Source organism: Streptomyces sp. NPDC001544 (genome assembly GCF_042894285.1).
In the GTDB taxonomy this organism is placed as follows: Bacteria; Actinomycetota; Actinomycetes; order Streptomycetales; family Streptomycetaceae; genus Streptomyces.
In genome coordinates, this window is sequence record NZ_JBIAVN010000004.1 from 1 (window position 1) to 57,671 (window position 57,671).

Sequence of the window (57,671 nt, forward strand, 5' to 3'; positions counted from 1 at the left end):
CGCCCTCCTCCGCCTTGCAGCCGGACGCTCCCCCACGCTCGAATGAGCTCGCGCGGGGGCACCCCCATTCGCCCCGCTCACCAGCGCCGATGAGGAACCGCCCGTGCCCTGCGACCTGATCCGCCGGACAGGCCCTAGTCTCGGGGGCATGAGTCTGCGTCTGAGCACCGTGATCCTTCCGTACCGCCGCTGGAGCGAGGGCGGCCGTTCGGCCTGGACGCGGGCCGAGGAACTGGGCTTCCACACGGGATACACCTACGACCACCTGTCCTGGCGCAGCTTCCGTGACGGCCCCTGGTTCGGCGCGATACCGACGCTGACCGCCGCCGCGTCCGTCACCGACCGGCTCCGCCTCGGCACGCTGGTCACCTCACCGAACTTCCGGCACCCGGTGACGCTGGCCAAGGAACTGATCTCCCTGGACGACATCTCCGGCGGCCGGGTCACCCTGGGCATCGGCGCGGGCGGCACCGGCTTCGACGCCACCGCTCTGGGCCAGGAGCCCTGGGCCCCGCGCGAGCGGGCCGACCGGTTCGCCGAGTTCGTTCCGCTGCTGGACCGGCTGCTGACCGAGGACGGCCCGGAGGGCGTGTCGTACCGGGGCGAGCACTACTCGGCGCACGAGGCCCGCAACATACCCGGCTGTGTGCAGCGTCCCCGGCTGCCCTTCGCGGTGGCCGCGACCGGCCCGCGCGGCCTGCGGCTCGCCGCACGGTACGGACAGGCATGGGTGACCACCGGTGATCCCAAGCTGTACGAGAACGGCACCCCGGAGCAGTCGGTCGAGGCGCTGCGCGGTCAGGTCGCCAAGCTCACCGACGCCTGCGCCGCGATCGGCCGGGACGTGACCGGGATCGACAAGATCCTGCTCACCGGCTTCACCCCGGACCGCGGCCGCCCGCTGCAGTCCCTGGACGCCTTCGTGGACTTCGCGGGCCGCCACCGGGAGCTCGGCTTCACCGAGATCGTGGTCCACTGGCCCATTCCCGACTCGGACTTCGCCGCCGACGACAAGGTCTTCGAGCAGATCGCCATGGAGGCTCCGACGCAGCTGCGCTGACCGGCCCGAGTGCGGTCCGTGAACCGGCCGTGACTCATCCGTGCGAAGTCCCGCACGGCCGTGCTGGCATATGCGCGACAATGGCCGGGTGACCTCAGCGACTCGACAGCCCGAGACCCCGGCCCGCAGCGTCCCGCCACGGCTGATCGCCACCGACCTCGACGGCACGCTGCTGCGCGACGACAAGTCGGTCTCTCCCCGCACCGTCGCCGCGCTGGCCGCCGCCGAGGAGGCGGGCGTCGAGGTCTTCTTCGTCACCGGCCGCCCCGCCCGCTGGATGGACGTCGTCAGCGACCACGTGCACGGCCACGGCCTGGCGATCTGCGGCAACGGCGCCGCCGTGGTCGACCTGCACGGCGGCCCCGGCGCCCACCGGTTCGTGAAGGTGCGCGAGCTCGCGAGGCCCAACGCGCTCGACGCCGTACGGCTGCTGCGCGACGCGGCCCCCGGCACCGTGTACGCCGTCGAGCAGACGTACGGCTTCCACCAGGAGCCGGACTATCCGAAGCTGCACATGGAGATACCGGACGACCTCGCGCCCGCGGAGGCACTGCTGGCCCCGGACGGAGCCGCCCCCGACGAACCGATCCTGAAGATCCTCGCCTACCACCCCACGCTGGACCCCGACGCCTTCCTCACCGCCGCCCGCCTCGCCATCGGCGACCGGGCCACCGTCACCCGCTCCAGCCCCAGCGCCCTGCTGGAGATCAGCGGCCCCGGTGTCTCCAAGGCCAGCACCCTCGCCCTGTGCTGCGCCGAGCGCGGGATCTCGCACGAGGAGGTCGTCGCCTTCGGCGACATGCCCAACGACGTGGAGATGCTGACCTGGGCCGGCCGGTCCTACGCCATGGGCAACGCCCATCCGGCCGTCGTGGCGGCCGCCTCGGGACAGACGATCGCCAACAACGACGACGGGGTCGCGGTCGTCATCGAGCGCCTGCTGGCGGGGAGGCCGTAGCGAGCGGCGGCGCCCACGTCAGCGGGCGCCGGCCGGCGACTCCGCCGCCGCCTCCCGTTCCGCCATGGCACGCAGCGGCCCCTCCACGGCGGCCAGTTCCGTGTACGGCCCGCGCTGCACCACGCGGCCGCCGTCCAGCACGATCACCTCGTCCACCGCCTCCAGGCCGGCCAGCCGGTGGGTGATGAGCAGCGTCGTCCGGCCCTCGGTGGCGGCCAGCAGATCCGCGGTGAGCGCGTCGGCCGTCGGCAGGTCCAGGTGCTCCGCGGGCTCGTCGAGGACCAGCACCGGGAAGTCGGCCAGCAGCGCACGGGCCAGCGCCAGCCGCTGCCGCTGCCCGCCGGACAGCCGCGCCCCGTGCTCACCGACGAGCGTGTCCAGTCCGTGGGGCAGTCCGTCCGCCCAGTCGAGCAGCCGGGCCCGAGCGAGCGCGTCCCGCAGTTCGTCCTCGGCGGCGCCCTTCCTGGCCAGCAGCAGGTTCTCGCGCACGGAGCTGTCGAAGAGGTGGGCGTCCTGCGCGCACAGCCCGATCAGCCGCCGCACGTCGTCGCCGTCGAGCGCGCGGGCGTCGACACCGGCCAGCGTGCAGGAGCCCGCCCGCGGGTCGAGGAACCTCAGCAGCACCTGGGCGAGGCTCGTCTTCCCGGACCCGGACGGTCCGACGACGGCCACCCGCCGCCCCCGGTCGAGCGTCAGGTCCAGCCCGGTGAACGCGTCCCGGTCCGCTCCCGGGTGACGGGCGGCAAGCCCCTTGAGGACGACGGGGAACGGCGATGCGGGCGCCTGCCGGGGCCGCTCGGGCTCCCGCACGGGCTCGGGGGCGTCCAGGACCTCGTACACGCGCTCCGCGCTCCGGCGCACCCGCTGCCGGTACCGCACGGCGAGCGGCATGCCCAGTACCGCCTCGAAGGCGGCCAGCGGAGTGAGGACGACCACGGCCATCGCCACGCCGCTCAACCGGCCCGCGGTGACCGCCTGGGCGCCCAGCAGGGCGGTGACGGTGACGGTCAGGCCGGTGCACAGCGCGGTGAGCCCGTCGCCGAGCGCGGTGGCGAGGGCGGCCCGCCTGGCGATCCGGGTGAGCGTGCCGTCGGCCCGCCGCGCCTCCTCCGCCCGGGCGGGCAGGGCGCCCGCGACCGTCAGCTCGGCGGTGCCGGTCAGCAGGTCGGTCACCCGGGTGGCGAGCACTCCCCGGGCGGGCGCCAGCCGCCGCTCGGCACGCCGGGCCACGGCACCGGTCAGCAGCGGCACCCCGGCCCCGGCGGCCAGCAGTCCCGCCGCGAGGGCGGCCCCGGCCGCGGGCAGCAGCCACGCGGTGAAGCCGACACAGGCGGCGGAGACGGCCACCGCGGTACCGGCGGGCAGCAGCCAGCGCAGCCAGTAGTCCTGGAGCGCGTCCACATCGGCGACCAGCCGGGTCAGCAGGTCGCCCCGGCGGGTCCGCAGCAGCCCTGCGGGCGCCAGCCGCTCCAGCCGCCGGTACACGGCGACCCGGGTGTCGGCCAGCATCCGCAGCACCGCGTCGTGCGACACCAGCCGCTCCGCGTAGCGGAACACGGCCCGTGCGATCCCGAAAGCCCGCGTCGCCGTGACGGCCACCATCAGATACAGCACGGGCGGCTGCTGCGAGGCCCGGGAGATGAGCCAACCCGAGGTGGCCATCAGTCCCACGGCACTGCCCAGAGCCAGGCAGCCGAGCAACAGGGCCAGCGCGAGCCGTGCGCGCCGGGGCCCGGCGAGGGCGCGGGTCCGGCTGAGGACGTCGGCGGAGGAGGCCGCGCGGTCCGTCCCGGCTCGGGCCGCGACGGTTCCGGTGACCGGCGCGTCCTCGGTGACCGCTGCCCCGGTCGCCCTCTCGTCGGCCCCCGGCGTCCCGACGCCCGCAGCGACCACCTCCCGCGCCCCGACGCCCGCATCGGCCACTTCCCACGCCCCGGACGCCCCGGCGACCGGCGACTCGGCCTGGGCCAGCCGCACCACCCGGTCCGCCACCCCCAGCAAGGCCGGCCGGTGCACCACCAGCAGCACGGTCCGGCCCACCGCCAGCCGTCGCACCGCCGCCACCACCTCGGCCTCGGTCGCCCCGTCCAGCGCGGCCGTCGGCTCGTCCAGCAGCAGCACCGGCCGGTCGGCGAGGAAGGCCCGGGCGAGCGCCAGCCGCTGGCGCTGACCGGCGGACAGCCCGGCCCCGTCCTCGCCCAGCATCGTCGCGGTGCCCTCGGGCAGCGCCTCCACGAACTCCAGCGCGCCCGCGTCCCGCAGCGCACGCCGTACCGACTCGTCGTCCGCCCCGGGCCGGGCCAGCCGCACGTTCTCCGCGATCGTCCCGGCGTACAGGTGGGGCCGCTGCGGCACCCACGCGATCCGCGACCGCCACTGTGCGGGATCGAGGTCGGCCAGATCGACTCCCCCGATCCGCACCCGGCCGGCGTCCGGCCGCACGAACCCCAGCAGCACGTTCAGCAGCGTCGACTTGCCCGCACCGCTCGGCCCGACCAGCGCCACGGTCTCCCCGGGGCCGACCGTGAAGGACACGCCCGTCACAGCGTCCCCGGACCGTCCCGGATAGCGGACGGTCACCCCCTCGAAGGCCATCTCCAGGCCCATGGCAGCCGCCAGCAGTTCACCGGTCCCGGACGCCGGCACAGGCGTCTCCAGCACGGCGAAGACGTCCTCGGCCGCCGCGAGCCCCTCCGCCGCCGCGTGGTACTGCGCCCCGACCTGGCGCAGCGGCAGATACGCCTCGGGCGCCAGCACCAGGACGAGCAGACCGGTGTAGAGGTCCATGTCGCCGTGGACCAGCCGCATGCCGATGGTCACGGCGACCAGCGCGACGGAGAGCGTGGCGAGCAGTTCCAGCGCGAAGGAGGAGATGAAGGCGATCCGCAGGGTCCGCATGGTCGCCTGCCGGTACTCACCGGTGATGCGCCGGATGGACTCGGCCTGTGCCTTGGCCCGCCCGAACACCTTCAGTGTGGGCAGCCCGGCCACGACGTCCAGGAAGTGCCCCGACAGCCGGGACAACAGCCGCCACTGCCGGTCCATGCGGGACTGGGTGGCCCAGCCGATCAGCACCATGAAGAGCGGGATCAGCGGCAGCGTACCGACGATGATCGCCGCCGACACCCAGTCCTCGGTGACGATCCGCGCCAGCACCGCCGCCGGGACGGCCACCGCGAGCCCCAACTGCGGCAGATAGCGCGAGAAGTAGTCGTCCAGGGCATCGACGCCCCGCGTCGCCAGCGTCACCAGCGAGCCGGTCCGCTGCCCGCTCAGCCACCCGGGACCGAGCGCTGACGCCCGCTCGAGGAGCCGCTCCCGCAGCTCCGACTTCACCGCCGCACCGGCCCGGTGCGCGGCCAGCTCGGTGAGCCAGGAGACCAGCGCCCGGCCTACCGCCACGGCCGCCAGCAGGATCAGCGGAGTACGCAGTTCACCGGCCGTTCGGCCGTGCTGGAACGCTCCGACCACCACTTCGGCGATCAGCATGGCCTGGGCGATGACCAGTCCCGCCCCGACTGCCCCCAGGCCGACGACGGCCATCAGGAAGCGCCGGGTCGCGCGGGCGTACCGAAGGAGACGCGGGTCGATCGGTTTCACGTGAAACACACCTCAGTGCACTGCTTCAGCGATGTGCTGGGTCCCGATCCGCTTCCGGAACACCCAGTACGTCCACCCCTGGTACAGCATCACGATCGGCGTGGCGATCGCCGCGCACCAGGTCATGATCTTCAGGGTGTAGGGGCTGGACGAGGCGTTGGTGACGGTGAGGCTCCACTCCTCGTTGAGCGTCGACGGCATGACGTTCGGGAAGAGCGACAGGAAGAGCATCGCCACCGCGGCCACGATGGTGAGTCCGGACAGTGCGAACGACCAGCCTTCTCGTCCCCTCTGGTTGGCCGCGAGCGCCGCGACCAGTGCCACGACCGCCACGACCAGGGCGACCAGGCTCTTGCCGTCCCCGCTGTGGGCCTGCGTCCACAGCAGGAAGGACGAAGCCAGCACGGCGGTGACAAGACCGACCCACAGGGCTGTCTTCCGCGCCCGCACCCGGATGTCCCCGACGGTCTTGAGGGCCGTGAACACCGCGCCGTGGAAGGTGAACAGGGTCAGGGTGACCAGTCCGCCGAGCAGCGCGTAGGGGTTCAGCAGGTCCAGGAGGTTGCCGGTGTACTCGAAGTGCTGGTCGATCTTCACGCCCCGCACGATGTTGCCGAAGGCCACGCCCCACAGGAAGGCCGGGATCAGGGAGGTCCAGAAGATCGCGGTCTCCCAGTTGCGCTGCCAGTTCTCCTCGGGTCGCTTCGCGCGGTACTCGAAGGCGACGCCCCGGACGATCAGGCAGACCAGGATGACCAGCAGCGGCAGGTAGAAGCCGGAGAACAGGGTGGCGTACCACTCGGGGAAGGCGGCGAAGGTCACGCCGCCCGCCGTGAGCAGCCACACCTCGTTCCCGTCCCAGACGGGACCGATGGTGTTGATCAGCACACGCCGCTCGGGCCGGTCACGGGCGAGCAGCTTGGTGAGGATACCGACCCCGAAGTCGAAGCCCTCGAGGAAGAAGTAGCCGGTCCACAGGACGGCGATGAGCACGAACCAGACGTCGTGAAGTTCCATGACTGTGCAGCTCCCTTGGCCCGATGCCTAGTAGGAGAAGGCCATCGGCTTGTCGGCGTCACGGGTGTCGCCGCCGATCTTCGTGGGCGGGTTGAGGTCGGCCTCGGTGAGTTCGGGCGGGCCGGCCTTCACGTACTTCACGAGCAGCCTGACCTCGACGACGGCGAGGACGGCGTACAGCGCGGTGAAGACGATCAGCGAGGTGAGGACCTCACCCTGGGAGACACCGGGGGAGACCGCCTGGCGGGTCTGCAGGACGCCGTAGACGGCCCAGGGCTGGCGGCCCGTCTCGGTGAAGATCCATCCCCAGGAGTTGGCGATCAGCGGGAAGGCCAGCGTCCAGATCGCGATCCGCCAGTACCAGGCGGTGAGCTTGGGGCCGAGCGCCTTGCCCGGGAGCAGGACGAGATGCGGCACCTCGTCGTCGCCCACCCGCAGGTGCTGCGGCAGCAGGAACTTCTTGCGGGTCAGCCACAGCCCGGCCAGCCCGATGGCGAAGGACGCCATGCCGAAACCGATCATCCAGCGGAAGCCCCAGAAGGCGACGGGGATGTTGGGCCGGTAGTCACCGGGGCCGAACTTCTGCTGCTCGGCCTTGTCGACGTCGTTGATGCCGGGCACGTACGAGCTGAAGTCGTCGTTGGCGAGGAAGGACAGCAGGCCGGGTACCTCGATGGCCACGGTGTTGTGGCCCTTGTCGACGTCTCCGTAGGCGAAGATCGAGAACGGGGCCGGCTTCTCGCCGTCCCACAGTGCCTCGGCCGCCGCCATCTTCATCGGCTGCTGCTTGAACATCACCTTGCCGAGAACGTCGCCGCTGACCGCGGTGAGCAGGCCCGCGATGACGACAGTGACCAGGCCGAGCCGCAGGGAGGTCTTCATCTCCCGTATGTGCTTCTTGCGGGACAGGTGGAAGGCGGCGATGCCGACCATGAAGGCGCCGCCGGTCAGGAAGGCCGCGGAGAGGGTGTGGAAAGCCTGGCTGAGCGCGGTGTTCTGGGTCAGTACCGCCCAGAAGTCGGTTAGTTCCGCGCGCCCCTTCGCCTTGTTGATCCGGTAGCCGACGGGGTGCTGCATCCATGAGTTGGCCGCGAGGATGAAGTACGCGGACAGGATCGTGCCGATCGAGACCATCCAGATGCAGGCCAGGTGGATCTTCTTGGGCAGTTTGTCCCAGCCGAAGATCCACAGACCTATGAAGGTGGACTCGAAGAAGAACGCGATCAGGGCCTCGAAGGCGAGCGGGGCGCCGAAGATGTCGCCGACGAAGCGCGAGTAGTCCGACCAGTTCATGCCGAACTGGAACTCCTGCACGATGCCGGTGACGACTCCCATCGCGATGTTGATCAGGAACAGCTTGCCCCAGAACTTCGTCGCCCTGAGGTACTTCTCCTTCTCCGTGCGCACCCACGCGGTCTGCAGCCCGGCCGTGAGGGCGGCCAGGGAGATCGTCAGGGGGACGAACAGGAAGTGGTAGACGGTGGTGATGCCGAACTGCCAGCGCGCCAGCGTCTCCGGCGCCAAAGCCAGGTCCACGTCACCGGCCTCCTTACTCCACGGGCTTGAGAACGCGAGCTTGTGAATGCGTTCACATTCACAAGCCATTATGCCGCATACCCGTTCGGCACCGGAGAGGAGGGGGGCCCTGGTCCGGGCCGACCGGCCCCGTCAGGCAGGATCCGGCCGGCCCCTTGCCCGCGCGGGATGTCTCCGCGCGGGCAAGGGATCACTGGTCAGAGCTCCTTGCGGAACTCCTCCGCGGCCTTCAGGAAGATGTCGTTCGCCTCGGTCTCCCCGACGGTCACCCGCACGCCCTCGCCGGGGAACGGCCGGATCACGACGCCGTGCCGCTCACAGGCCTCCGCGAACGCGGCCGTGCGCTCCCCCAGCCGCAGCCACACGAAGTTGGCCTGGGTCTCGGGCACCGTCCAGCCCTGGGCACGCAGCGTGTCGGCCACGCGTGTGCGCTCGCACACCAGCGAGCCGACCCGGCCCAGCAGCTCGTCCTCGGCGCGCAGCGAGGCGATCGCCGCCTCCTGCGCGAGCTGGCTCACACCGAAGGGGACCGCCGTCTTGCGCAGTGCCGCCGCCACCGGCTCATGGGCGATCGCGAAGCCGACGCGCAGCCCGGCGAGGCCGTAGGCCTTGGAGAAGGTCCGCAGGACGCAGACGTTCGGCCGCTTCCGGTAGAACTCGACGCCGTCGGGTACCTCCGGATCCCGCACGAACTCCCGGTACGCCTCGTCGAGCACCACCAGCACGTCCCGGGGCACCCGGTCGAGGAAGCGTTCCAGCTCGGCCCGCCGGACGACCGTGCCGGTGGGGTTGTTGGGATTGCAGACGAAGACCAGGCGGGTCCGGTCGGTGATCGCGTCCGCCATCGCGTCCAGATCGTGCACGTCGCCCGGCGTGAGCGGTACCTGCACCGCCCGCGCACCGCTGATCTGCGTGATGATCGGGTACGCCTCGAAGGACCGCCAGGCGTAGACGACCTCGTCGCCCGGTCCGCTGGTGGCCTGGATCAGCTGCTGGGCGACGCCCACGGAGCCGGTACCGGTGGCCAGATGGGAGAGCGGCACGCCGAAGCGGTCCGACAGCTCGTCCATCAGGCCGCTGCACGCCATGTCCGGGTAGCGGTTGAAGGAGCAGGCCGCCGCCGTCACGGTCTCCATCACCCCGGGCAGCGGCGGGTAGGGGTTCTCGTTGGAGGACAGCTTGTAGGCGACCGGTCCGCCGGCCGCGGCGCCCTCGGCGGCAGCCGCAGATCGGACACTGCGCCCCGGCTTGTAGGTGGGGATACCCTCCAGCTCGGCGCGCAGCTTGGGGCTCGTCTCGCTCACCGCAGTCCTCCTCGCATCCACCGGCGGACCGTCGGCGCCGCCCGCTTCCAATACTGCTCACCTTATGAGGATTCGACGCCTCTGCGTACAGCTGAGCGAAGACCTGCTACGAGCTGCTCGACGATCCCATCGGGCCCAGCAGCACCAGGGGCATCACGGGCATCACCGTACGAAGGGATACGTATCGGGGGGCGCCCTGTACATATATCTATGCGCCGGTAACTCACGCCCTGGCGCGCGTCACCCGTGAAGGTGAGTTGAGACCTCTTCGAAACATCGGACATTTGGCAGGCCTGTGCCCGCCCACAAGTCAAGTCCTGCCTCTATAACGTTCAACTACCTTTATTTCTAAGGAACTTGACCCGCTTTAGCCATGCAGAAACGTGCCTGCCGAGGCGTGCATATGCGTCCGCACTACCCCACCACCTGAGCCCTACTATCGGCTCGCCATGACAGCAGCAGGGAAGCACCAGGTGAGCCGCGCGGAAACCTCACGGCGAGGCAGCCGGTCGGGCCGGGCGGGCATCAGAGACGTTGCCGCCGCCGCCGGGGTCTCCATCACGACCGTCTCCGACGCCCTCAACGGCAAGGGCCGGCTCCCGGACGCCACCCGCCGCCACGTCCGCGAGGTCGCCGACCGGCTGGGATACCGCCCCTCGGCCGCCGCCCGCACACTCCGCACCGGCAAGTCCGGTCTGATCGGCCTGACCGTGACGACCTACGGGGATGAACCTTTCACCTTCACCGAGTTCGCGTACTTCGCCGAGATGGCCCGCGCCGCCACCTCGGCCGCGCTCGCCCGCGGCTACGCCCTGGTGATCCTGCCCGCCACCTCCCGCCACGACGTCTGGTCGAACGTCGCCCTGGACGGCACGGTCGTCATCGACCCCTCCGACCAGGACCCCGTGGTCAGCGAGCTGGTCAGACAGGGTCTGCCGGTCGTCTCGGACGGCCGCCCGGCCGGGTCCCTGCCGGTCACCGCCTGGGTCGACAACGACCACGAGGCCGCGGTCCTCGACATCCTCGACCATCTCGCCGCCGCCGGCGCCCGCCGGATCGGTCTGCTCACCGGTACGACCACGGACACCTACACCCACCTGTCGACCACCGCCTACCTGCGCTGGTGCGAGCGGGTCGGCCAGGACCCGGTGTACGAGGCATACCCGGCCCACGACCCCTGCGCGGGCGCCGTCGCCGCAGACCGGCTGCTCGCCCGGCCCGACCGGCCGGACGCCGTCTACGGACTGTTCGACCCGAACGGCACCGACTTACTGGCCGCCGCCCGCCGCTACGGCCTGCGCGTCCCGGACGACCTGCTGCTGGTCTGCTGCAGCGAATCGGCCGTGTACGCCAACACCGAGCCGCCCGTCACGACGCTCTCGCTCAAGCCCCGCCGCATCGGCACGGCGGTGGTCCAGCTGCTCATCGACGCCATCGAAGGCGTGGAGTCGGACCACCCGGTGGAACAGGTGATACCCACCGAGCTGATCGTGCGCACCTCCTCCCAGCGCCGGCCGCCCCGCACGACCGTCAGCCCGCCGCGCACCCCGGAGAGAAGCTGACGGCCGACCCGGCCGGGCGTGGGAGGGGAGCGTCCCGGGACGCGTCCACGAGGCCCGAGGGGGGCGGCAGACGGTCGGCACCGGAGTCAGCAGGCGGCCTAACCCCTGCCCAAACGGGGCGAAAGCCGCGGTGAACTGGCGTCTTGCTCCGATTCACCACCCCTGGGTCATCACATGGCGCGATCCGCATTCCTATGATGGGCCCACGACACCGCGGGCCGCTGCGACCAGGCAGTCCGATGCGGTGCAGATGCGGCGCGATGGTGGAGGGGTCTGATGACTCAGGGGGCCGGTCAGGGACCCGAGGTGGAGCGCACGGCGACGTTGCGCGACTTCCGGGTGCCCGCGTACATCCACGAGACCGGTCCGTACGCCCACAGCACCCACCCCGGCGACACCGTCCCGGCCGCCGAGGAGGCGTACCCCGACGGGTACACGCCCACCGAGCGCGACCTGCCCGTCATCAACCGGGGCGACACCCACCAGGCCACCCCGCAACCGGCACCCGCACCGACCGCGCAGCCCAGCACCGGCCCCGGCCCGCTGTACGTCGTCGGCGACGTGCACGGCTACCTCGACGAGCTGCTCGCCGCCCTCCGGGAGCAGGGGCTGATCGACGCCGCCGGCCAGTGGTGCGCGGGCACCGCCCGGCTGTGGTTCCTCGGCGACTTCACCGACCGCGGCCCCGACGGCATCGGCGTCATCGACCTGGTGATGCGGCTGTCCGCCGAGGCCGCCGCGGCCGGCGGCTACTGCAAGGCGCTCATGGGCAACCACGAGCTGCTGCTGCTCGGCGCCAAGCGGTTCGGCGACACCCCCGTCAACTCCGGTGCCGGCACCGCCACCTTCCAGGCGGCCTGGCTGCTCAACGGCGGCCAGAAGACCGACATGGACCGCCTCCAGGACCACCATCTGCAGTGGATGGCCCGCCTGGACGCCGTCGAGGAGGTCGACGGCTACCTGCTCGTGCACTCCGACACCACCGCCTACCTCGACTACGGCGACTCCATCGAAGCGGTCAACGACACCGTCCGCGAGACCCTCACGCGCAACGACGCGGACGAAGTCTGGGACCTCTTCCGCAAGTTCACCAAGCGCTTCTCCTTCCGCGAGGGCGGCGCCGAAGCAGTGCGTTCCCTTCTGGATACGTACGGCGGCACCCGCATCGTTCACGGCCACAGCCCCATCCCCTACCTCCTGGGCGAGGTCGGCTCCGAGGAGGAGGACGAGGACAGCGGCCCCGTGGTCGAGGGACCCCATGTCTACGCCGACGGACTGGCCATCGCGATGGACGGCGGAGTGACCATGGCCGGAAAGCTGCTGGTCCAGCAACTTCCCCCGCCTTCCTGAGCGTTCGCCGGGCAGACGTCCCACCGGCGACGTAAACGCAGGCAGACACCCAATTTCCGGCAACCCCCTGTCACCGCGCGCCGTCGCGGCTCTACCATCGGCTTATCCGTAGCAGGCTCCCCTCCGTTTCTGCCCGACGGCTCGTCGACGTGCGAGCCCCAAGCCCTACGGAGCATCGGGGGATGCAGATGAACAGCGTTCCGCAGCACCTGCTGAACGAGGACCGCCAGGAATACGAGCGGATCCTCGATGAGGCGCTGCGCTCCGCACCACACCGCCCGGAACTGGCCGCTGTCGGTCAGCGGCTCAACCCGGAACAGCTGCGCACCATGGCGCTCAACGCCTCGGCACTCATCACGGCGGCCGCGGCGACCGAGTACCAGCACTACGTGAAGGTCCGCGAGGAACTGCGACGGCCGGCCCCGGCCGCCGCGACCTCCGTCACCGCGCCCGAACCCGCGGAACCGGGCACGGACCCGATGACACTCGCCGCCTCCCTCGGCGAGGTCGCGGAGACCAACGGCGCGGGCGCCGTCGCCGTCGTAGCGGTCCTCACACCCGTCCTCGCCGGCACCGCCGCGGCGATCTTCCTGCTGGTCGGCTACATCCTGAGGATGCTCGACCCGGCACCGGCCTTCGCCCAGACCATGATCACCACGGGGTGGGTGTTCGGCGCCATGGCGGCCGCCGCGATCCTGGTCGCCGCCGTCGGGCTGCTGCTCACCGCTCTGCGCAACAACCCCTCGCTCGAGAGCGGACCCCACACCGAGGCGACCGAGGCGGTGGACCGGGCCAGGCAGGCCTGGCGCGAGGCGCTGCTGGAGCGCGGCATCGTGCCCTTCCTGCAGGAGGCGCTCGCCGACCCCGGCACAGCCGCGCTGCACCGCATGACCCCGCCGGCGCCGACCGGGCGCATGCCCCGGCTCGGCTACGACCGTCCGGGGTTCAGCAGTCCCGACGACGGCACCGCCCCGGGCTCGCGCCCGAGTTTCACCAGCCCGGACTACACGAGCCCGGAGTTCGGCGGCCCGGAGCACCAGCCGGAATGACCCCCGGCTTGCGCCCCCGGCGGGGGCGCAAGCCAGACGGGGCACGCCCGGGAGCTCCTTCAGCCGTGTGTGGAAATGACCGCTCCCGTGCCGCTTGTTCGTGTCCAGCACGAACGCCAGGAGTTCCAGCGCGTACTCCTGGGGCTCCAGTGAGAGTTCCTCCCGCATGCCTCGGCACGCCACGGCGTGCGGATCGGGTGCGCTGCGCCCCGAGGAGCCGATGTGGCGGGAAAGCCCTTCGTCGACGGATGAGTTCCACACCCCCGGAGCCATCCGCACCCGTTCACCGCGCCGGCTCACCACCAGCATGTCGTCGGCCGTGACCACCGCGACGTTGACGGCGAAGCTGCACTGCAGGAAGGCGGCGGTCCGTGCTCCCGGCCCGCTCCGGGGCGTTCGGTGGCACGGACCGCCCGTTGTCCGGGTTCAGTCCGCGATCGGCAGGTACACGCGGTTCCCGCTCGCCGCGAACTCCTTCGACTTCTGGAGCATCCCCTCAGCGACCTCCTCCGCCGACGCCCCCTCGGCCGCCGCACCGCCGAACCGCTCGGTGATGCTTTGGCTGATCTTCATGCTGCAGAACTTCGGACCGCACATGGAACAGAAGTGGGCCGTCTTGGCGGGCTCGGCCGGAAGCGTCTCGTCGTGGAACTCCCGTGCCGTGTCCGGATCCAGGGCGAGGTTGAACTGGTCCTCCCACCGGAACTCGAAGCGGGCGTCGGACAGCGCGTCGTCCCACTCCTGCGCGTCCGGATGGCCCTTGGCGAGGTCGGCTGCATGGGCGGCGATCTTGTAGGTGATGACGCCGGTCTTGACGTCGTCACGGTTGGGCAGGCCCAGGTGCTCCTTGGGCGTGACGTAGCAGAGCATCGCCGTGCCCCACCAGGCGATCATCGCGGCACCGATGCCGGAGGTGATGTGGTCGTACGCCGGTGCGACGTCCGTGGTCAGCGGGCCGAGCGTATAGAACGGAGCTTCATCGCAGATCTCCTGCTGAAGGTCGATGTTCTCCTTGATCTTGTGCATCGGGACGTGGCCCGGGCCCTCGATCATGGTCTGTACGTTGAAACGCTTGGCAACCCGGTTGAGTTCCCCGAGAGTTCGCAGTTCCGCGAACTGCGCCTCGTCATTGGCGTCCGCGATCGATCCCGGCCGGAGGCCGTCGCCCAGCGAGTATGTGACGTCGTAGGCGGCGAGGATCTCGCAGAGCTCCTCGAAGTTCTCGTACAGGAACGACTCCTTGTGGTGCGCCAGGCACCACGCCGCCATGATCGAGCCGCCGCGCGAGACGATCCCGGTCTTGCGGTTCGCGGTCAGCGGCACGTATGCCAGGCGCACACCGGCGTGGACGGTCATGTAGTCCACGCCTTGCTCGGCCTGTTCTATGACCGTGTCCTTGTAGATCTCCCAGGTCAGTTCCTCGGCGCGGCCGTCGACCTTCTCCAGCGCCTGATAGAGCGGCACCGTGCCGATCGGAACGGGGGAGTTGCGCAGCACCCATTCGCGCGTGGTGTGGATGTTGCGGCCGGTGGACAGGTCCATGACCGTGTCGGCACCCCAGCGGGTCGCCCAGGTCATCTTCTCGACCTCTTCCTCGATGGAGGAGGTCACCGCCGAGTTGCCGATGTTGGCGTTGACCTTCACCAGGAACCGCTTGCCGATGATCATCGGCTCTGTTTCCGGGTGGTTGACGTTCGCGGGCAGCACGGCCCGACCCGCCGCGATCTCCTCACGGACGACCTCTGGGGAAACGTTCTCCCTCAGGGCCACGAACTCCATTTCGGGTGTGATCTCGCCGCGACGGGCGTAGGCGAGCTGCGTGACCGCCTTGCTGTCGCGGCCCCTGCGCGGCTGGCGGGGCCGTCCGGGGAAGACCGCGTCGAGGTTGCGCAGGCCGCCCCGTGGCGAGGTGTGCTTGATCCCGTCGTCCTCGGGGCGGGCTGGACGGCCCGCGTACTCCTCGGTGTCGCCACGGGCGATGATCCAGTTCTCCCGCAGCGGCGGCAGGCCCCTGCGGACGTCGGTTTCGACGAGTGGATCGGTGTACGGGCCAGAGGTGTCGTACAACGTGACCGACTGCCCGTTGGTGAGGTGCACCTGACGGACCGGCACGCGCAGGTCGGGGCGTGATCCCTCGACATACCCCTTGTGCCAGCCGATGGACTTCCCGGCCTCCTGGTCGTCGGAGATCTGCGTGGAGGCAGGCGTGCGTGCGTCCTTGTTGGTCATGAGACCTACTCCCTACGCCGGCATTACCCGGTAACAGGTTCGGCGGTCGACGCAGCGGCTTCCGTCGTCGGTGTTTCTTGTGAAACATCACTTGGCTGAATGACGTTCCACGTGAAACATCGCAAAGACAGAGGTCAGCGCCCTCTCAGCCCGGTGCTCCGAGCTCCCGCGTGTGCAAAGGTGCCTCCACGCTAGCGTCATGTGTGGCGCGGTGAACAGTGCGTCTCGTGCCCTTCTTGCAATGATCGGGCGGTGACCACGACACACGACGAGTCTCGACATCCGCCGGGGCACACGCATGCGACCGGTGAGGGACGCGGGCACTCACACAGTCACAGCCATGGACCGGCCGCACCCGTCTCGAAGCATCTGCGCAAGGTCATCGCCGCCGTCCTGATCCCGTTCACCGCAGCGGTCGTGGTCGGGCTCGTGGTTCTGTGGCCCGGCGGTGCCCCGCCCCACAAGCGGACCGGGGTCGGCTTCGACCGGCAGACCCAGCAGGCCACGGTCACCAGGGTCGTCGAGGTCAGCTGCAAGTCGGTGAACGCTTCCGGCGGCACCGTGGCCGGAGACACCTCGACCGGCGGGGGCGGTTCGGCGCAGCAGGAGGCGGGCGGTACCTGCAAGAAGGCGACGGTCCGGGTCGACACCGGCAAGGACGAGGGCCGCACGTTCACCGAGATCGTGCAGCCGGACCAGTCGCGGCAGTTGCACGAGGGCGAGAAGGTCGTGACCGCCTACGAGCCTTCGGCTCCGAAGGATCTGCAGTACTCGGTCACCGACGTCAACCGGCGCATGCCGATGGCGCTGCTGGCGGGCATCTTCGCACTCGCCGTCGTGGTCGTCGGGCGGATGCGCGGTGTCATGGCACTGATCGCGCTGGCCATCAGTTTCCTGGTCCTCGACTTCTTCATCGTGCCCGCGATCCTGCAGGGGTCGGATCCGCTGACCGTGGCGGTGGTCGGCTCCAGCGCCATCATGCTGATCGCGCTGTACATGTGCCACGGCCTCTCGGCCCGGACGTCCGTGGCGGTCCTCGGCACGTTGATCTCGCTGTCGCTGATCGGCGTTCTCGGCAAGCTCTTCATCGGCTGGGCCGCGCTGACCGGCAACACCGATGACAGCACCGGCCTCATCCACGGCCTTTATCCGTCGATCGACATGAGCGGTCTTCTTCTCGCCGGTGTCATCATCGGGTCACTGGGTGTGCTGGACGATGTGACGGTGACGCAGACCTCGGCCGTGTGGGAGCTGCACGAGGCGAATCCGGCGATGGGGTGGCGTGGGCTGTACCGCGCGGGCATCCGCATCGGCCGCGATCACATCGCGTCCGTGGTCAACACGCTCGTGCTGGCCTACGCGGGTGCCGCGCTGCCGCTGTTGCTGTTGTTCTCCATCGCGCAGAGCAGCGTGGGCACGGTCGCCAACAGTGAGCTGGTGGCGGAGGAGATCGTGCGCACGCTGGTGGGCTCGATCGGCCTCGTGGCTTCAGTGCCGGTCACCACCGCCCTCGCGGCGCTGGTGGTGGCGGCAGACCGCCCGGTGCGGGGGACTGCGGCGGCCGCCGTCGCCCCGTCGGCTCCGGTGCGCGGCGGCCGGGGCCGACGCCGGAAGCGGTGAGCTCAACTGGCCGGCCTGGTACGGAGAAGCGTTACTGCTCCGTGCCGACGCGGCGCGCCGGAGTACCTGGCGCCCCGACCATGACGCTTCATCCGGCGCTCTGCTCCTCGGCGAGGATGCGGTCCAGGGCTTCGTCGAGGTGGGCGTCGAAGTCGGCGAGCGCTCCCTCCTGGCCCAGCGGCACCAGCTTGTCCGTACGGTCGAGGAAGGCCACCAGCGGGGGGGTGGAGGAGCGGAACAGGGCTTGGTCGGCCCCGACCTGAAGCCGGATCAGGACCTCTCCCAGCGCCTCGGAGCCGGCGGGCGCGATGCGCACATCACCGTCGCCGCAGGGCCGGCCCACTCCGTCGATCAGCAGCTCACGTCCGAAGGCCCAGGTCACCGGTGCGTCACCGGGAAGGTGGAAGGTCAGCCGCACGGCATAGGGATCACATGTCTCGTACCGCAGTTCCACCGGGATGCGGAAGGAGAGCTCCTCGGACACGAGAAAGCTCATCATGACTTCTGCCTGTACGGACTCGCGCATCGCCCATCCCGTCATAGGACACCGACTGGCCGGTAATGACCCCTTTGACCCTGGTGAAATCTTGCTGAATGTGCACGGTAGATCACAAGGAGTGAGTTTTCAGATACTGATAGAGATCGCGATCGAGCCCAGGTGCCGTCCGACCTCCCTCTGCAGCTGCTGAGCAGCGGGCAGCAGCCGGTCCGCCTGGTGGGACGGCAGGGAGATGGCCATCGTGGCCGCGGTGGTGCCCACGGTGATCGGGATCGCGGCGCAGACCGTGCCCAGCGCGTACTCCTGCCGCTCCGTCACCGGTTCCATGCGCCGGACCCGTTCCAGGCGCCGCAGCAGGGTGTGGCCGTCGCGCACCGTGTACGGCGTGAGGGACTGCACCGGATAACGGTCGAGATGGTCCCGGCGGGCGTCCTCGTCGAGCTGGGACAGCAGACACTGGCCGATGGCATGCGCATGCCCAGTCTCCCGGAAGTCGGCCCACTCCTCGACCGCCGGGTTGCCGGGGGTGTCGGAGACGCACATGACCTCGACGTCACCCTCGCGGTACATGGCGTAGTACACCGGTACGCCGATGGCATCCCGGCAGTGCGCGAGCGCGTCGGCGACCGTGCTGCGACGTTTCTGCTTCGCTCCGCTGCTGCTCAGCCGTTCGGCCGCCTCACCGAGGAAGAACAGCCCTTTGTCGCGGCGCAGATAGCCCTCGTGCACCAGGGTGCGCAGCAGGTGGTACGCCGTGGGAAGGGCGAGCCCGGTCTCCCGGGCCAGTTGCTTGGCGGGGGCGCCGTACTCGTGCTCGGCGACGGTCTCCAGCAGGCGCATCGCGCGCTGCACGGATCCGATGAGGGTCCCGGAGTGCTGCCGCTGCTCGGGGATCGCCGTGGAGGGAGGTCGCTGGGCCGGGGACGTGGCGGAACGCGGCTGGGGCCGGCCGGGGGGTGCGTGCGGTTCAGCGGGTGCGGTGTCGACCGTGGCCAAAGGGTCACTCCCGAAGCGCGAGGGGCAGCCCGTGCAGGAGGAACACGGGGTGGGGGTACGCCGTCCCCGGGGCTGCGCCCCGCGGCGAATTCCGGACTCTAACCGCCCGCCACCGCCTGCGGACGGCCCGCCCGGAAAACTTCCCCCGCCCGAGGGAACCGGCGATTCCTGTTACCGTCACCGGCTCCCCTGGCGGCTCACCAGTCGCCGCGCGACGAGGAGCCCGCCATGAACTTCCGCACGATGTAGATCAGACCGCCGACCAGGGCGACGAAGACCAGCGCCTTGAAGAGCAGGCCGATCACGAACCCGACCACACTGGCTATCACGCCGCCGAACACGACCAGGGCGATGACGGGCACCGCGACCCACTTCACCCACCACGGCAGGCCCGCGAAGATCTCTCCCATTGCCCATGTCCCTTGCTCTCGAAGTGCTCTTGAAGTCCTGCCACCGATGCTAGGTCCGCCAAGGGGCCGGCGGGGGCCTCGCACCCCTTGTCCTCCCCTGACCGTTCCCCTAGGGAATCGTCGGGGACGGCTTCACGCCTCGGGTGGAGAGAACACGACCAGGACCCGGAGGTCCTCGCTGATGTGGTGGAACTTGTGGGCGACCCCGGCCGGTACGTACACCACGCTGCCGCGCGCCACCTGGGTTGTCTCCAGGCCGACCGTGATGGAGGCCCGGCCGCTGACGACGAAGTACACCTCGTCCTGGTTGTGCGGCGTCTGCCGGTCGTGATCGCCCGCGTCGAGCGCGTACAGACCGACCGACATGTTCCGCTCCCGCAGGAACTGAAGGTAGGCGCCCTCGTTGGCGGCGCGCTCCGCCTCCAGTTCGTCCAGCCGGAATGCCTTCATCGCTGTTGTCGCCCTCGCCCCACTGCTCGCTGCCATGCCCGTCTGCCACGATCAGACACATGAAGAATTTCGTAGTCAAGACGATCGCCAACGCGGGCGCCCTGGCGGTCGCCGTGTGGCTGCTCGACAAGATCACCCTGACCGGTGACAGTACCGGCAAGAAGGCCGGCACACTGATCGCGGTCGCACTGGTGTTCGGCGTGGTGAACTGGCTGGTCAAGCCGATCCTGACGGTCCTGACCTTCCCCCTGTTCATCCTCACCCTCGGCCTGTTCACCCTGGTGGTCAACGCGCTGATGCTGCTGCTGACCTCCTGGGTGTGCGACAAGCTGGACCTGAGCTTCCATGTCGAGGGCTTCTGGACCGCCGTGCTCGGCGGTCTGATCATCTCGATCGTCTCCTGGGCGCTGCACGTCGTACTGCCGGACGAGGACTGAGCCCGCCATGACCTACCGCGTCTGCTTCGTCTGCACCGGCAACATCTGCCGGTCCCCGATGGCCGAATCCGTCTTCCGCGCGCGCGTGGCCGAGGCCGGCCTGGAGGAGCTCGTCACGGTCGACAGCGCCGGCACCGGCGGCTGGCACGAGGGCGACGGCGCCGACCCGCGCACCGTCTCCGTCCTCGAGGAACACGGCTACGACAGCGACCACACCGCCCGCCAGTTCCAGGCGGCCTGGTTCTCCCGCCGCGACCTCGTCATAGCCCTGGACACCGGCCACCTCAAGGCCCTGCGCCGCCTCGCGCCGACGGAGGAGGACGCGCGGAAGGTCCGGCTGCTGCGCTCCTACGACCCGGACGCGGGTGTCGACCTCGACGTACCGGACCCGTACTACGGGGGCATGGACGGCTTCGAGGAGTGTCTTGAGATGGTGGAGGCGGCGAGCACCGGTCTGCTCGCCGCGGTGCGGAACGAACTGGAGGGACGGGCGGCATGAGCGAGTCGGCTGCGGACGACCGCGGCAGGAGGGCACAGAACGGCACGGGAGACACCGAGCACGGTCTGCCCACCGCCGGTGAGGGCACCCGCGCGGTGCGTGCCGGGCTCCCCGAGCCGGTCAAGCACGAGCCGACCCTTCCCGGACCCGTGTTCGCAGCCCACTACCACCTGCCGGGCGACCCCACCGGCCCCTACACCTACGGCCGGGACGAGAACCCCACGTGGAGTCTGCTGGAGCGTGCCATAGGCGAGCTGGAGGCACCGGGCCGGGACGGCGTGGAAACCCTGGTCTTCTCCTCCGGCATGGCCGCCATCTCCTCCGTGCTGTTCTCCCGGTTGCGCGCGGGGGACGCGGTCGTCCTGCCCAGTGACGGCTACCAGGCACTGCCGTTGGTGCGCGCCCAGCTGGAGGCGTACGGCATCGAGGTGCGTACCGCGCCCACCGGTGGTGACGCCCAGCTCGAGGCCCTCGACGGGGCGGCGCTGCTGTGGATCGAGTCGCCGTCCAACCCCGGCCTCGACGTCTGCGACATCCGGAGCCTGGCGGACGCGGCACACGCGCGCGGCGCCCTGGTCGCCGTCGACAACACGCTCGCGACACCGCTCGGGCAGCGGCCGCTCGAACTGGGCGCCGACTTCTCCGTGGCCAGCGGCACCAAGCAGCTCACCGGGCACGGGGACCTGCTGCTCGGATACGTCACCGGTCGAAGCGGCGACACCATGACCGCGGTACGCCGCTGGCGCAAGATCGCCGGTGCGATCGCCGGCCCCATGGAGGCCTGGCTCGCGCACCGCTCCCTGGCCACGCTGCAGCTGCGCGTGGACCGGCAGGACGCAACGGCCCTGACCCTCGCCGAGGCCCTGCGGGAGCGGCCGGAGGTGACCGGCCTGCGGTATCCGGGACTGCCGGACGACCCCTCGCACAAGGTCGCCTCACAGCAGATGCGCTGTTACGGGTGCGTCGTCTCCTTCACGCTGCCCACGCGCGCGCGTGCCGATCGTTTCCTCGGCGCCCTGCGGTTCGTGGACTCCGCCACGAGCTTCGGCGGTGTTCGCTCCACTGCGGAACGACGCGGCCGCTGGGGCGGGGACGCGGTACCGGAGGGCTTCGTGCGGCTGTCCGTCGGCGCCGAGGACCCCGAGGACCTGGTGGCGGATGTGCTCCGTGCCCTGGACGAGTCGGCTGACTGACCGCTGCGCGGACGCACGAGCGAATCCGGCCAGGTGTGACGGACGGCCCGAACCTCCCCCCTCGTGGCTCGGACCGTCCCGGTTCCGCGCGCGAAGAACCGCGCGAACCAGGCTAGTTGACTCTGCGTCAGTGTCCAATCACGCTAGCGACAGAGACCTATCGACTTATTTATAGTTGGTCCCTGTCCGGGGGGACGGGAGAAAGGCAGGGGAAGGGGAGGGGGAGGGCGTTCCATGGATTTGGCCTTGCTGCGCACCTTCGTGACCGTGCACCGGGCCGGTTCCTTCACCCGTGCCGCCGCGCTCCTCGGCCTCTCCCAGCCGGCCGTCACCTCCCAGATCCGCACCCTGGAAAGACAGCTGGGCCGCCCGCTGTTCCTTCGGCAGGCCCGCGGGGTGACCCCCACCACCATCGGTGACGAACTGGCCCACAAGGCCGCTCCGCATCTCGACGCTCTGGTGGAGATAGCCGAGACCGGGCTCGACGAGGAGTCCTCGTCACGGACCCTGCATCTCGCCGGCCCTCCCGAGTTCACCGCCGCACGCGCGCTTCCCGCCCTCACCGGGCTGACCGGGAGCGACGGCCAGGGCTTCGAGCTGCGCGCCTCCTTCGGAAACGCCGAAGCGATATTGGAAGGACTCGCCGCCGGACATCATGATCTGGCCATCAGCACGGCCCGCCCGCGCGGTGCCCTGCTCACGGCGACTCCGCTGTGCGACGAGGAGCACGTCCTGATCGCCTCCCCGCGGTGGGCCGAGCGGATCGGCTCGGGAAGCCCCCGTCGCAACGGTGCGGCCGCCCTGGAGAACCTGCCCGTGGTCGAGGTGCACGAGTCTCTGCCCTTCGTCTCCCGGTACTGGGCTTCCGTCTTCGACTCCCGCCCTTCGGTATCGGGCACCGTCATCGTCCCCGATCTGCGCGCCGTCCTTGCCTGTGCCACTGCGGGGGCGGGTCTGGCGGTGCTGCCCCGGTATCTGTGCGACGGCGCCATCCAGCGCGGTGACATCGTCGCTCTGCACGAGCCCGCCGTGCCCCCGCTGCGGACTTACTTCCTGGTGGTGCGTACCGGCACCCTCGCGATGCCGCACATCGCCCGCGCGTACGAGTGGCTTCAGCGGGCGGCCGTCGACTGGTGCTGACCCGGGGGCCCGTCGAAGGTCACCGCATGCGCTCGCCCTGTGGCGCTTTGCGATGTTTCACGTGGAACCAACCGGGCCACATTTCTCCCATGACCGTCCGACCCGTGGTCAAGCGCACCGCCCGTGCCGTTCTCCTGGACGGTGACGACCTGATCCTGATCAAGCGCACCAAGCCCGGTGTCGATCCCTACTGGGTCACTCCAGGTGGCGGGGTCGAGCCGAGCGACACGACTGTCGTCCACGCCCTGCACCGCGAGGTGTACGAAGAGCTCGGCGCCAAGATCGCCGATGTGGTGCCCTGCTTTGTGGACACCGTGGAGCACATCGGTGAGGACGGCGGCGCAACCGGCGTGAAGGTGCAGCACTTCTTCGTCTGCCGACTGGAGTCCATGGACCCCTCGCTTCGCCATGGGCCCGAGGTGGAGGAGCCGAGCGGCGAGTACGAGATCGTCCGTGTGCCTTTCACCCGGGTCGGCATCGCGTCCGTGCACCTGGTTCCGCTGTCCCTGCGGCACTATCTCGACGGCAACATCGAGGGCGTACGGGCTATGCACGCCCCGGACCTGGGGTGAGGGATCAGTTCCCCACGCCCAAGAGCTCCTCGACCGAGTCGTGGCGTATCCGGTGCGCCGGGATACCGGCGTCCCTGAGCGCGTCGACACCGCTGCGGATCATCCCGGGCGGCCCCGAGACATAGGCCTCGTACTCGTTCCACGGACCGTGCTCGCGCACCGCGCCCGGAAGCTGGAGACGGGCTGGGAACTGGTCGACGACCGCGCGGACGGAGAGCCAGGGGTGGCTCTTCTGCAAGCGGAGCAGGGTGTCGATGTCGTACAGGTCGTGGTCGGATCGGGCACCGTAGAACACCTCGACCCGGCGGCGCGTGCCGTGCTCGGCGACATCCTCGACCAGCGCCTTGATGGGCGCTATGCCCGTGCCGCCGCCTAGACAGAGCAAGCCTCTGTCCGTGCTGTGGTCGACGGTCATCGAGCCGGTCGACGGCCCGAGCCGGACGACGTCGCCGGGTCGGGCGCGGTGGACCAGGGCACTGGAGACCCAGCCCGCGGGGACGGCCTTCACATGGAAGGTCAGCAGCCCGTCGGAGCGCGGGGCCGAGGCGAAGGAATAGTGCCGCCAGACGCGGGGCCACCAGGGTGTCTCCACGCTTGTGTACTGGCCGGCGAGGAAGGGATAGGGCTGGTCCGGGCGGAGGGTGAGGACCGCGACGTCCGCAGTCCTGAGGTCGTGTGCGACGACCTCGGCGTGCCACCAGGCCGGCGCGCGCAGTTCGTCGGCCGCCGCCGCGTCGATCATGACCTGGGAAATGGTCGTGTACGCCCGCACCCAGGCCGCTTCTGTCTCTCCGTCCCAGACGGCGGAGGCGTACCTGCTCAGCGCACCGATGAGGCACTCACCGAGAGCGGGGTAGTGCTCGGGCCGGGTGCCGTACTTGCGGTGGCCACGGCCGAGGTTCTGCAGGTAGTCGACGAGAACGGGGGTGTCGTCGAAGTGTTCGACGGCCGTCAGCAGCGCCTTGAACAGCCGGTCCCGCTGGGTGTCCATCGACGGCGGGAACAGTGACCGCAGTTCGGGGTGGCGCACGAAGAGCAGAGCGTAGAAGTACGAGGTGGCCTTGTCGGCCACGGGGGCGACCTCGGCCATGGTGCGGCGGATGAGGAGGGCGTCCGGGGAAGCTTGCTGGGCGACGGGCACGGAGCGCTGGGCGCGGGCGCCCGGTTCGGAGGGCGAGGTGGTGGACGAGGCCGGAGTGGTCTCCGCGGCCGGGCCGGTGCGTGGGGTGAACCAGCCGCCCCCGCCGGATGTGCCGTTGTCCGCCGACGTGGCGGTCGGAGCGTCCATGGTGTGCCTCGCCTCGAACATCTTTCGGTCGGTCTGCGTACTTCCGGAATCGGAAGGGGTCTGCTTTCCCGCGCGGTCGGTTGCGGCATCCCCCTGAGTGGTCACCCAGGGTCGCATACCCGGAAATGCGGCTTAATGCGCCGCACCCGGACGCTAATCGAAGTCGACCCTACCGGCCACCGTCCTCCGCGCACTCCCCCAGAAATCCGCCGGGGCCGAACCGATTATTCTCCAATTACCGGGCTGAGTCCGCCCCTTGGTAGGCCTCTCACGGATCTCGCCCCGTATGGGAGTGCTTCGAGAGATCATTAAGATCGATGTCCTCATTGACCGCGTTCGGTGCCGGCACCGGCGCTGGTACCGGCGCCGGCACCGAACATCACCGTGGCCGGCGTTCCTGCTCTCCGCCCCGGCCTCACGGATGCGAGCCAGACCATGCCGTATTACGACGAACCGATCCGCCTGGCCACGACCACCGGATCAGCGCCATAGCGTCCACTTGCAGGCCGAGTTGCCGGGAAATCTCCACGGGTGCGCTCGTACCGTGCGGCGAATTCCCCTCGGGGGACTTCCCCGCTCTTCGACGACCTGCCGTACGCTCACCGTTCGCCGACGTTTCACGTGAAACACCCGGAGTCTGTCCACGGGCTGTGCGGATGGCTACGACATGGCCAAAAGCATCTGCGTGTGGCCCGAAACGGGTGGACGCCAAGGGCCATGGTCGGACAGCCTGGCCTGCGTGCCAACTCCATCCCTCGACGCTCTGCCCATCCGTCGTCTGACGCTGCGCGATCTCACCGCCTGCGCCGACTTGTCCGAAGACCGGGGGTGGCCGCGGGAGGAGCACAAGTGGGGCTTCCTCCTCATCGCCGGACATGGCTACGGCATCGACGATCCCGGTGGCGGCCTGATCGCCGCATGCATCGTCACGCAGTACGGTCCGCAGGACCGCCCGGACCTGGGGGCCCTCGGCATGGTCCTGGTAGCCGAGCGGTACGCCCGCCGGGGCGTCGGGCGCCGACTGCTGCGTCATGTCGTCGCGGCGATGGGGACGACACCGCTCACCCTGCACGCGACGCCGTACGGCCGCCCGCTGTACGAGGAGCTCGGCTTCAAGGTCATCGGACGGGCGGAGATGGTCATGGGACCGTTCACGCCGCGTGGGCCGGAAAACGGGGTTGCGACGCGAGCGGCCACCGCCGAGGACCTCGCCGCCATCCTCCGGCTCGACGAGGAGGTGTTCGGGGCAGATCGCACGCACATCATCACGCGGCTGCCCGCCTTCACCGACCAGCTGCGCGTCGCCGAGGAGAACGGCCGGATCACCGGGTACGCGGGCGCCTGGCCCAACATGGACACGCAGGTCATCGGACCACTGATCGCCCGCGACACCGAGACGGCCCAGGCCCTCTTCGCCTCGCTCGCCGCCCGCACCGACCGCCCGCTGCGTACTGACATCGACGTGCGGCACGAGGCACTGCTGGTGTGGGTGAAGGAACGCGGGCTGGAGTCCGTCACCTTCAACTCCGTCATGACGTACGGCGCCACGGAGCTGCCCGGGGACTGGGCCCGCCGGTTCGCCCCCCTCACCGTGGCGGCCACATAGAGTGCACCCATGGGAGATCATTTCGAGATACGGGCCGCCGTCGCCGAGGACATCCCCGCCATCGTCAGCATGCTCGCCGACGATCCGCTCGGCGCACAGCGCGAGTCACCGGACGATCTGAGCCCGTACCTCACCGCCCTCAAGCGGCTCGAGGCGGATCCGAACCAGCATCTGGTCGTCGCGGTACGCGAGGGCCGAGTCGTCGGCACGCTCCAGCTCACGATCGTTCCCGGGTTGTCGAGGCGCGGGGCCACCAGGTCGATCATCGAGGGCGTCCGCATCCACACGGAAGAACGCGGCAGCGGTCTGGGCACCCGGCTCATCGAATGGGCGATCGACGAATCCAGGCGTCTGGACTGCCATCTGGTGCAGCTGACCTCCGACAACACACGGACCGATGCCCACCGCTTCTACGAGCGGCTTGGCTTCGCGGCCTCACACGTGGGTTTCAAACTCCAGCTCTGAACGCGGCCCGGTGGCTTGTTTCACGTGAAACAAGCCACCGGTCGAAGGTCGCTAGCGGATCCCCCGCCAGCCCTCGGGATCCACACCACCGGGCACAGGATCCCCCTCGTCGTACGGCTGACGGGTGAACACGAACGACCCGAGGTCAAGGTGCCCGAGGGCTCCGTCCGGGCGCCGTACGGGCCGCAGGAGCTCTCCGGCGTAGTAACCCTCCAATCCTGTCCAGGTACCGTCCCCGTTGGGCCGGAAACGCGAGCTGCGGCCGTTCCCGGACAGCGGCCCCAAGGAGACGAGCCCGTCGGTTGTCACCCGCAGCGCGAAGGCATGTGTGCCCCAGTACCACTGCCCCGCCAGCTCCAGCACCGAGCGGTCGACCTCGGACAGCGGTCGCCAGGGCTCGGGAATCCGTGGCTCGGCCTCGGCGACGATACGTACAAGGTCGGCACCCACCACGGACAGCAGCGGGCCGGAAGTGCAGTTGGCCAGCACGACCGCCGCGACATCGTCCGCCACGCCGATGGTGAGGTTCGCCAGGAAGCCCGGCAACGAGCCCGAGTGCCCCACGAGCAGCCTGCCGTCACGATGCTGGATCTGCAGGCCGAGTCCATAGGTCGCACCGTCCATCACGTCCGCGGTCTCAGCCGGCGCCGCGGGCGTCCGCATCTCCCGCACCGACTCCGCGCTCAGCACACGGTCGTCGCCCGTGGTCAGGAAGGCCGCGAAGCGGGCCAAGTCGCCGGTGGTCGACCACAGTTGCCCGGCAGGTGCCATGCGGCCGAGGTCCTCCAGAGGTTCCGGCAGCAGCGCGTCGGCCCACGGATGCACCGCCCAGCCGCCCGCGTGCGGCGCCTGCGGCTGCGCGCTCGTCCGGTGCAGGCCCAGGGGTTCGAGCACCTCACGTCGGAGCACCTCCTCCCAGGGGGCTTGGCGCAGCTCCTCCACCAGCGCACCCAGCAGTGTGTAGCCGGGGTTGGAGTAGTGGAACCGGCGGCCGACCGGATGCACCAAGGGCTGCTCGCCCAGTACGTCACCCACCTCGGGGCGCAGCGATCCGGGAGTGCGCTCCCACCACGGTGCGGGCGACTCGGCCGCCAGCCCGCCCGTGTGCGCGAGCAGTCCGGCGATGGTGGCCTCCCCGGCACCGGTTCCCGGCAGATGCTTCTCCAGCCGGTCGCCGAGGTCGAGCACGCCCTCGTCACGCAGCCGCAGCACTAGGACGGCGGTGAAGGTCTTGGTGATCGACCCGATCCGGTACTGGACGTTCTCGTCGGGCCCATGACCGTCCACGCAGGTCCGCGCGCCGTGCCATACCGCTCGTCCGCCTCGCACCACCGCCGCAACCAGCGAGGGTGCGCGGCCTTCGGCCTGGGCCACGGCGATCCGGTGCAACAAGGCACGACGAGTGCCGGGCAGTAGCTCTTGCTGAGATGTCGTCATGGCGCCAGTTCATCTTGCGGGACCCGTGGCCGTCGAGCCGGTTCGGCCGAGCCCGTGGATCAGGTCTGCGCCATGTCCACGAACCGCGAGTAGTGCCCCTGGAAAGCGACCGTGATCGTGGCCGTCGGGCCGTTTCGGTGCTTGGCGACGATCAGGTCGGCCTCGCCCGCGCGGGGGGACTCCTTCTCGTAGGCGTCCTCGCGGTGCAGCAGGATGACCATGTCGGCGTCCTGCTCGATGGACCCGGACTCACGCAGGTCGGAGACCATCGGCTTCTTGTCGGTGCGCTGCTCGGGGCCACGGTTGAGCTGGGACAGCGCGATGACCGGGATCTCCAGCTCCTTGGCGAGCAGTTTGAGGTTACGGGACATGTCCGAGACCTCCTGCTGGCGGCTCTCGGCCCGCTTGGAGCCGCCGGACTGCATCAGCTGGAGGTAGTCGATGACGACCAGACGGATGTCGTTGCGCTGCTTGAGACGACGGCACTTGGCGCGGATCTCCATCATCGACAGGTTCGGGGAGTCGTCGATGAAGAGCGGCGCGGCCGACACGTCCGGCATGCGGCGGGCCAGCCGCGTCCAGTCCTCGTCGGTCATCGTGCCCGAGCGCATGTGGTGCAGGGCGACGCGTGCCTCGGCGGACAGCAGACGCATCGCGATCTCGTTGCGCCCCATCTCGAGCGAGAAGATGACGCTCGGCAGGTTGTTCTTGATGGAGGCGGCGCGCGCGAAGTCCAGGGCCAGCGTCGACTTACCCATGGCGGGACGCGCCGCGATGACGATCATCTGACCGGGGTGCAGGCCGTTCGTGAGCGAGTCGAAGTCGGTGAACCCGGTGGGCACGCCCGTCATCTCGCCGCTGCGCGAGCCGATCGCCTCGATCTCGTCGAGGGCGCCCTCCATGATGTCGCCGAGCGGCAGGTAGTCCTCGCTGGTGCGCTGCTCGGTGACGGCGTAGATCTCGGCCTGGGCCCGGTTGACGATCTCGTCGACGTCGTCGTCCGCCGCGTATCCCATCTGCGTGATGCGCGTGCCGGCTTCCACCAGACGGCGCAGCACCGCGCGCTCGTGCACGATCTCCGCGTAGTACTCGGCGTTCGCCGCCGTCGGCACGGTCTGTACCAGGGTGTGCAGATACGCCGCTCCGCCGATCTTGTTGATCTCACCGCGCTTGGTGAGTTCGGCGGCGATCGTGATGGGGTCGGCGGGCTCCCCCTTGGCATAGACGTCGAGGATCGCCTGGTAGATCGTCTCGTGCGCGGGCTTGTAGAAGTCATGGCCCTTGAGGACCTCGACGACGTCGGCGATGGCGTCCTTGGAGAGCAGCATGCCGCCGAGCACGGACTGTTCGGCATCGAGGTCCTGCGGCGGCACCCGCTCGAAGGAAGGACCACCGCCGTCCCAGGGGCCGCCGTCGCCGCCCCGGTCGTGCTGCTCGTCCCGGCCGCGGCCACCGCTGCTGCGGCGGGAGGCGGGCAGGCGATCGCTGGGACCGCTGTCGGCCCACGGATCGTCCAAGGGCTCGGAAATGCTCACCGAGCCACCTCCTCCCGTCCGCCCGGGGCGGATCTCGCCGTGCCCTCATTTCTACGGCACGACACTGACAACTGAGAGACCCAACTCCGGTTCCATCGTGTCGGTTTTGCGAGGTTTCCTGGGCCGACGGAAGGAGCGGGCGCCGGACAACGGTAGGCCCGTCGGCACCGTCAGCCAATCTGGTTATCCACAGGCCATGTGGACGACGGGCCCGATGCTGTGGAGAACTCGCCGAAACCTGTGCACGACCCGGTGGACAGCGCTGTGAACAAGCCCTCGATTCTGCCATCGAAGCCGCTCTGACCTGCGGATTCACCGTCCACGGGCTGTGCAGAAGAAAAACTTTCCCAGTCGGGCCAAGATCACCCCCGATGGTGTGCACAAGCGCGCGATCCGCAACTGAAAGTAATGGACACAGGGCGTTTGCACCTATTACCTGTGGACGATTAGATTAGTGTCCATGACACAGGCTTCCGCGGTCTCCAGCGTCGACCGGCGGCGACACGACCGCGAGATCATCGCGCTGGCCCTCCCCGCCTTCGGCGCACTCGTCGCCGAGCCCCTGTTCGTCATGGCCGACAGCGCGATCGTCGGCCATCTCGGCACAGCTCAGCTCGCCGGCCTGGGGGTGGCCTCGGCCCTGCTCACGACAGCCGTGAGCGTCTTCGTGTTCCTCGCCTACGCCACCACGGCGGCCGTCGCCCGACGGGTGGGCGCGGGCGACCTCCAAGCGGCCATCCGCCAGGGCATGGACGGGATCTGGCTCGCACTGATGCTGGGCGCTGCGGTCATCGCCCTCACGGTGCCCCTGGCACCCGCCCTCGTCGAGCTCTTCGGCGCCTCGCCCACAGCCGCCCCGTACGCGACCAGCTATCTGCGGATCTCCGCATGGGGCATCCCGGCCATGCTGGCCGTGCTCGCCGCCACCGGTGTGCTGCGGGGACTGCAGGACACCAGGACACCGCTGTACGTCGCCCTCGCGGGGTTCGTCGCCAACGCCGCTCTCAACGCCGGGCTCGTCTATGGCGCCGGGCTCGGTATCGACGGTTCCGCCTGGGGCACCGTGATCGCCCAGTGCGGGATGGCGTCGGTGTACCTCGGCGTCGTCGTCCGAGGAGCCCGCCGCCACGGGGCGTCACTGCGCCCCGATGCGTCCGGCATCCGCGCCTCGGCCCAGGCAGGTGTGCCCCTGCTGGTCCGGACGCTCTCACTGCGGGCGATCCTCATGATCGCCACAGCAGTCGCGGCCCGCCTCGGTGACGCCGACATCGCGGCCCACCAGATCATCCTGTCCCTGTGGAGTCTTCTGGCCTTCGCCCTGGACGCCATCGCGATCGCCGGACAGGCCATCATCGGGCGCTATCTGGGGGCGGATGATTCCCGGGGTGCCCGGGAGGCCTGTCGCCGGATGGTGCAGTGGGGACTGGCGGTCGGTGTGTTTCTCGGACTGCTGGTGATCGTGACGCGCCCACTCTTTCTGCCGCTGTTCACCAGCGACTCCGTCGTGAAGGACGCGGCTTTGCCGGCGCTGCTCATGGTGGCCCTCTCCCAACCGGTCTGCGGTGTGGTCTTCGTCCTCGACGGCGTCCTCATGGGAGCGGGGGACGGGCCGTATCTGGCCGGGGCCATGCTGGTCACCCTTGTGGTCTTCGCCCCGGTGGCGTTGCTGGTCCCCGTCTTCGGCGGCGGGCTCACCGCGGTCTGGGCGGCCATGACACTGATGATGACCGTACGGATGCTGACCTTGTGGCTGCGCACCCGCTCGGGCCGTTGGATCGTCACCGGCGCAACGCGCTGACGTTTCACGGGAAACCGGCGTTTCACGTGAAACACAACCAAGAAGGGGCCGCACCCGGCGGGTGCGGCCCCTTCTCTCAGCTGTTCAAGCCGAGCGCAGCGATCACGCGGCGATGACCTCGATGTTGACCTTGGCGGCAACCTCGGGGTGCAGACGCACGGACGTCTCGTGGGCGCCCAGGGTCTTGATCGGCGCGGACAGCTCGATGCGGCGCTTGTCGACCTCGGGGCCACCGGACGCCTTGATCGCGGACGCGATGTCGGCCGGGGTGACGGAACCGAAGAGACGACCGGCGTCGCCGGAGCGGACGGCCAGACGGACCTTCACACCTTCGAGCTGGGCCTTCACAGCGTTGGCCTGCTCGATGGTCTGGATCTCGTGGATCTTGCGAGCACGACGGATCTGCTCGACGTCCTTCTCGCCACCCTTGGTCCAGCGGATCGCGAACTTCCGCGGGATCAGGTAGTTGCGAGCGTAACCGTCCTTGACGTCGACGACGTCGCCCGCGGCACCGAGGCCGGAGACCTCGTGGGTGAGGATGATCTTCATGTGTCGGTCACCCTTCCCTTATCGCGCGGTGGAGGTGTAGGGCAGCAGCGCCATCTCACGGCTGTTCTTCACGGCCGTGGCGACGTCACGCTGGTGCTGCGTGCAGTTGCCGGTCACGCGGCGGGCACGGATCTTGCCGCGGTCGGAAATGAACTTCCGCAGCATGTTCGTGTCCTTGTAGTCCACGTACGTGACCTTGTCCTTGCAGAAAGCGCAGACCTTCTTCTTCGGCTTGCGCACAGGCGGCTTCGCCATGGTGTTTCTCCTGTGTGATCAAGAAGTTTGGGTACGACCCGCCCTTGGGCCCGAGGGCCTAGAAGGGGGGCTCGTCCGAGTAGCCGCCACCGCCGCCGGAGCCACCGCCCCAGCCACCGCCGCCGCCCTGCTGGCCACCGGCGGGAGCGCCGGTCGCCCACGGGTCGTCGGCAGGAGCGCCGCCACCCTGCTGGCCGCCACCGGGGCCGCCGCCCCAGCCGCCGCCACCCTGCTGGCCGCCACCGCCGCCGCCGTAACCACCCTGACCACCGCGGCCGGCGGTCTTGGTGACCTTGGCCGTGGCATTGCGCAGGCTGGCGCCGACTTCCTCGACGTCCAGCTCGTAGACCGTGCGCTTGACGCCCTCGCGGTCCTCGTAGGACCGCTGCTTCAGCCGGCCCTGCACGATGACGCGCATGCCTCGCTGAAGCGACTCGGCGACGTTCTCCGCCGCCTGACGCCAGACCGAGCAGGTCAGGAAGAGGCTCTCGCCGTCCTTCCACTCGTTGGTCTGACGGTCGAAGGTACGGGGAGTGGACGCGACGCGGAACTTCGCGACCGCCGCACCGGACGGGGTGAAGCGCAGCTCGGGGTCATCGACAAGATTGCCGACGACCGTGATGACGGTCTCGCCTGCCATGGGGGAACCTCTCGGCGGGTTTGCTGCTGGCTGCTTGGTGCTACTCGAATCCCGGGATCAACCGAGCGGGAGAGCTCAGTGGGTCTCGGGGCGGAGGACCTTGGTCCGGAGGACCGACTCGTTCAGGTTCATCTGGCGGTCGAGCTCCTTCACGACCGCAGGCTCGGCCTGCAGGTCGATGACCGAGTAGATGCCCTCAGGCTTCTTCTTGATCTCGTAAGCGAGACGACGACGGCCCCAGGTGTCGACCTTCTCCACCTTTCCGTTGCCCTCACGGACGACGGAGAGGAAGTTCTCGATCAGGGGGGAGACAGCGCGCTCCTCCAGATCGGGGTCGAGGATGACCATCACCTCGTAGTGACGCATGTGGAACCCACCTCCTTTGGACTCAGCGGCCACGGTCGTTCCGTGGCAGGAGGGTCGTGATGCGTACGCAACGGTATCGGCCACCACTGACAACCAGGGGCCGCTTCGGTAAGTCCCGACCAGGTCCTGGCAGGACTGGGCAGACACCGGTGCAGACGGTACAGAGTACCCGCACCCCGGCTTGCGGTTGAAATCCGCCCGGGGAGGCCGCCAATCTGTACACATCGGGTGTGGACGGCGCTACCGTGCGCCGCGTCAGCAGGAGGTGCCTCATGGCACAACAGGCATTGCGACCCAACACCGCCGGATCCCTCTTCGCCACCGACGGCAAACCCCATCCCCTCCAGGACACCCTGATGGCGGTGACGCTGGTCCTCGGCGTCACGGCCTTCATCACCTCGTTCTTCCACAGCCTGCACCTGCTCAGCTCGTGGGCCGGCCTGGTGGGTCTCGTCGTCGGCGCGTGCGGCCAGTGGATCTCGGTGACCACACGTGAACGCTTCGGTCTGATCGTGGGTCTCGGTGCCTCCGGCGTCGGCTTCATGCTCGGCATGGCGAACGGCGGCCTGTTCGGCGGCCTCTTCAGCTGACCCACCGGACGCCCTTCGTCCGGCATCATCGTGAACACCGCGGAACGCCCCGGCGGCCCAGGACCGGGGCGAAGGTCCCGTACGCCCAGTCGGGGCGCTCGCAAGGCGCAGTAGGCTTCGGCGCTAGAGCCGGAGCCCCTGTACCCATGGGGACACACCAGCCCGAGGAGCGCCCCGAATGAGCCTGACCCTGAGGACCATCAGTCGAGAGCAGCATCTGGCCTATATCCAGAGCCTGCCGTCGGCGAGCCACATGCAGGTCCCGGCCTGGGCAGACGTAAAGGCGGAGTGGCGCTCCGAGAACCTCGGCTGGTTCGACGAGCGGACCGGCGAGCTGGTCGGCGCGGGCCTGGTCCTGTACCGCCAGCTGCCCAAGATCAAGCGCTACCTCGCGTACCTGCCCGAGGGCCCGGTCATCAACTGGTTCGCGCCGAATCTGGAGGACTGGATCCAGCCCATGCTGGCCCACCTCAAGCAGCAGGGCGCGTTCTCCGTGAAGATGGGACCGCCGGTGATCATCCGGCGCTGGGAGGCCAACTCGATCAAGGCCGGCATCCAGAACCCGGACGTGAAGCGGCTGCGGGACATCGAGGCCGACTTCATCGAGCCCCGCGCCTTCGAGGTGGCCGACAAGCTGCGCCGCATGGGCTGGCAGCAGGGCGAGGACGGTGGCGCGGGCTTCGGCGACGTGCAGCCCCGCTACGTCTACCAGGTGCCGCTGGCCAACCGTTCCCTGGAAGAGGTCCACAAGAACTTCAACCAGCTGTGGCGCCGCAACATCAAGAAGGCCGAGAAGGCCGGCGTCGAGGTCGTCCAGGGCGGCTACCAGGACCTCGCGGAATGGCAGCGGCTGTACGAGATCACGGCCGTGCGCGACCACTTCCGGCCCCGCCCGCTGTCGTACTTCCAGCGCATGTGGACGGCCCTCAACACCGAGGACCCGAACCGGATGCGGCTGTACTTCGCCCGGCACAACGGCGTGAACCTCTCGGCGGCCACGATGCTGATCGTCGGCGGGCACGTCTGGTACTCCTACGGCGCCTCCGACAACATCGGCCGTGAGGTGCGGCCCTCGAACGCGATGCAGTGGCGGATGCTGCGCGACGCCTACGCGCTCGGCGCCACCGTCTACGACCTGCGGGGCATCTCCGACTCGCTGGACGAGACCGACCACCTCTTCGGCCTGATCCAGTTCAAGGTGGGCACCGGTGGACAGGCCGCGGAGTACCTCGGCGAGTGGGACTTCCCGCTGAACAAGCTGCTCCACAAGGCGCTCGACATCTACATGTCGCGCCGTTGAGCCGCGGTCGTTTGATTCCATAGCCTTCACACCGTCCACACCTCTGCCCCACCGCAGCCACGAGAAAGGTCCCAGGTCCGGCCATGGCGCTCACGCTCTACGTCGACACCGCGCGCTGGCGGGCGCACCACAAGCACGTGCAGGAGCAGTTCCCCGGGCTCGTCCCGGTCTGCAAGGGCAACGGCTACGGCTTCGGACACGAGCGCCTGGCGGAGGAGGCCACGCGGCTGGGCGCGGACGTCCTCGCCGTCGGCACCACGTATGAGGCCGCGCGCATAAAGGACTGGTTCGGCGGCGACCTCCTGGTGCTGACGCCGTATCGCCGCGGCGAGGAGCCGGTGCCGCTGCCCGACCGGGTCATCCGGTCGGTGTCGTCCATCGACGGCGTGTACGGGCTCGTGGGTGCCCGCGTGGTCATCGAGGTGATGTCCACGATGAAGCGGCACGGCATCAGTGAGCAGGACCTTCCGCAACTGCACTCCGCCATAGAGAACGTCCGGCTGGAGGGCTTCGCGATCCACCTGCCGCTGGACCGCACCGACGGCTCGGACGCCGTCGAGGAGGTCATCGGCTGGATGGACCGGCTGCGCGCGGCACGGCTGCCGCTGCACACGATGTTCGTCAGCCATCTCAAGGCCGAGGACCTCGCCCGGCTGCAGCAGCAGTTCCCGCAGACCCGTTTCCGCGCCAGGATCGGCACCCGGCTGTGGCTGGGGGACCACGAGGCCACCGAGTACCGCGGCGCCGTCCTGGACGTCACACGCGTCGCCAAGGGGGACCGGTTCGGCTACCGCCAGCAGAAGGCGGCTTCGGACGGCTTCCTGGTGGTCGTGGCGGGCGGTACGTCGCACGGCGTGGGCCTGGAGGCCCCCAAGGCCCTGCACGGCGTCATGCCGCGCGCCAAGGGCGTCGCACGCGCCGGCCTCGCCACGGTGAACCGGAACCTCTCCCCGTTCGTCTGGGGCGGCAAGCAGCGCTGGTTCGCGGAGCCTCCGCACATGCAGGTGTCGATCCTGTTCGTGCCGACGGACGCGCCCGAGCCGAAGGTGGGCGAGGAGTTGGTGGCCCATCTGCGGCACACCACCACGCAGTTCGACCGGATCGTCGACCGCTGACCCTCGCTCAGGCAGCCGAAAGGCCGTACACGGGTCCTCCCGGACCGTTCGTGTACGGCCTTCCCTGTGTCTGGCGCCCGGCCTGTTCGCTCAGAGCGAACCGGTCCCCGGGGCGGCCGGTCCCCGGCTGCCCCACTCCACCGGGAGGGCGTGCGGTCCGTCGAGGTGGGCGGCGTGCCCCGGCATGTGGGCGGCCGGGCCGAGGACGAACACGTCCTCCGCCCTGTCGAGCACCCCGCCCGAGGGGTCGTCGTCCCCGGAGCGGCGCACCACGTCCCGCTCCGGCATGAGAATGTCCCGCACCACGACGGCGCACAGGTACAGCGTGCCCACCAGGTGCAGGGCGATCGCCCACTGGTAGCCGTGGGTCGGCAGTCCCTTGTGGGCGTCCCCGCTGGTCGTGTACGCGAGGTACATCCAGATGCCCAGGAAGTACGCGACCTCGCACGCCTGCCAGACCAGGAAGTCCCGCCACTTCGGCCGGGCCAGCACGGCCAGCGGGACCAGCCACAGGACGTACTGCGGCGAGTAGACCTTGTTGGTGACGATGAACGCCGCCACCATCAGGAAGGCGAGCTGCGCGAAGCGCGGCCGGCGCGGAGCCGTGAACGTGAGCACCGCGATCCCCACGAACGACAGCACCACCAGCAGCGTGGCGAAGAGGTTGACCGTGTCGATGGTGGGCGGGTCGGTGGAGTTCTGGGCCCAGATCAGCCAGAAGGAGCCGAAGTCGACGCCCCGGTCGTGGCTGAAGGTGTAGAACTTCGACCAGCCGTCGAAGGCGAAGAGCATCACCGGCAGGTTCACGGCCAGCCACGCGACCACCGCGCCGCCCACGGCCGAGAAGTACTCCCGCCACTTGCCCGCGCGCCAGCACAGCACGAGCAGCGGCCCGAGGAGGAAGACGGGATAGAGCTTGGCGGCCGTGGCGAGTCCGAGCAGGACTCCGAAGGCCAGCGTGCGGCCCCGGGCCCACATCAGCATCGCCGCGGCCGTCAGGGCGACCGCCAGCAGGTCCCAGTTGATGGTGGCGGTCAGCGCGAAGGCGGGCGCCAGGGCGATCAGGAGGCCGTCCCAGGGGCGCCGGGCGTGGGTGCGGGCGACGCAGACGGCGATGACGGCGGCGCACACCATCAGCATCCCGGCGTTGGCGAACCAGTACCACCGCTCCTGGTGCTGGATGCTGCCGCTGTGGGGCGTGAGCCAGGAGGCCACCTCCATGAACACACCGGTCAGCACCGGGTATTCGAGGTACTGCATGTCGCCCTGGAGCTTGTCGAAGTACGGCACCAGCCCATCGGAGAAGCCTCGCCCCTGATAGAGGTGCGGGATGTCCGAGTAGCACGCGTGCGTGTACTGGGAGCTCGCGCCGAAGAACCAGCCACTGTTGTAGCAGGGGGCCTTCTGGACCAGGCCGAGGGCGAACATGCCGATGGCCACGAGCGCCACGACCCGTACGGGCGTCCACCAGGACGTCCCGAGCAGGGCCCGCCGCCCGATGGGGCCGCCGATCAGCTCACTGCCGGCCGCGGCGACCTCGTCCTCCCTGGTCGGCCGGACCGGCTCCACCGGGGTGGGCCGGACCGGCTCGGGCTCGTATGCGCTCGCGGGCGTCGTTTCTGCACTGGGCATGGGGCACATCCTGCCGTAAGGACCTGAGTGCGGATCCCCCCTTGCGCAGCCGGCCTCGGATCCCCTCGCCGAGGGGGCCGGTCACTCCTTGTTGATCCAGTCGGTGCAGGAGCTCACTTGCCTGTCCCCCTCGTAGACGGCGGCCTGGACCCCCATGTCGTACAGGCCCGCGGAGTAGCTGGCCGTGCCGCCCCAGGATTTGCTCGTACCAGCTCCGTCGTAGTTCTGGTGCCAGGGCCAGCTGATCAGCCCGCCCCCGTCGTTCTTGCCCAGCACCCGGACACTCACGTGATGACCGTCAGCGAGATTGTCACCGACGGCGATGGAGACCTTGACGTCGGTCTTTCCGACATACCAGTCATTGACTACCACAACGCCTCGCGCACCCCCGTCCGGTGTGTCACAGATCAACGTGTAGTCGGGATAAGCCGCCGCCGCAGGGGCGGCTGACATACCCACGGTCAGTGCGGCCCCGGCAAGGGCGACAGCGAGCCCCTTCCGGCTTGTCTTCATGCGCATGACACACCTATTTCCGTCAATTCCGACACTTTCGCGGACGCGCCCTCGAAAAGCTTGATCACCTACAGGGCGCAGCCAGAAGTCAAAGCCCTGCGAACGTCACAGAGCAAGATCAGATCGCGCCACCTTCCCGTCCGGCAGGCCGAGCGAAGACGCAAATGGAACAGGGACCCGGTCGAGACCGGGTCCCTGTTCACATTCTTACGTCGGCGCCGCCGTCACTGCGGCCACGGCCGGCTACGGTTCAGCCGGTCGGTCCGCCGAAGAGGCCTCCGCCGTTGCCGTTGCCTCTGGTGTTGCCTCCGTTGGCTCCGTTGCCGGTGCTGTCCGTGGGTGTCGGTGAACCGGTGACGCCTCCGTCCGTGCCGCCGGTGTCGACACCGCCTGTGTTGTCACAGTTGAAGAAGTGGCAGGTGTCGGTCGGCGAGGGCGACTCCGGGCTGGGCGTGTCGCTGGGCGTGGGGCTCGGGGACTCGGTCGGCGTCTCGCTCGGCTGCGTGACCGTGGGGGTCGGCGTCGGGGTGGGAGCCCCCGGCTCGTCCGCGATCTCGCCGATCTTCTCCGCCTCCGGGAAGCCCGGATCGTTCTTGCCCTTGAGGGCGACCTTCATGTACTCGGTCCATACGGAGGTGGGGATGTCACCACCGTGGATGGACGGAACGCCCGCCGTGCCGTTCATGGAGAGCAGCTTGTGGTCCTTGGGGTTCTCCCGGAACATCGCGACCGAGGTCGACAGCTGCTGGGTGTAGCCGACGAACCAGGCCGACTTGTTGCTGTCGGTGGTACCGGTCTTGCCGGCCGCCGTACGGCCCAGGGCCTTGGCGTTCTGCCCCGTACCGTTCTGGATGACGTTCTCCAGCGTGTCCGTGACGTTGTTCGCCACGTTGGCGTCCATCGCCTGCGTGACCGTCGGCTTGTGGAAGCCGGGCTCCGGCTGGCCGTCGTGCTTGACGGAGACCACCGAGTACGGGTCCACCTGCTTACCGGAACCGGCGAACGTGGCGTAGGCGTCGGCCATGCGGATCGCGCTGGGGGTCGACGTACCGATCGCGAACGACGGGTTGAGGTCCGTCACCATGCTGCCCTTCAGGATGCCTGCCTTCTGGGCGACGTCCCGAACATGGGTCATGCCCACATCCACGCCGAGCTGCACGAACGGCGTGTTGATGGACTGCTCCATGGCCTTGCGCAGGGTGATGTAGCCCCAGCGGTGGTTGCTCTCGTTGTTCTGGAAGAAGGTCGAGCCGTCCTTGTTGAGCTGGAACGTGCCATCCGGCCTCTTGACCTTGAGATGGTCGTCGCCGTTGTACTTGCTCATGGGCGAGACAGGGGCACCGTCGGTCCGGTACGTCCCGTACTCCATGGCCGCCGCCAGCACGAACGGCTTCCACGTCGAACCGACCGGAACGCCGGAGGTGTCGGCGTTGTTGGTGAAGTGGCCGTTCTCGTAGCCGTCACCGCCGTAGAGCGCGACGATCGCCCCGTCCTTGGGAACCACGGAGGCGGCGCCGAACTGGACGTACTTGTCCAAGTCCCGCTTCGCCGGGTCGAGCCGCGACTTCTGGATCTTCTTCACCGCCGCGGTCAGGGCGTTGACCTTGGCCTTGTCGAAGGTCGTGTAGATCTGGTAGCCACCCCTGTCGAACTGGGCCTCCGTGATGTTGGAGTGCGCCAGGACGTACTTCTTCGCGGTGTCGGCAAGGTAGCTGATCTGGCCGGTCATGCCCTTGTTGGCCTTGCGGCCCTGGGGCTTGGGGTAGTGGCTGATCGCCGTCTGGTACTCGGCGTCGGTGATGCGCTTGTCCTTGTGCATCTCGCCGAGGATCCAGCTCCAGCGTGCCTGCGAGCGCTTGCGGTTGGCCTGCGCGCTCGCCGCCTTGTCGAGATCCGGGTTGCCCGCCGGGTCGTAGTACGTCGGGCCCTTGAGCAGCGCAGCGAGGAAGGCGCACTCGCTCGGGTTGAGCTTGTTGGCGTTCTTGCCGAAGTACGTCTGCGCCGCGGCCTGGATGCCATAGGCACCACGACCGTAGTACGAGGTGTTCAGGTAGCCCTGGAGGATCTGCGGCTTCTTGATCTGCGTCCCCACCTTGATGGAGATGAACATCTCCTTGAACTTCCGGCTGACCGACTGCTCCTGGCTCAGGTAGGTGTTCTTGACGTACTGCTGGGTGATCGTCGAGCCACCCTGCGTCTGCCCGCCCCGTGCCATGTTGACCACAGCGCGCGCGATGCCCATGGGGTCGACGCCGGAGTCCTGGTAGAAGCTCTTGTTCTCGGCCGAGATCACGGCCCACTCCATGGCATCGGGGATCTGCTCGATGGTGATGTTCTGCCGGTTGACACCGGTGCCCGTGGCCACCATCTGCTTGCCGTTGCCCCAGTAGTAGACGTTGTTCTGCGACTTGGCAGCGTCGTTCTCACTGGGGATCGTGACCATCGCGTAGCTGATGCCGAACAGGGCGACCAGGCTGCCGACGAAGCCGATGAACAGCCCGGAGACGAGCCTCCAGGAGGGCGTCCACCGGCGCCAGCCCCACTTGCCCGCCCGGGGGTAGTCGATGAAGCGCCTTTTGGCGGGCTCGCCGGCCCGGCCTCTGCCGCGCCCGGGGCCGGCAGGGCCGCCGGGGCCGCCACGCCGGCCGCCCGGACCGGTGTCATCGGCCCCTCTGCGGCGCCCGCCGGTGTTTCTCTGGGCCGCGCGGCGGGCCTCGGCACGGCCACCGTACTGGTGGTCATCGCCTCCAAAGCCGTAGGCATCGGAAGGAGACCCGGTGGCGCCACGCGGAGCCGCACGGCGGCCGGAGGACGAGCCGGACTGGCCGCGTCGGGCCGCGGCACGTCCGCCTCCCTGCGGCGGCGGCGGTTTGCGACGGTGCTCGCTCATCGAACGATTACTCCTCGGGCAGGCGCATCCATGCGCGCCTGGAAACGGCGGCTGGTTTCCGGTCCCCCCGAAGTACGGATGCGGTCGTTCCTGCATTCACCCGTACCGCACCGGGGACACGACGTCCCCCAGTCGTCACTTGGTTCCCGGTGGTGTGCATGCCGCACAGACTACGCACCGCCAAACCCCACCGAGCCCCGGGATTCGCCTCAAACCGGGCAACTCATCTCCTACGAATCGGTGATGTGATCCCGTTCACCACCCCCCCTCTTGTCGCGTCCGGAAGGCCGTTCTATCGTCGAGATGTATCGAGTCGATACATCAGCGCGAGATAAGTGACCGGGTGCGCGACACGGGGGCGAGAGGAGGCGACGATGAGCCGACGGGCCGGGATCCTCGAGTTCGCCGTGCTCGGCCTGCTCCGCGAGTCCCCGATGCACGGCTACGAGCTGCGCAAACGACTCAACACGTCCCTCGGGGTGTTCCGTGCCTTCAGCTACGGAACGCTGTATCCCTGCCTCAAGACGCTGGTCGCGAACGGCTGGTTGATCGAGGAACCGGGGAGCACGTCCGAGGACGCACTCGCCGCTCCACTGACCGGACGCCGCGCCAAGATCGTCTATCGGTTGACGGCGGAAGGTAAGGAGCACTTCGAGGAACTGCTCTCCCAGACCGGCCCGGACGCCTACGAGGACGAGCACTTCGCGGCGCGCTTCGCCTTCTTCGGACAGACGTCGCGCGATGTCCGCATGCGCGTCCTGGAGGGCCGCCGCAGCCGGCTGGAGGAGCGCCTGGAGAAGATGCGCGCCTCCCTTGCGCGCACCCGGGAGCGCCTCGACGACTACACGCTCGAGCTCCAGCGCCACGGGATGGAGTCCGTGGAGCGCGAAGTGCGCTGGCTGAACGAGCTCATCGAGAGCGAGCGGGCCGGGCGGGACCTGAAGGGTTCCGCGTCCGGGGGGTCCGCTCAGCAGGACACGACATCTGGATCGCCGGGCGTCCTGCCCCGTCCCGGGGACACCCCCGGGACGGATACGCCCGGCGACACCGCCACGTGAGACCCGCTCAGGGCCTCACTCGTACACACAGGGAGCAACCGGAATGGGTTCGGTTCGCGTAGCCATCGTCGGCGTCGGCAACTGCGCCGCGTCGCTGGTGCAGGGAGTCGAGTACTACAAGGACGCCGACCCGGCGTCCAGGGTCCCCGGCCTGATGCACGTGCAGTTCGGTGACTACCACGTGCGGGACATCGAGTTCGTCGCCGCCTTCGACGTCGACGCGAAGAAGGTCGGCCTCGACCTCGCGGACGCCATCGGCGCCTCCGAGAACAACACCATCAAGATCTGCGACGTGCCCTCCACCGGAGTCACCGTCCAGCGCGGCCACACCCTCGACGGCCTCGGCAAGTACTACCGCCAGACCATCGAGGAGTCCGACGCCGAGCCGGTCGACGTCGTCCAGGTCCTGAAGGACAAGCAGGTCGACGTCCTCGTCTGCTACCTGCCGGTGGGCTCCGAGGACGCGGCGAAGTTCTACGCCCAGGCCGCCATCGACGCCAAGGTCGCCTTCGTCAACGCCCTGCCGGTCTTCATCGCCGGCACCAAGGAATGGGCGGACAAGTTCACCGAGGCGGGCGTCCCGATCGTCGGCGACGACATCAAGTCGCAGGTCGGCGCCACCATCACGCACCGCGTGATGGCGAAGCTGTTCGAGGACCGGGGCGTCGTCCTGGACCGCACGATGCAGCTGAACGTCGGCGGCAACATGGACTTCAAGAACATGCTCGAGCGGGACCGCCTGGAGTCCAAGAAGATCTCCAAGACGCAGGCCGTCACCTCGCAGATCCCCGACCGGGAGCTCGGCGAGAAGAACGTCCACATCGGCCCCTCCGACTACGTCGCCTGGCTCGACGACCGCAAGTGGGCCTACGTCCGCCTCGAGGGCCGCGCGTTCGGCGATGTCCCGCTGAACCTGGAGTACAAGCTCGAGGTCTGGGACTCCCCGAACTCCGCCGGTGTCATCATCGACGCCCTGCGTGCCGCGAAGATCGCCAAGGACCGCGGCATCGGCGGCCCGATCCTGTCGGCTTCCTCGTACTTCATGAAGTCCCCGCCGGTGCAGTACTTCGACGACGAGGCCCGTGAGAACGTCGAGAAGTTCATCCGCGGCGACGTCGAGCGCTGACCGTCCGGTCACGCTGAAAAACGCTCCTGCCAGGGCTGAGAGGGTCCCCGGGTGTCACACACCGGGGACCCTCCCTCATGTGAGGCTGTGCCCCATGCCCGTCGTCCGTGACCTGAGCGTCCTGCTGCGCCTCCCCGGCTTCCGGCGCCTGCTCGCCGTACGCCTGCTCTCCCAGGGCGCCGACGGTGTCTACCAGGTCGCGCTCGCCGCCTATGTCGTCTTCTCCCCGGAGAAGCAGACCTCGGCCGCCGCGATCGCCTCGGCGATGGCGGTACTGCTGCTGCCGTACTCACTGATCGGCCCCTTCGCCGGGGTCTTCCTGGACCGCTGGCGTCGCCGGCAGGTCTTCCTGTACGGCAATCTGCTGCGCGCCCTGCTGGCGGCGGCCACCGCCCTGCTGATGTCCGACGACGTCCCGGACGCCCTGTTCTACGTCTCGGCGCTGTGCGTCACCGCCGTCAACCGCTTCGTCCTCTCGGGTCTGTCCGCCGCGTTGCCCCGCGTCGTCGACAGCGATCGCCTGGTGATGGCCAACTCCGTCTCGCCGACCGCCGGAACGCTCGCCGCGACCGTCGGCGGCGGCCTCGCCCTCGCGGTCCGGCTGGTGGTGTCCGACTCCGACACCGCGGTGGTCCTGCTGGGGGCCGTGCTGTACCTGTGCGCGGCTCTCATGTCGCTGACCATGGCTCCCGATCTGCTCGGTCCCGAGCGCGCGGTCACACCGCCACGCCTGCGCACGGCTCTCGCCGGGACCGCTCGCGATCTGCTGGCGGGGGTACGCCACCTCGCTGCTCCCGCGCGCCGGGATGCGGCGTGGGCGCTGGCATCGATGACGCTGATGCGCTTCTGCTACGGCGCGCTGCTCGTCATGCTGCTGATGCTGTGCCGGTACGCCCTCTCCCCGGGCCCCGACGACGGCCTCCGGCTGCTGGGGCTGGCGCTGGGGCTGTCCGGTGCGGGCTTCTTCGCGGCGGCCGTGGTGACCCCCTGGGCGGCCGGGCGGCTCGGACCGGGACGCTGGATCGCCGTGTGCGCCGGATCCGCGGCCGTGCTGGAACCCGCACTCGGCCTGCCCTTCGTCACCCCGCCGCTGATGGCCGCCTCCTTCGTCCTGGGGCTGACCACCCAGGGTGCGAAGATCGCCACCGACACGGTCATCCAGTCGTCCGTCTACGACGGCTTCCGCGGCCGGATCTTTTCCGTTTACGACGTGCTCTTCAACGTGGCGTTCGTCGGGGCTGCGGCCGTTGCCGCCCTGATGCTCCCGCCGGACGGCCGTTCCACGGTCCTGGTGGTTCTGGTCGCCGGGCTCTACGGAGCGGTTGCGCTGGCTATGGCCCGGTTTGCACATCGGTAAGGGTCACATCAACGACACAGAATGCCTCTGAGTTACGAGGTTGTCAGTGGAAGCCGCTAACTTACGGAGGTCTTATTTCGCGCCACGCGCATCCGTGTTCGAGGGGGACCCCGAGTGACTACTCCGCCGCCGCAGGACCAGGCTCCGTACCCGCCCCAGGGCCAGGCTCCGTACCCGCCGCAGCCCGGCTTCCCGCAGCAGGGCCAGGCTCCGTACCCGCCGCAGCCCGGCTTCCCGCAGCAGGCGACCGCCCCCTACGCTCCGGTACCGCCGGCCCCGAAGCGCAAGATCAGCTTCCGGACGATCAGGACCATCGTGGTGATCCTTATCGCTGCCGGCGGCGCCATCTACGGCTACGTGTCCAGCCAGCACGCCCCGAACACCGCAAAGGTCGGCGACTGCATGCACCGCGGCAACAGCAGCAACACCAACCCGGAGCTCAAGGTCGTCGACTGCGGCTCATCGCAGGCGCAGTACGTGGTGCTCGCCAAGATCGAGGGCCTGTACGCCACGGACACCATGGCGTCGAGCAAGTGCGCGAGCGAGGCCAAGAACTTCAAGTACACGTACACCGAGAGCGGTGACGGCAAAGACTTCCTGCTCTGCCTGAAGGACAAGTAAGGCAGGCAACATGAAGAGGGGCGGTGTTTCACGTGAAACACCGCCCCTCTTCATATCCCGGCCGCATCCGCAGGGCATGTTTCACGTGAAACATGCCCTGTCTTCACTGGCCTCAGCCCTCCTCGCTCCACCACTCCTTGAGTGCCGCCACGGCCGCGTCATGCTCCATCGGCCCGTGTTCCAGGCGAAGCTCCAGCATGTGCTTGTAGGCCTTGCCGATGACGGGGCCGGGGCCGACGCCCAGGATCTCCATGATCTGGTTGCCGTCGAGGTCGGGGCGGATCGCGTCGAGCTCCTCCTGCTCCTGGAGCTGGGCGATGCGCTCTTCGAGGCCGTCGTACGCGCGAGACAGCGCGGCTGCCTTGCGCTTGTTACGGGTGGTGCAGTCGGAACGGGTCAGCTTGTGGAGGCGAATGAGGAGCGGACCCGCGTCGCGGACATAGCGCCGGACGGCGGAGTCCGTCCACTCCCCGGTGCCGTAGCCATGGAAGCGCAGGTGAAGCTCGACCAGACGCGAGACGTCCTTCACCAGATCGTTGGAGTACTTCAGGGCCGTCATGCGCTTCTTGGTCATCTTCGCACCGACCACCTCGTGGTGGTGGAAGGAGACCCGGCCGTCCTTCTCGAAGCGGCGGGTGCGCGGCTTGCCGATGTCATGCAGCAGTGCGGCCAGGCGGAGAGTCAGGTCGGGCCCGTTCTCCTCCAGCGCGATCGCCTGCTCCAGGACGATCAGCGTGTGCTCGTAGACGTCCTTGTGCCGGTGGTGCTCGTCGCTCTCCAGCCGCAGGGCGGGCAGCTCGGGCAGCACACGGTCCGCGAGTCCGGTGTCGACCAGCAGCGTCAGCCCCTTGCGGGGGTTCGCGGACAGGATCAGCTTGTTCAGCTCGTCCCGGACCCGCTCGGCCGACACGATGTCGATGCGTCCGGCCATCTCCTTCATGGCGGTGACGACCTCGTCGGCCACCTCGAAGTCGAGCTGGGCGGCGAACCGTGCGGCCCGCATCATCCGCAGCGGATCGTCCGAGAAGGACTCCTCGGGCGTCCCCGGAGTGCGCAGCACCCGCGTCGCCAGGTCCTGCAGCCCGCCGTGCGGGTCGATGAACTCCTTCTCCGGCAGCGCCACGGCCATCGCGTTCACCGTGAAGTCACGCCTGACGAGATCTTCCTCGATGGAGTCGCCGTACGACACCTCAGGCTTGCGAGAGGTGCGGTCGTACGCCTCCGAACGGTAGGTGGTCACCTCGATCTGGAAACTTCGATCCACGTCTCCCACACGGGCTTCCTTCTGTGCCCCGACCGTGCCGAAGGCGATCCCCACGTCCCAGACCGCGTCCGCCCAGGGCCGCATGATCTTCAGTACATCCTCGGGACGGGCGTCGGTGGTGAAGTCCAGATCATTGCCGAGCCGGCCGAGGAGCGCGTCCCGGACCGAGCCGCCGACCAGGGCGAGTGAGAACCCGGCCTCCTGGAAACGACGCGCGAGGTCGTCGGCGACGGGGGCCACCCGCAGCAGTTCGCTCACCGCGCGCTGCTGCGCCTGGCTCAGGGCGTTGGGAGTGTCTTCGTTGGCGTTCGGCACAACAGAAGAGAGTACGTGGCCCAGGCACCGGGCAGCGCCTCCATTGAGCACGGAGGAACACCCACAGGAACAGAAGGATGCTTTTCCTCACAAAACCAGCGTTCGGGGCGTACGCCGCTCCCCGCTCGATGCCGGGAATAGGGGGCAGGACGGCACCGCCCTCCCGATCTTGCGGAGCAGACCGCGGCACTTCCCCTCACCGGGCATCGTTACCATGCGTGGACGCACATTCCGACGACCACTGACGACGACGAGGGACGGGCGAGCGCGTGGCCGAGGCGGCAGACTTCCAGGGGACGAGTCCCTCACCTGCCCGCCGCTGGCTGCGGCGCACCGGCGCACTGCTCGCCGGGGCGCCGCTGCTGGCCGGTCTGCTCCAGCTGCCCGCCGCCGCGCCCGCCCAGGCCGCCACGTCCGACACGGTGGACGTCTCCCTGGACTCCCTCACCCCCAGCACCCCCACCGACGGGGACACACTGACCGTCTCCGGCACGGTGACCAACAACGGCAAGCAGGCGGTCACCAACGCCCACGTGGGTCTGCGCGTGGGCCCCCACCTGGACACCCGGTCGGCGATCGACAACACCGCCAAGCACTCCGACGACCTCCAGGCCTCCGTCGGCTCCGAGGTCGGCGGCAAGTACGTCGAGAAGTTCGCCCAGCTCACCCCGGGCGTCGCCGAGCACTTCAGTATCTCCGTGCCGGTCGACAAGCTCGACCTCGGCCAGGACGGCGTCTACGAGTTCGACGTCTCCCTCTCCGGCAAGTCCTCCGCCCAGCCGTGGGACCAGGTTCTGGGCATCCAGCGCACCTTCCTGCCCTGGCAGCCGGCCGAGTCCGACACCAGGACGAAGACCACGTATCTGTGGCCGCTGATCTCCAGCGTCCACGTGATGGCGAAGACCGGAGCCGGTGAACGGCAGACACCGGTCTTCCGCAACGACGACCTCGCCAAGGAGATCGCCCCCGGTGGCCGCCTTGCGCAGATGCTCGCGCTGGGCAAGGACCTCGACGTCACCTGGGTGATCGATCCGGATCTGCTGGCGTCCGTCGACGCGATGGTGGGCAACTACAGGATCAAGGGCCCGGGCGACACCACCACGGCGGGAACCCATCAGGCGGTCGCCAAGCAGTGGCTCGCCGACCTGCAGGAAGCGGTCGCGGGCAAGGAGGTCGTCGCCCTGCCCTTCGCCGACCCGGACCTGGCCTCCCTCGCCCACAACGGCACGAGCGTCACCGGATCGCTGAGCCACCTCAAGGACGCCACGGACGTCGCCGCCACCACGGTGCAGACCGTGCTCCACGTCACACCCGACACCGACTTCGCGTGGCCGGTGGACGGCGCCGTCGACCCCTCGATCATCAAGGTCGCCACCTCCGCCGGCGCGGACAAGGTGATCGCCCGCAGCGACAGCCTGCAGGAGACCGGCAGCCTGTCCTACACGCCCTCTGCGGCCCGACCGATCGGCAGCGGCACCACAGCGGTGGTCGCGGACGCCCGGCTGTCCACGGCGTTCGAGGGCGACCTCACGAAGGCGGGCTCCACCACACTCGCCGTGCAGCGCTTCCTGGCCCAGAGCCTGGAGCTCGGCAGCCAGACGGACAAGCAACGCAGCATCGTCGTCGCCCCGCAGCGCATGCCGTCCATCGCCCAGGTCCAGGCCATGGCCCAGGCGCTCACGGGTCTCCGGGACAGCAACTGGTCCGAGTCGCAGGAGCTCTCCGAGGCGGCCAAGGCCAAGCCGGACCCCGGCGCCACCACAAGGATCCCGTCCACGTCCGCCTACCCGTCGTCGCTGCGCGAGCAGGAGCTGCCCCGGTCGGCCTTCGAGCAGATCGCACGGACCGAGGACAAGCTCGAGAACTTCAAGGTGATCCTCACCGACCAGTCCCGGGTGGTGACCCCCTTCGGGCGGGCCATGAACCGTGAGATGTCCGTGTCCTGGCGAGGCAGCAGCAGCAAGGCGGACGGCTTCCGGCAGGGCGTGGAGAACTACATCGACGACCTCGCCCAGCAGGTGAAGTTGATCGACAAGTCGGAGACGAAGCTCTCCGGCCGCAGCGCCACCATCCCGGTGACCGTCCAGAACAACCTGGTGCAGCCCGTCGACCACCTCGTCCTGCGGCTCACCTCCACCATGCCGACCCGCCTCAAGATCGGCGACAAGGCCTACATGGAGCAGAACGTCACGGTCTCCGGCGGGCACAGCCAGTCCGTGAAGTTCACCACTTCCGCCAACGCCAACGGCCGGGTGACGGTGATCGCCCAGCTCTACACGCAGGACGGCCAGGAGTACGGCGCACCGGTCACGTTCGACGTGAAGGTCACCGAGGTCACCCCCACGGTGATGCTGGTCATCGGCGGCGGCGTCCTGCTGCTCGTCCTCGCCGGATTCCGTATGTACACCCAGCGCAAGCGCGCGGCCGCCCGGCAGGCCGAGGACGACGGCCCCGACGAGGCGGGGGAGGGCACCGACGGACCGGAGAACCCCGAAGGCCCCGAGGACCACCCCACGCAAGAGTCCGGCGGCGGCTCCCGGGCAGACGACCAGGGGCAGCCGAGTGACCCGACACCGGACACCGCACCGGAAAGCGCCGACCCGTCCGGGACGGGTGAGAGAGTGGACCGTTGAGCGATGTCGTGGCCGGTGGGCCCGGGGACGATGAGGTGGGGTAACCATGAATTCGCCGTACGACGGTGACCGCGGCCAGGCCGCGGCCGGCTCGGGCTACCCCGAGCCGCCCGAGCCCGGCCAGGTACCGCCGCAGCACGCGGCGGACATGTACCTCCAGGACGCCTACGACCAGGACCCCTACCGGGCGCAGGACCTCTCCGCCCAGGACCCGGTCGCCGAGGCGCTCTACGACCGTGCCGCCCACCCCCCGCCGCCGCCGGGCACGTACCCCCAGCAGCAGCCGTACGCCCAGCCGGACCGTTCGCCGTACGCCCCCGACCCGCATGTCTGGGCCCAGACCCCGGCACCGGAACCGTCCGGTCCGACGCAGTACCTGCCATACGGCGACGACCCCCGCACGACCCAGTTCGTGGGCGTCGACGACCTGGTCACGCACTCCGGCGAGGAGCAGCACCAGCCGGACGCCTTCGCGCACCTCTTCCGGGACCAGCAGCAGGGCGGCGGACACGCGTCGACGGAGCCGCCGTCCGTGCCGGGTCCGTCCTCAGCGCCGGGCGGGCCCCAGGCGCCCGTGGGGCAGCACCCGGCGGCCTCGTACCCCTCCGCTCCTCCCTCCGGGGCCGGGAGCTACGGCACCGACTCCACGATCGCTCTCGGCACCGCCGCTTCTGCTCCGGCTGTCCCCGGCGGCCCCTCGGGCCCCGCGGCCCCGGAGGCCGCCGCCCCCGCGGCTCCCGCCGGGAAGAAGGGCGGCAAGGCCGCCGGACTGCTGAAGTCCAGCGCCGTCATGGCAGCGGGCACGATGGTCTCCCGCCTCACCGGGTTCATCCGCTCCGCGCTGATCGCCGCGGCCCTGGGCCTCAGCCTCCTCGCCGACTCCTTCCAGGTGGCCTACCAGCTGCCGACGATGATCTACATCCTCACCGTCGGCGGCGGCCTCAACTCCGTCTTCGTGCCCCAGCTGGTGCGATCGATGAAGGAGGACGAGGACGGCGGCGAGGCCTTCGCCAACCGCCTGCTGACCCTGGTCATGGTGGCGCTGGCCGCGCTCACCGGTCTCGCGATGTTCGCCGCGCCGTTGCTGGTACGGATGCTGTCCCCCACCATCGCCGACGACCCGGCGGCCAACGAGGTGGCGGTCACCTTCACCCGCTACTTCCTGCCCTCGATCTTCTTCATGGGCATCCATGTGGTGATGGGTCAGATCCTCAACGCCCGCGGGAAGTTCGGCGCGATGATGTGGACCCCGGTCCTGAACAACATCGTCATCATCGTGACGCTCGGCATGTTCATCTGGGTGTACGGCACCGCCGCCAACTCCCACATGGACGTCAGCACCATCCCGCCGGAGGGGCAGCGACTCCTCGGTGTCGGCGTGCTGCTCGGCCTGGTCGTCCAGGCGCTGGCCATGATCCCGTACCTGCGTGAGACCGGCTTCCGGATCCGGCTGCGGTTCGACTGGAAGGGCCACGGCCTGGGCAAGGCCGCGATGCTCGCCAAGTGGACGGTCCTGTTCGTCCTCGCCAACCAGGCGGGCGCCATGGTCGTCACGCAGCTGTCCACCGCCGCCGGCAAGGACTCCGGAGTCAAGGGCACCGGTTTCGCCGCCTACGCCAACGCCCAGCTGATCTGGGGCCTGCCGCAGGCCATCATCACGGTGTCCCTCATGGCCGCCCTGCTGCCGCGCATCTCGCGCTCGGCCGCCGAGGACGACACCGGCGCCATCCGCGACGACATCTCCCAGGGACTGCGCACCACCGCCGTCGCCATCGTGCCCATCGCCTTCGGCTTCCTCGCGCTCGGCATCCCGATGTGCACGCTGATCTTCGGTTCCGCGGGCACGAGCTCGGCCGTCCACATGGGCTACATGCTCATGGCCTTCGGCCTCGGCCTGATCCCGTACTCCGTGCAGTACGTCGTCCTGCGTGCCTTCTACGCCTACGAGGACACCCGGACGCCCTTCTACAACACCGTCATCGTGGCCGCGGTCAACGCCGCCGCTTCGGGGGCCTGTTACTTCCTGCTCCCCGCCCGCTGGGCCGTGGCCGGCATGGCGGCCGCCTACGGCCTCGCGTACGCCATCGGCGTGGGCGTCGCCTGGAAGCGGCTGCGCAAGCGGCTCGGCGGTGACCTCGACGGCTCCCGGGTCATCAGGACCTACGCCCGGCTGTGCATCGCCTCCGTACCCGCCGCACTGCTCAGTGGTGCGGCCTGCTACGGAATCGGCCACACTCTCGGACAGGGCGTTCTCGGTTCCTTCGCCGCCCTGCTGGCCGGCGGTGCCGTCCTGCTCGGCGTCTTCTTCGCGGCCGCCCGCCGCATGCGCATCGAGGAGCTCAACTCCCTCGTGGGCATGGTGCGCGGGCGTCTGGGGCGCTGAGGCGAGGGTAAGCGCACAACCATCGTTCGCCGCCGCGTGTCGTGCATAGCGGCGGACTGTGGGCACAATTGGTTTCGGCGTCGGACAGGGTGCAACGGATGGGGAGGCAGGGAACGACGGTGGCAGAACGGAGCACGGCTGCCGTCGACGTGGCAGACAACAGCGGTGACGAACCGCTGACCGCCAAGGCGGACCAGTCCACGGCCGACGGGGTGGCCCAGAACCCGGAGCGGGACACGGACAGCGACGAGGCGGAAGGGAGCAACGGGACAGAAGGCCGCGGGAAGGCCTCACCTCCCGAACTGCACAGCGGTCACAAGCTGGCCAGACGCTATCGCCTCGAGGAGTGCGTCACCCGTCTGGACGGATTCAGCAGCTGGCGAGCGGTGGACGAGAAACTCCGCCGCGCCGTCGGCGTCCATGTCCTGCCCGCGGAGCACGCACGGGCCCGCTCGGTGCTGGCCGCCGCCCGCTCCTCCGCGCTGCTCGGCGATCCCCGGTTCGTCCAGGTTCTGGACGCCGTCGACGAGAACGACCTCGTGTACGTCGTGCACGAATGGCTTCCCGACGCCACCGAACTGTCCACGCTGCTGTCCGCCGGGCCACTGGAACCGCACGACGCCTACCAGATGGTCAGCCAGGTCACCTCCGCCATGGCCGCCGCGCACCGTGAGGGCCTCGCCCATCTGCGCCTCAACCCGAACGCCGTACTGCGCGCCTCCACCGGCCAGTGGCGCATCCGCGGCCTCGCCGTGAACGCGGCGCTGCGCGGCATCAGCTCCGACACCCCGCAGCGCACCGACACCGAGGCGATCGGCGCCCTGCTGTACGCGGCGCTCACCCAGCGCTGGCCGTACGAGAACGACGCCTACGGCCTGTCCGGCCTGCCCAAGGACATCGGGCTGATCCCGCCGGACCAGGTGCGGGCCGGCGTCCACCGAGGGCTGTCCGAACTCGCCATGCGGGCGCTGGCGAACGACGGCGCGACGGCCTCCCGGCACGAGTCGCCGTGCACCACTCCGGAGGAGTTGGTGAAGGCGATCGGCGAGATGCCCCGCATCCGGCCGCCGGAGCCCGCCTTCACGGCGCCGCCGGAGTACCAGCGCACCACGTACCAGCAGGGCACGTACGGCCGGCCTGCCGCGCACCCGGGCATCACCCAGCCGCTCACGACCCCGCCGCCGCCACTGCAGAGCCGCACCGGCAAGGCGCTGAAGTGGGCGGTCTCCGCCCTTCTCATCGCCGCCCTGGGCCTAGGCAGCTGGCAGCTCGCGGACGCCCTGCTGGGCCAGGACGGCAAGTCCGACGACACGCCGAGGACGCAGACGACGGACGGGGGCGGCAAGAGCGGCAAGAAGAACCCCGTTCTCGCCGGTAAGCTCCTCAAAATCTCGTCAGCTGCGGAGTTCGCGCCCAGCGGGTCCGGCATCAAGGAGGACGAGGTCTCCCTGTCTGTGGACGGCAATCCCGGCACGGCCTGGGTCACCCCGCAGTACCGGGGCTACCCGAACTTCGGCAATCTGGCGCCGCGCAAGGAAGGAAGCGGCATCATCGTCGACCTCGGCTCGGTGCGCACGGTGACCAAGCTGGACATCGACTTCTACCGGAGCGGTCAAACCGTCGAAGTCCTGGCCGCCGACGGAGAAGGCTCCGGATCATCCGATCTGGGAAGCTACCCGCAGCGCATCACGCAGTTGAGCAAAGCCGGCAGCAGCCTGTCCACCGGCCTCAAGAAGCCGATCAAGACACGGTATGTCCTGATCCACATCACCAGCCTCCCGCAGGACAGCAGCGCGGACACTTACCGGGGCGGTGTCTCGGAAATCAAGGTCTACGGATCCTGAGAGCCGACTCGGGGAGCCCGGGTGGGAAGGGAAGCCATTGGACGAGGCCACGGACGGGACCGTCAGCGATCAAGACCTCCTCGCCCGCCACGTCGAAGGTGACCCCGACGCCTTCGGTGAGATCGTGCGGCGCCACCGGGACCGGCTCTGGGCCGTGGCCCTCCGGACGCTGGGGGACCGCGAGGAGGCCGCTGACGCCGTTCAGGACGCGCTCGTCTCGGCCTACCGGGCCGCGCACACCTTCCGGGGCCAGTCGGCCGTCACGACATGGCTGCACCGGATCACGGTGAACGCCTGCCTGGACCGTGCCCGCAAGGCGGCGTCCCGGAAGACCGCTCCCGTCGACGACACCGAGCGCCTGGAACAGCTGCTGGATCCGCACGAGGAGGCCTCAGCCCCGGCCGAGCGGAACGATCTGCACCGCCAGCTCCTGGAGGCGCTCGGTACCCTCCCCGCCGATCAGCGCGCGGCCCTCGTCCTCGTGGACATGCAGGGCTACCCCGTCGCAGAAGCCGCCCGTGTCCTGGACGTGCCGACGGGCACGGTGAAGAGCCGGTGCGCCCGGGGCAGAGCCAGACTCCTGCCACTGCTCTCCCATCTACGGCCGGGGAGCTCCGGCGACGGCGACGGAAAAGAACCGGACCTGGCACGGAACCGGGCGCAGGAGACATCCGTCCCACCCGCAGCGGGGTCTCAGGACACAGTGAAGGGTGGAGGTGGGCGAGCGTGAGTTCCACGACAGACACGGCTGGGCACCCGGACATCGCCGAAATCTCCGACCTCACCGAAGGTCTCCTGCCAGCGTCCCGAACCGATGATCTGCGCCGTCATCTACAGGAGTGCGAGCTCTGCGCCGAAGTCCAGTCCTCGCTCGAAGAGATCCGGGCCCTCCTGGGCACCCTGCCGGGGCCGACCCACATGCCTGCCGATGTCGCCGACCGCATCGACGCCGCCCTCGCTGCCGAAGCGCGACCGATTGCCACGGACGTCGACGCCCACGTTTCACGTGAAACACCGGCCCCTGCGGACCGTCCCGCCGGACACTCCCGCGCGGCGACCGGGCCGGGCCGTCAGAGCCGCGGACGCGGCCGCCGCCGCAGGTTCGTCGTGTTGGGGTCCATCCTCACCGCTGCCGTCCTGGGGTCCCTCTCCTTCTTCCTGCAGTCACTCGGCGGGTCGAACACCACCGCACAGAGTCCCCGGGCGACCTCCATCGGCACCTTCTCCGGAAGCGACATCAGGAGCCAGGTGGACGGTCTTCTCTCGACGAACTCGACCAAGTCGACGAAGAACAGTCCGCAGCAGGGCGAGAGTACGAAGACCCTGATCCAGCCTTCCGCCCCCGTACCGGAGTGCGTCCGGAAGGGCATCCAGGCCCACGGCGACATCCTCGGCGCGAAGACAGGGACGTACGAAGGAAAGACCGCCTTCCTCGTCGTGCTCTCTGACCCCTCCGACCGCGCCCGGGTCACGGCTTACGTCATCGACGCTTCGTGCATCAGCCGACAGTCCGTCTCGGCGGGCAAGGTCCTGGTCAAGCAGTCGCTCGCACGTCCCTGAGCAAAGGGAGCTTCGTCCCGGCCCGACGCGGTTATGCGTACCGTGGGTGGACCCGTGTGCCCTGACACACCGGGAATGCACGCCCCTTAGGATCCGTTGGGTGGGGTGAGAGGTCCGAAAGGAACTCCCACCGGTCGACTGACACAGACCAGAGACGAGGAATCAAGCCGTGAGCGACGTCCGTAACGTGATCATCATCGGCTCCGGGCCCGCCGGCTACACGGCGGCGCTCTACACCGCGCGAGCGTCGCTGAAGCCCCTGGTGTTCGAGGGCGCTGTCACCGCCGGCGGTGCGCTGATGAACACCACCGAGGTGGAGAACTTCCCGGGCTTCCGCGACGGCATCATGGGTCCCGACCTCATGGACAACATGCGCGCCCAGGCGGAGCGCTTCGGTGCCGAGCTGATCCCGGACGACATCGTCTCGGTCGACCTGACCGGAGAGATCAAGACCGTCACGGACACCGCGGGCACGGTCCACCGGGCCAAGGCCGTCATCGTCACCACCGGCTCACAGCACCGCAAGCTGGGTCTGCCGAACGAGGACGCGCTCTCCGGCCGGGGTGTCTCCTGGTGCGCCACCTGTGACGGGTTCTTCTTCAAGGACCAGGACATCGCCGTGATCGGTGGCGGTGACACCGCGATGGAGGAAGCCACCTTCCTCTCCCGTTTCGCCAAGTCCGTGACCATCGTCCACCGCCGGGACACCCTGCGCGCCTCCAAGGCCATGCAGGAGCGCGCCTTCGGTGACCCGAAGATCAAGTTCGTCTGGGACAGCGAGGTCGCCGAGATCCAGGGCGACCAGAAGCTCTCCGGCCTCAAGCTGCGCAATCTCAAGACGGGCGAGCTCTCGGACCTGCCGGTGACCGGCCTGTTCATCGCGATCGGCCACGACCCGCGCACCGAGCTGTTCAAGGGCCAGCTGGACCTGGACGAGGAGGGCTACCTGCAGGTCGCCGCTCCCTCCACCCGAACCAACCTGACCGGTGTCTTCGGCGCCGGTGACGTGGTCGACCACACCTACCGACAGGCGATCACCGCGGCCGGTACGGGTTGCTCCGCCGCCCTGGACGCCGAGCGCTTCCTCTCCGCTCTCGCGGACGAGGAGCCGGCCGAGCCCGAGAAGACCGCCGTCTGACCCCCTTCCACCCCACCGCACCAGTTAGGAGCCATCCGTGGCCGACCTGAAGAACGTGACCGACGACTCCTTCGAGCAGGAAGTCCTCAAGAGCGACAAGCCTGTCCTCGTGGACTTCTGGGCCGCCTGGTGCGGTCCGTGCCGTCAGATCGCGCCGTCCCTCGAGGCGATCGCCGCTGAATACGGCGACAAGATCGAGATCGTCAAGCTCAACATCGACGAGAACCCGGGCACGGCTGCGAAGTACGGCGTCATGTCGATCCCGACCCTGAACGTGTACCAGCACGGTGAGGTCGCCAAGACCATCGTCGGCGCCAAGCCCAAGGCCGCGATCGTCCGCGACCTTGAGGACTTCATCGCCGAGTGACGTTTCACGTGAAACACGAATGGGCCAACCCCTCGGGGTTGGCCCATTCGTTTCAGAGGGGGCGCAGCGCCGGTTCCTTCTGCACGGCTCCCAGCAGCCGGTCGATCGCCATCTCCACGTCTTCCTTCCAGGAGAGGGTCGACCTCAGCTCCAGCCGCAGCCGAGGATAAGCCGGGTGCTGCCGGACCGTCTTGAAGCCCACGGCCAGCAGATGGTCGGCCGGCAGCAGACAGGCCGGTTCCTTCCAGCGGGCATCACCGAATGCTTCGATCGCTTTGAATCCCCGGCGCAGGAGATCCTTGGCGACCGTCTGGACCATCACTCGGCCGAGCCCCTGTCCCTGGTAGCCCGGCATGATGAAGCCGGTGATCAACTGCACCGCGTCCGGGGAGACCGGGCTCGTGGGAAACGCCGTGGAACGTGGGACGTAGGCCGGGGGAGCGTAGAGAACGAAACCGACAGGGATGTCGTCGACGTAGACGACCCGGCCGCAGGATCCCCAGTCCAAGAGCACGGCGGAGATCCATGCCTCCTTCTCCAACGCT

Annotated in this window: 49 protein-coding genes and 1 riboswitch (1 of these 50 running past the window's edge); of the genes, 28 read left to right on the forward strand and 21 right to left on the reverse strand. The window is 69.2% G+C overall.

Features of this window, described 5'->3' with window-relative positions; translation table 11 throughout:
• The first annotated feature begins 148 nt into the window (after positions 1 to 148).
• Both ACFY0F_RS12805 and ACFY0F_RS12810 read left to right on the forward strand, forming a co-directional pair.
• Entirely contained in the window at positions 149 to 1,060 is a 912-nt protein-coding gene (locus ACFY0F_RS12805; protein WP_388792440.1) for an LLM class flavin-dependent oxidoreductase, read from the forward strand.
• Between the two features lie 70 nt (positions 1,061 to 1,130).
• A complete protein-coding gene (locus ACFY0F_RS12810) occupies positions 1,131 to 2,018 on the forward strand; it encodes an HAD hydrolase family protein (RefSeq protein ID WP_388792442.1) in 888 nt (295 codons plus the stop codon).
• Positions 2,019 to 2,036: 18 nt separating this feature from the next.
• On the opposite strand, the gene cydD is transcribed toward ACFY0F_RS12810, so the two are convergent.
• From cydD to hisC, 4 genes are all read right to left on the reverse strand, one after another.
• On the reverse strand, positions 2,037 to 5,618 hold the full coding sequence (gene cydD, locus ACFY0F_RS12815) for a thiol reductant ABC exporter subunit CydD (RefSeq protein ID WP_388792444.1): 3,582 nt from the start codon (positions 5,616 to 5,618) through the stop codon (positions 2,037 to 2,039).
• A gap of 12 nt (positions 5,619 to 5,630) precedes the next feature.
• Positions 5,631 to 6,635, reverse strand: a complete 1,005-nt coding sequence (gene cydB, locus ACFY0F_RS12820) for a cytochrome d ubiquinol oxidase subunit II (RefSeq protein WP_388792446.1) — start codon at positions 6,633 to 6,635, stop codon at positions 5,631 to 5,633.
• Between the two features lie 27 nt (positions 6,636 to 6,662).
• Positions 6,663 to 8,171 (reverse strand): cytochrome ubiquinol oxidase subunit I, encoded by a 1,509-nt coding sequence (locus tag ACFY0F_RS12825; RefSeq protein WP_388792448.1) that lies wholly within the window; start codon positions 8,169 to 8,171, stop codon positions 6,663 to 6,665.
• A 197-nt stretch (positions 8,172 to 8,368) separates the two neighbouring features.
• A complete protein-coding gene (hisC, locus tag ACFY0F_RS12830) occupies positions 8,369 to 9,475 on the reverse strand; it encodes a histidinol-phosphate transaminase (protein WP_388792450.1) in 1,107 nt (368 codons plus the stop codon).
• Positions 9,476 to 9,924: 449 nt separating this feature from the next.
• Between hisC and ACFY0F_RS12835 the strand changes: the two genes are divergently transcribed.
• From ACFY0F_RS12835 to ACFY0F_RS12845, 3 genes are all read left to right on the forward strand, one after another.
• Positions 9,925 to 11,037 (forward strand): LacI family DNA-binding transcriptional regulator, encoded by a 1,113-nt coding sequence (locus ACFY0F_RS12835; RefSeq protein ID WP_388792452.1) that lies wholly within the window; start codon positions 9,925 to 9,927, stop codon positions 11,035 to 11,037.
• Between the two features lie 276 nt (positions 11,038 to 11,313).
• Entirely contained in the window at positions 11,314 to 12,387 is a 1,074-nt protein-coding gene (locus ACFY0F_RS12840; RefSeq protein ID WP_388792454.1) for a metallophosphoesterase family protein, read from the forward strand.
• 182 nt (positions 12,388 to 12,569) lie between these two features.
• A complete protein-coding gene (locus ACFY0F_RS12845) occupies positions 12,570 to 13,436 on the forward strand; it encodes a hypothetical protein (protein WP_388792456.1) in 867 nt (288 codons plus the stop codon).
• Between the two features lie 426 nt (positions 13,437 to 13,862).
• On the opposite strand, the gene thiC is transcribed toward ACFY0F_RS12845, so the two are convergent.
• Entirely contained in the window at positions 13,863 to 15,665 is a 1,803-nt protein-coding gene (gene thiC, locus ACFY0F_RS12850; RefSeq protein ID WP_388792457.1) for a phosphomethylpyrimidine synthase ThiC, read from the reverse strand.
• Positions 15,658 to 15,845: riboswitch (TPP riboswitch) on the reverse strand. It overlaps the preceding gene by 8 nt.
• A 72-nt stretch (positions 15,846 to 15,917) precedes the next feature.
• Here thiC and ACFY0F_RS12855 point away from each other — a divergent pair.
• Positions 15,918 to 17,285 carry a YibE/F family protein gene (locus ACFY0F_RS12855; RefSeq protein WP_388792459.1) on the forward strand — a complete coding sequence of 456 codons (1,368 nt, stop codon included), beginning with the start codon at positions 15,918 to 15,920 and terminating at the stop codon, positions 17,283 to 17,285.
• An 88-nt stretch (positions 17,286 to 17,373) separates the two neighbouring features.
• On the opposite strand, the gene ACFY0F_RS12860 is transcribed toward ACFY0F_RS12855, so the two are convergent.
• The 4 genes from ACFY0F_RS12860 to ACFY0F_RS12875 form a co-directional block, all read right to left on the reverse strand.
• Entirely contained in the window at positions 17,374 to 17,811 is a 438-nt protein-coding gene (locus ACFY0F_RS12860) for an SsgA family sporulation/cell division regulator (RefSeq protein WP_388792461.1), read from the reverse strand.
• 99 nt (positions 17,812 to 17,910) lie between these two features.
• Positions 17,911 to 18,636 (reverse strand): IclR family transcriptional regulator, encoded by a 726-nt coding sequence (locus ACFY0F_RS12865; protein WP_388792463.1) that lies wholly within the window; start codon positions 18,634 to 18,636, stop codon positions 17,911 to 17,913.
• A gap of 341 nt (positions 18,637 to 18,977) precedes the next feature.
• Positions 18,978 to 19,190, reverse strand: coding sequence for a DUF5326 family protein (locus tag ACFY0F_RS12870; RefSeq protein ID WP_388792465.1), 213 nt, complete (start codon positions 19,188 to 19,190; stop codon positions 18,978 to 18,980).
• 132 nt (positions 19,191 to 19,322) lie between these two features.
• The gene (locus ACFY0F_RS12875; RefSeq protein ID WP_388792467.1) at positions 19,323 to 19,640 is read right to left on the reverse strand and encodes a cupin domain-containing protein; all 318 of its coding nucleotides are present in this window, start codon (positions 19,638 to 19,640) and stop codon (positions 19,323 to 19,325) included.
• A gap of 59 nt (positions 19,641 to 19,699) precedes the next feature.
• Between ACFY0F_RS12875 and ACFY0F_RS12880 the strand changes: the two genes are divergently transcribed.
• The 5 genes from ACFY0F_RS12880 (at position 19,700) to ACFY0F_RS12900 (ending at position 23,481) form a co-directional block, all read left to right on the forward strand.
• A complete protein-coding gene (locus tag ACFY0F_RS12880) occupies positions 19,700 to 20,077 on the forward strand; it encodes a phage holin family protein (protein ID WP_388792469.1) in 378 nt (125 codons plus the stop codon).
• Between the two features lie 7 nt (positions 20,078 to 20,084).
• Positions 20,085 to 20,576, forward strand: coding sequence for a low molecular weight protein-tyrosine-phosphatase (locus tag ACFY0F_RS12885; protein ID WP_388792471.1), 492 nt, complete (start codon positions 20,085 to 20,087; stop codon positions 20,574 to 20,576).
• A complete protein-coding gene (locus tag ACFY0F_RS12890) occupies positions 20,573 to 21,769 on the forward strand; it encodes a cystathionine gamma-lyase (protein ID WP_388792472.1) in 1,197 nt (398 codons plus the stop codon). The genes ACFY0F_RS12885 and ACFY0F_RS12890 overlap by 4 nt, the downstream gene beginning before the upstream one ends.
• Positions 21,770 to 22,003: 234 nt before the next feature.
• On the forward strand, positions 22,004 to 22,909 hold the full coding sequence (locus ACFY0F_RS12895) for a LysR family transcriptional regulator (protein ID WP_388792474.1): 906 nt from the start codon (positions 22,004 to 22,006) through the stop codon (positions 22,907 to 22,909).
• 89 nt (positions 22,910 to 22,998) lie between these two features.
• Positions 22,999 to 23,481 (forward strand): NUDIX domain-containing protein, encoded by a 483-nt coding sequence (locus ACFY0F_RS12900; protein ID WP_388792476.1) that lies wholly within the window; start codon positions 22,999 to 23,001, stop codon positions 23,479 to 23,481.
• Positions 23,482 to 23,485: 4 nt separating this feature from the next.
• Here the strand turns inward: ACFY0F_RS12900 and ACFY0F_RS12905 are convergent, their stop codons facing one another.
• On the reverse strand, positions 23,486 to 24,769 hold the full coding sequence (locus ACFY0F_RS12905) for a globin domain-containing protein (protein ID WP_388792478.1): 1,284 nt from the start codon (positions 24,767 to 24,769) through the stop codon (positions 23,486 to 23,488).
• A gap of 739 nt (positions 24,770 to 25,508) precedes the next feature.
• On the opposite strand from ACFY0F_RS12905, the gene ACFY0F_RS12910 reads away from it, so the two are divergent.
• Together ACFY0F_RS12910 and ACFY0F_RS12915 are read left to right on the forward strand one after the other, a co-directional pair.
• Positions 25,509 to 26,375, forward strand: coding sequence for a GNAT family N-acetyltransferase (locus tag ACFY0F_RS12910; protein WP_388792480.1), 867 nt, complete (start codon positions 25,509 to 25,511; stop codon positions 26,373 to 26,375).
• A 9-nt stretch (positions 26,376 to 26,384) separates the two neighbouring features.
• Positions 26,385 to 26,840: a GNAT family N-acetyltransferase gene (locus ACFY0F_RS12915; protein WP_388792482.1), complete on the forward strand. Its 456-nt coding sequence runs from the start codon at positions 26,385 to 26,387 to the stop codon at positions 26,838 to 26,840.
• A 51-nt stretch (positions 26,841 to 26,891) separates the two neighbouring features.
• Here ACFY0F_RS12915 and ACFY0F_RS12920 read toward each other — a convergent pair whose 3' ends face one another.
• Both ACFY0F_RS12920 and dnaB read right to left on the reverse strand, forming a co-directional pair.
• The gene (locus ACFY0F_RS12920; protein WP_388792484.1) at positions 26,892 to 28,277 is read right to left on the reverse strand and encodes a serine hydrolase domain-containing protein; all 1,386 of its coding nucleotides are present in this window, start codon (positions 28,275 to 28,277) and stop codon (positions 26,892 to 26,894) included.
• A gap of 59 nt (positions 28,278 to 28,336) precedes the next feature.
• Positions 28,337 to 29,812, reverse strand: a complete 1,476-nt coding sequence (dnaB, locus tag ACFY0F_RS12925) for a replicative DNA helicase (RefSeq protein WP_388792486.1) — start codon at positions 29,810 to 29,812, stop codon at positions 28,337 to 28,339.
• A 460-nt stretch (positions 29,813 to 30,272) separates the two neighbouring features.
• Between dnaB and ACFY0F_RS12930 the strand changes: the two genes are divergently transcribed.
• A complete protein-coding gene (locus ACFY0F_RS12930; RefSeq protein WP_388792488.1) occupies positions 30,273 to 31,610 on the forward strand; it encodes an MATE family efflux transporter in 1,338 nt (445 codons plus the stop codon).
• A gap of 102 nt (positions 31,611 to 31,712) precedes the next feature.
• On the opposite strand, the gene rplI is transcribed toward ACFY0F_RS12930, so the two are convergent.
• The 4 genes from rplI to rpsF all read right to left on the reverse strand — a co-directional run bounded on the left by rplI (position 31,713) and on the right by rpsF (position 33,420).
• Entirely contained in the window at positions 31,713 to 32,159 is a 447-nt protein-coding gene (gene rplI / locus ACFY0F_RS12935) for a 50S ribosomal protein L9 (RefSeq protein ID WP_388792490.1), read from the reverse strand.
• An 18-nt stretch (positions 32,160 to 32,177) separates the two neighbouring features.
• Positions 32,178 to 32,414, reverse strand: coding sequence for a 30S ribosomal protein S18 (rpsR, locus tag ACFY0F_RS12940; protein ID WP_003949403.1), 237 nt, complete (start codon positions 32,412 to 32,414; stop codon positions 32,178 to 32,180).
• A gap of 58 nt (positions 32,415 to 32,472) precedes the next feature.
• On the reverse strand, positions 32,473 to 33,054 hold the full coding sequence (locus ACFY0F_RS12945) for a single-stranded DNA-binding protein (protein WP_388792492.1): 582 nt from the start codon (positions 33,052 to 33,054) through the stop codon (positions 32,473 to 32,475).
• Positions 33,055 to 33,129: 75 nt separating this feature from the next.
• Positions 33,130 to 33,420 carry a 30S ribosomal protein S6 gene (rpsF, locus tag ACFY0F_RS12950; protein WP_004950685.1) on the reverse strand — a complete coding sequence of 97 codons (291 nt, stop codon included), beginning with the start codon at positions 33,418 to 33,420 and terminating at the stop codon, positions 33,130 to 33,132.
• Between the two features lie 272 nt (positions 33,421 to 33,692).
• Between rpsF and ACFY0F_RS12955 the strand changes: the two genes are divergently transcribed.
• The 3 genes from ACFY0F_RS12955 (at position 33,693) to ACFY0F_RS12965 (ending at position 36,425) form a co-directional block, all read left to right on the forward strand.
• Positions 33,693 to 34,010, forward strand: coding sequence for a hypothetical protein (locus ACFY0F_RS12955; RefSeq protein ID WP_388792494.1), 318 nt, complete (start codon positions 33,693 to 33,695; stop codon positions 34,008 to 34,010).
• A gap of 178 nt (positions 34,011 to 34,188) precedes the next feature.
• Positions 34,189 to 35,310, forward strand: a complete 1,122-nt coding sequence (gene femX, locus ACFY0F_RS12960) for a peptidoglycan bridge formation glycyltransferase FemX (protein WP_388792496.1) — start codon at positions 34,189 to 34,191, stop codon at positions 35,308 to 35,310.
• Positions 35,311 to 35,393: 83 nt separating this feature from the next.
• Positions 35,394 to 36,425, forward strand: coding sequence for an alanine racemase (locus ACFY0F_RS12965; protein WP_388792498.1), 1,032 nt, complete (start codon positions 35,394 to 35,396; stop codon positions 36,423 to 36,425).
• 90 nt (positions 36,426 to 36,515) lie between these two features.
• On the opposite strand, the gene ACFY0F_RS12970 is transcribed toward ACFY0F_RS12965, so the two are convergent.
• From ACFY0F_RS12970 to ACFY0F_RS12980, 3 genes are all read right to left on the reverse strand, one after another.
• On the reverse strand, positions 36,516 to 38,057 hold the full coding sequence (locus tag ACFY0F_RS12970; protein WP_388792500.1) for a glycosyltransferase family 87 protein: 1,542 nt from the start codon (positions 38,055 to 38,057) through the stop codon (positions 36,516 to 36,518).
• A gap of 81 nt (positions 38,058 to 38,138) precedes the next feature.
• Positions 38,139 to 38,576, reverse strand: coding sequence for a hypothetical protein (locus ACFY0F_RS12975; RefSeq protein ID WP_388792501.1), 438 nt, complete (start codon positions 38,574 to 38,576; stop codon positions 38,139 to 38,141).
• Between the two features lie 244 nt (positions 38,577 to 38,820).
• Positions 38,821 to 41,460: a transglycosylase domain-containing protein gene (locus ACFY0F_RS12980; RefSeq protein ID WP_388792503.1), complete on the reverse strand. Its 2,640-nt coding sequence runs from the start codon at positions 41,458 to 41,460 to the stop codon at positions 38,821 to 38,823.
• A 374-nt stretch (positions 41,461 to 41,834) separates the two neighbouring features.
• Between ACFY0F_RS12980 and ACFY0F_RS12985 the strand changes: the two genes are divergently transcribed.
• From ACFY0F_RS12985 to ACFY0F_RS13000, 4 genes are all read left to right on the forward strand, one after another.
• Positions 41,835 to 42,518, forward strand: coding sequence for a helix-turn-helix transcriptional regulator (locus ACFY0F_RS12985; RefSeq protein ID WP_388792505.1), 684 nt, complete (start codon positions 41,835 to 41,837; stop codon positions 42,516 to 42,518).
• Between the two features lie 43 nt (positions 42,519 to 42,561).
• Positions 42,562 to 43,644: an inositol-3-phosphate synthase gene (locus ACFY0F_RS12990; RefSeq protein WP_388792507.1), complete on the forward strand. Its 1,083-nt coding sequence runs from the start codon at positions 42,562 to 42,564 to the stop codon at positions 43,642 to 43,644.
• A gap of 94 nt (positions 43,645 to 43,738) precedes the next feature.
• The gene (locus ACFY0F_RS12995) at positions 43,739 to 45,001 is read left to right on the forward strand and encodes an MFS transporter (RefSeq protein WP_388792509.1); all 1,263 of its coding nucleotides are present in this window, start codon (positions 43,739 to 43,741) and stop codon (positions 44,999 to 45,001) included.
• Between the two features lie 114 nt (positions 45,002 to 45,115).
• Entirely contained in the window at positions 45,116 to 45,622 is a 507-nt protein-coding gene (locus ACFY0F_RS13000; RefSeq protein ID WP_388792511.1) for a hypothetical protein, read from the forward strand.
• A gap of 112 nt (positions 45,623 to 45,734) precedes the next feature.
• Here the strand turns inward: ACFY0F_RS13000 and ACFY0F_RS13005 are convergent, their stop codons facing one another.
• Positions 45,735 to 47,201: a CCA tRNA nucleotidyltransferase gene (locus tag ACFY0F_RS13005; protein ID WP_388792513.1), complete on the reverse strand. Its 1,467-nt coding sequence runs from the start codon at positions 47,199 to 47,201 to the stop codon at positions 45,735 to 45,737.
• Between the two features lie 269 nt (positions 47,202 to 47,470).
• Here ACFY0F_RS13005 and ACFY0F_RS13010 point away from each other — a divergent pair, with 269 nt between their 5' ends.
• The 7 genes from ACFY0F_RS13010 to trxA all read left to right on the forward strand — a co-directional run bounded on the left by ACFY0F_RS13010 (position 47,471) and on the right by trxA (position 57,126).
• The gene (locus ACFY0F_RS13010) at positions 47,471 to 49,834 is read left to right on the forward strand and encodes a DUF6049 family protein (RefSeq protein ID WP_388792515.1); all 2,364 of its coding nucleotides are present in this window, start codon (positions 47,471 to 47,473) and stop codon (positions 49,832 to 49,834) included.
• 46 nt (positions 49,835 to 49,880) lie between these two features.
• The gene (murJ, locus tag ACFY0F_RS13015) at positions 49,881 to 52,217 is read left to right on the forward strand and encodes a murein biosynthesis integral membrane protein MurJ (RefSeq protein WP_388792517.1); all 2,337 of its coding nucleotides are present in this window, start codon (positions 49,881 to 49,883) and stop codon (positions 52,215 to 52,217) included.
• A 119-nt stretch (positions 52,218 to 52,336) separates the two neighbouring features.
• Positions 52,337 to 54,061 (forward strand): protein kinase family protein, encoded by a 1,725-nt coding sequence (locus ACFY0F_RS13020; RefSeq protein WP_388792519.1) that lies wholly within the window; start codon positions 52,337 to 52,339, stop codon positions 54,059 to 54,061.
• Between the two features lie 37 nt (positions 54,062 to 54,098).
• Positions 54,099 to 54,791, forward strand: a complete 693-nt coding sequence (gene sigM, locus ACFY0F_RS13025) for an RNA polymerase sigma factor SigM (RefSeq protein WP_388792521.1) — start codon at positions 54,099 to 54,101, stop codon at positions 54,789 to 54,791.
• A complete protein-coding gene (locus ACFY0F_RS13030) occupies positions 54,788 to 55,621 on the forward strand; it encodes an anti-sigma factor family protein (RefSeq protein ID WP_388792523.1) in 834 nt (277 codons plus the stop codon). The genes sigM and ACFY0F_RS13030 overlap by 4 nt, the downstream gene beginning before the upstream one ends.
• A gap of 169 nt (positions 55,622 to 55,790) precedes the next feature.
• Complete coding sequence (gene trxB / locus ACFY0F_RS13035) at positions 55,791 to 56,759, forward strand: thioredoxin-disulfide reductase (protein WP_388792525.1); 969 nt, start codon at positions 55,791 to 55,793, stop codon at positions 56,757 to 56,759.
• Positions 56,760 to 56,796: 37 nt separating this feature from the next.
• Entirely contained in the window at positions 56,797 to 57,126 is a 330-nt protein-coding gene (gene trxA, locus ACFY0F_RS13040; RefSeq protein ID WP_388792527.1) for a thioredoxin, read from the forward strand.
• A gap of 52 nt (positions 57,127 to 57,178) precedes the next feature.
• Here trxA and ACFY0F_RS13045 read toward each other — a convergent pair whose 3' ends face one another.
• Positions 57,179 to 57,671, reverse strand: partial view of a GNAT family N-acetyltransferase gene (locus ACFY0F_RS13045; protein WP_388792529.1) — the 3' portion only. It continues 125 nt past the right edge of the window; the window shows 493 of its 618 coding nt (coding positions 126-618); its start codon lies off the right edge, out of view; its stop codon occupies positions 57,179 to 57,181.

Coding starts and splice junctions, on each gene's coding strand:
- cydB (WP_388792446.1), bottom strand. CDS start 6,635: ATGGAACTTCACGACGTCTGGTTCGTGCTCATCGCCGTCCTGTGGACC.
- ACFY0F_RS12835 (WP_388792452.1), top strand. CDS start 9,925: ATGACAGCAGCAGGGAAGCACCAGGTGAGCCGCGCGGAAACCTCACGG.
- ACFY0F_RS12955 (WP_388792494.1), top strand. CDS start 33,693: ATGGCACAACAGGCATTGCGACCCAACACCGCCGGATCCCTCTTCGCC.
- ACFY0F_RS12860 (WP_388792461.1), bottom strand. CDS start 17,811: ATGCGCGAGTCCGTACAGGCAGAAGTCATGATGAGCTTTCTCGTGTCC.
- ACFY0F_RS12880 (WP_388792469.1), top strand. CDS start 19,700: ATGAAGAATTTCGTAGTCAAGACGATCGCCAACGCGGGCGCCCTGGCG.
- ACFY0F_RS12895 (WP_388792474.1), top strand. CDS start 22,004: ATGGATTTGGCCTTGCTGCGCACCTTCGTGACCGTGCACCGGGCCGGT.
- ACFY0F_RS12870 (WP_388792465.1), bottom strand. CDS start 19,190: ATGGGAGAGATCTTCGCGGGCCTGCCGTGGTGGGTGAAGTGGGTCGCG.
- rplI (WP_388792490.1), bottom strand. CDS start 32,159: ATGAAGATCATCCTCACCCACGAGGTCTCCGGCCTCGGTGCCGCGGGC.
- ACFY0F_RS12945 (WP_388792492.1), bottom strand. CDS start 33,054: ATGGCAGGCGAGACCGTCATCACGGTCGTCGGCAATCTTGTCGATGAC.
- ACFY0F_RS12885 (WP_388792471.1), top strand. CDS start 20,085: ATGACCTACCGCGTCTGCTTCGTCTGCACCGGCAACATCTGCCGGTCC.
- ACFY0F_RS12965 (WP_388792498.1), top strand. CDS start 35,394: ATGGCGCTCACGCTCTACGTCGACACCGCGCGCTGGCGGGCGCACCAC.
- ACFY0F_RS12845 (WP_388792456.1), top strand. CDS start 12,570: ATGCAGATGAACAGCGTTCCGCAGCACCTGCTGAACGAGGACCGCCAG.
- ACFY0F_RS12875 (WP_388792467.1), bottom strand. CDS start 19,640: ATGAAGGCATTCCGGCTGGACGAACTGGAGGCGGAGCGCGCCGCCAAC.
- ACFY0F_RS12970 (WP_388792500.1), bottom strand. CDS start 38,057: ATGCCCAGTGCAGAAACGACGCCCGCGAGCGCATACGAGCCCGAGCCG.
- femX (WP_388792496.1), top strand. CDS start 34,189: ATGAGCCTGACCCTGAGGACCATCAGTCGAGAGCAGCATCTGGCCTAT.
- rpsR (WP_003949403.1), bottom strand. CDS start 32,414: ATGGCGAAGCCGCCTGTGCGCAAGCCGAAGAAGAAGGTCTGCGCTTTC.
- ACFY0F_RS12890 (WP_388792472.1), top strand. CDS start 20,573: ATGAGCGAGTCGGCTGCGGACGACCGCGGCAGGAGGGCACAGAACGGC.
- ACFY0F_RS12905 (WP_388792478.1), bottom strand. CDS start 24,769: ATGGACGCTCCGACCGCCACGTCGGCGGACAACGGCACATCCGGCGGG.
- ACFY0F_RS12985 (WP_388792505.1), top strand. CDS start 41,835: ATGAGCCGACGGGCCGGGATCCTCGAGTTCGCCGTGCTCGGCCTGCTC.
- ACFY0F_RS12915 (WP_388792482.1), top strand. CDS start 26,385: ATGGGAGATCATTTCGAGATACGGGCCGCCGTCGCCGAGGACATCCCC.
- ACFY0F_RS12920 (WP_388792484.1), bottom strand. CDS start 28,277: ATGACGACATCTCAGCAAGAGCTACTGCCCGGCACTCGTCGTGCCTTG.
- rpsF (WP_004950685.1), bottom strand. CDS start 33,420: ATGCGTCACTACGAGGTGATGGTCATCCTCGACCCCGATCTGGAGGAG.
- ACFY0F_RS12980 (WP_388792503.1), bottom strand. CDS start 41,460: ATGAGCGAGCACCGTCGCAAACCGCCGCCGCCGCAGGGAGGCGGACGT.
- ACFY0F_RS12900 (WP_388792476.1), top strand. CDS start 22,999: ATGACCGTCCGACCCGTGGTCAAGCGCACCGCCCGTGCCGTTCTCCTG.
- ACFY0F_RS12975 (WP_388792501.1), bottom strand. CDS start 38,576: ATGCGCATGAAGACAAGCCGGAAGGGGCTCGCTGTCGCCCTTGCCGGG.
- ACFY0F_RS12990 (WP_388792507.1), top strand. CDS start 42,562: ATGGGTTCGGTTCGCGTAGCCATCGTCGGCGTCGGCAACTGCGCCGCG.
- murJ (WP_388792517.1), top strand. CDS start 49,881: ATGAATTCGCCGTACGACGGTGACCGCGGCCAGGCCGCGGCCGGCTCG.
- ACFY0F_RS12995 (WP_388792509.1), top strand. CDS start 43,739: ATGCCCGTCGTCCGTGACCTGAGCGTCCTGCTGCGCCTCCCCGGCTTC.
- thiC (WP_388792457.1), bottom strand. CDS start 15,665: ATGACCAACAAGGACGCACGCACGCCTGCCTCCACGCAGATCTCCGAC.
- ACFY0F_RS12805 (WP_388792440.1), top strand. CDS start 149: ATGAGTCTGCGTCTGAGCACCGTGATCCTTCCGTACCGCCGCTGGAGC.
- ACFY0F_RS12840 (WP_388792454.1), top strand. CDS start 11,314: ATGACTCAGGGGGCCGGTCAGGGACCCGAGGTGGAGCGCACGGCGACG.
- ACFY0F_RS12810 (WP_388792442.1), top strand. CDS start 1,131: ATGCGCGACAATGGCCGGGTGACCTCAGCGACTCGACAGCCCGAGACC.
- ACFY0F_RS12930 (WP_388792488.1), top strand. CDS start 30,273: ATGACACAGGCTTCCGCGGTCTCCAGCGTCGACCGGCGGCGACACGAC.